The organism is Marinobacter sp. SS13-12, from assembly GCF_030227115.1.
GTDB lineage: Bacteria > Pseudomonadota > Gammaproteobacteria > Pseudomonadales > Oleiphilaceae > Marinobacter.
Genome location: NZ_JASSUA010000001.1, coordinates 1669438 through 1725318, shown reverse-complemented (window position 1 = coordinate 1725318; position 55881 = coordinate 1669438). Strand labels below are relative to the sequence as shown.

At 55.0% G+C, this 55881-nt stretch carries 59 protein-coding genes, 1 tRNA gene and 1 pseudogene (2 of these 61 cut by a window edge); 28 read left to right on the top strand and 33 right to left on the bottom strand.

What is annotated here, in order from left to right:
* From QPL94_RS07935 to QPL94_RS07925, 3 genes are all read left to right on the top strand, one after another.
* Positions 1-1519, top strand: the 3' portion of a protein-coding gene (locus tag QPL94_RS07935; protein WP_285356651.1) for a hypothetical protein. It extends 449 nt beyond the left edge of the window; only the last 1519 of its 1968 coding nucleotides appear in the window; the start codon falls outside the window, past its left edge; it ends in the stop codon at positions 1517-1519.
* Positions 1520-1619: 100 nt separating this feature from the next.
* On the top strand, positions 1620-3104 hold the full coding sequence (locus tag QPL94_RS07930) for a glutamate-cysteine ligase family protein (RefSeq protein WP_285356649.1): 1485 nt from the start codon (positions 1620-1622) through the stop codon (positions 3102-3104).
* On the top strand, positions 3101-4141 hold the full coding sequence (locus QPL94_RS07925; protein WP_285356648.1) for a M14 family metallopeptidase: 1041 nt from the start codon (positions 3101-3103) through the stop codon (positions 4139-4141). The genes QPL94_RS07930 and QPL94_RS07925 overlap by 4 nt, the downstream gene beginning before the upstream one ends.
* Before the next feature lie 29 nt (positions 4142-4170).
* Here QPL94_RS07925 and QPL94_RS07920 read toward each other — a convergent pair whose 3' ends face one another.
* Both QPL94_RS07920 and QPL94_RS07915 read right to left on the bottom strand, forming a co-directional pair.
* Positions 4171-4656 (bottom strand): hypothetical protein, encoded by a 486-nt coding sequence (locus QPL94_RS07920; protein ID WP_285356647.1) that lies wholly within the window; start codon positions 4654-4656, stop codon positions 4171-4173.
* A gap of 8 nt (positions 4657-4664) precedes the next feature.
* Complete coding sequence (locus QPL94_RS07915; protein WP_285356645.1) at positions 4665-5045, bottom strand: DUF6152 family protein; 381 nt, start codon at positions 5043-5045, stop codon at positions 4665-4667.
* Between the two features lie 163 nt (positions 5046-5208).
* On the opposite strand from QPL94_RS07915, the gene QPL94_RS07910 reads away from it, so the two are divergent.
* Positions 5209-6201 (top strand): MBL fold metallo-hydrolase, encoded by a 993-nt coding sequence (locus QPL94_RS07910; RefSeq protein WP_285356644.1) that lies wholly within the window; start codon positions 5209-5211, stop codon positions 6199-6201.
* An 11-nt stretch (positions 6202-6212) separates the two neighbouring features.
* Here the strand turns inward: QPL94_RS07910 and QPL94_RS07905 are convergent, their stop codons facing one another.
* Complete coding sequence (locus tag QPL94_RS07905; RefSeq protein WP_285356643.1) at positions 6213-6689, bottom strand: sll1863 family stress response protein; 477 nt, start codon at positions 6687-6689, stop codon at positions 6213-6215.
* Positions 6690-6806: 117 nt separating this feature from the next.
* A complete protein-coding gene (locus tag QPL94_RS07900; RefSeq protein ID WP_285356642.1) occupies positions 6807-8192 on the bottom strand; it encodes an FAD-binding oxidoreductase in 1386 nt (461 codons plus the stop codon).
* Positions 8193-8424: 232 nt separating this feature from the next.
* Here QPL94_RS07900 and QPL94_RS07895 point away from each other — a divergent pair, with 232 nt between their 5' ends.
* Complete coding sequence (locus tag QPL94_RS07895; RefSeq protein ID WP_285356641.1) at positions 8425-9726, top strand: flavin-containing monooxygenase; 1302 nt, start codon at positions 8425-8427, stop codon at positions 9724-9726.
* Positions 9727-9768: 42 nt separating this feature from the next.
* Here the strand turns inward: QPL94_RS07895 and trxC are convergent, their stop codons facing one another.
* Together trxC and QPL94_RS07885 are read right to left on the bottom strand one after the other, a co-directional pair.
* Positions 9769-10209: a thioredoxin TrxC gene (trxC, locus tag QPL94_RS07890; protein ID WP_285356640.1), complete on the bottom strand. Its 441-nt coding sequence runs from the start codon at positions 10207-10209 to the stop codon at positions 9769-9771.
* A gap of 115 nt (positions 10210-10324) precedes the next feature.
* Positions 10325-11107 carry a helix-turn-helix domain-containing protein gene (locus QPL94_RS07885; RefSeq protein WP_285356638.1) on the bottom strand — a complete coding sequence of 261 codons (783 nt, stop codon included), beginning with the start codon at positions 11105-11107 and terminating at the stop codon, positions 10325-10327.
* Positions 11108-11257: 150 nt separating this feature from the next.
* On the opposite strand from QPL94_RS07885, the gene QPL94_RS07880 reads away from it, so the two are divergent.
* Positions 11258-11665, top strand: coding sequence for a hypothetical protein (locus tag QPL94_RS07880; RefSeq protein ID WP_285356636.1), 408 nt, complete (start codon positions 11258-11260; stop codon positions 11663-11665).
* Between the two features lie 147 nt (positions 11666-11812).
* A complete protein-coding gene (locus QPL94_RS07875) occupies positions 11813-14506 on the top strand; it encodes a cation-translocating P-type ATPase (protein ID WP_285356635.1) in 2694 nt (897 codons plus the stop codon).
* 189 nt (positions 14507-14695) lie between these two features.
* On the opposite strand, the gene QPL94_RS07870 is transcribed toward QPL94_RS07875, so the two are convergent.
* The 4 genes from QPL94_RS07870 to QPL94_RS07855 all read right to left on the bottom strand — a co-directional run bounded on the left by QPL94_RS07870 (position 14696) and on the right by QPL94_RS07855 (position 19859).
* Positions 14696-15643 carry a DUF4124 domain-containing protein gene (locus QPL94_RS07870; protein ID WP_285356634.1) on the bottom strand — a complete coding sequence of 316 codons (948 nt, stop codon included), beginning with the start codon at positions 15641-15643 and terminating at the stop codon, positions 14696-14698.
* A 154-nt stretch (positions 15644-15797) separates the two neighbouring features.
* On the bottom strand, positions 15798-17510 hold the full coding sequence (locus tag QPL94_RS07865) for a mechanosensitive ion channel family protein (protein WP_285356633.1): 1713 nt from the start codon (positions 17508-17510) through the stop codon (positions 15798-15800).
* 83 nt (positions 17511-17593) lie between these two features.
* Positions 17594-19360: a DNA repair helicase RadD gene (gene radD / locus QPL94_RS07860; protein WP_285356632.1), complete on the bottom strand. Its 1767-nt coding sequence runs from the start codon at positions 19358-19360 to the stop codon at positions 17594-17596.
* Between the two features lie 19 nt (positions 19361-19379).
* A complete protein-coding gene (locus QPL94_RS07855; protein ID WP_285356631.1) occupies positions 19380-19859 on the bottom strand; it encodes an FKBP-type peptidyl-prolyl cis-trans isomerase in 480 nt (159 codons plus the stop codon).
* 125 nt (positions 19860-19984) lie between these two features.
* Between QPL94_RS07855 and QPL94_RS07850 the strand changes: the two genes are divergently transcribed.
* On the top strand, positions 19985-20731 hold the full coding sequence (locus tag QPL94_RS07850; RefSeq protein ID WP_285356630.1) for a class I SAM-dependent DNA methyltransferase: 747 nt from the start codon (positions 19985-19987) through the stop codon (positions 20729-20731).
* An 88-nt stretch (positions 20732-20819) separates the two neighbouring features.
* Here QPL94_RS07850 and QPL94_RS07845 read toward each other — a convergent pair whose 3' ends face one another.
* Positions 20820-21488 carry an HAD family hydrolase gene (locus QPL94_RS07845; protein WP_285356629.1) on the bottom strand — a complete coding sequence of 223 codons (669 nt, stop codon included), beginning with the start codon at positions 21486-21488 and terminating at the stop codon, positions 20820-20822.
* 630 nt (positions 21489-22118) lie between these two features.
* On the opposite strand from QPL94_RS07845, the gene QPL94_RS07840 reads away from it, so the two are divergent.
* Positions 22119-22418, top strand: coding sequence for a 2OG-Fe(II) oxygenase (locus tag QPL94_RS07840; RefSeq protein WP_285356627.1), 300 nt, complete (start codon positions 22119-22121; stop codon positions 22416-22418).
* A 102-nt stretch (positions 22419-22520) separates the two neighbouring features.
* Here QPL94_RS07840 and QPL94_RS07835 read toward each other — a convergent pair whose 3' ends face one another.
* Positions 22521-22889 carry a cold shock domain-containing protein gene (locus QPL94_RS07835; protein ID WP_285356625.1) on the bottom strand — a complete coding sequence of 123 codons (369 nt, stop codon included), beginning with the start codon at positions 22887-22889 and terminating at the stop codon, positions 22521-22523.
* Positions 22890-22965: 76 nt separating this feature from the next.
* On the opposite strand from QPL94_RS07835, the gene QPL94_RS07830 reads away from it, so the two are divergent.
* The gene (locus tag QPL94_RS07830) at positions 22966-23250 is read left to right on the top strand and encodes a DUF3175 domain-containing protein (RefSeq protein ID WP_285356624.1); all 285 of its coding nucleotides are present in this window, start codon (positions 22966-22968) and stop codon (positions 23248-23250) included.
* A gap of 31 nt (positions 23251-23281) precedes the next feature.
* Positions 23282-24520, top strand: coding sequence for a Glu/Leu/Phe/Val family dehydrogenase (locus tag QPL94_RS07825; protein ID WP_285356623.1), 1239 nt, complete (start codon positions 23282-23284; stop codon positions 24518-24520).
* 153 nt (positions 24521-24673) lie between these two features.
* Here QPL94_RS07825 and QPL94_RS07820 read toward each other — a convergent pair whose 3' ends face one another.
* Positions 24674-24916 carry a hypothetical protein gene (locus QPL94_RS07820; RefSeq protein ID WP_285356622.1) on the bottom strand — a complete coding sequence of 81 codons (243 nt, stop codon included), beginning with the start codon at positions 24914-24916 and terminating at the stop codon, positions 24674-24676.
* A 221-nt stretch (positions 24917-25137) separates the two neighbouring features.
* On the opposite strand from QPL94_RS07820, the gene QPL94_RS07815 reads away from it, so the two are divergent.
* From QPL94_RS07815 to QPL94_RS07795, 5 genes and pseudogenes are all read left to right on the top strand, one after another.
* A complete protein-coding gene (locus tag QPL94_RS07815; protein ID WP_285356621.1) occupies positions 25138-26154 on the top strand; it encodes a hypothetical protein in 1017 nt (338 codons plus the stop codon).
* Positions 26151-26708, top strand: a complete 558-nt coding sequence (locus QPL94_RS07810) for a hypothetical protein (protein ID WP_285356620.1) — start codon at positions 26151-26153, stop codon at positions 26706-26708. The genes QPL94_RS07815 and QPL94_RS07810 overlap by 4 nt, the downstream gene beginning before the upstream one ends.
* 38 nt (positions 26709-26746) lie before the next feature.
* Positions 26747-27539: pseudogene (locus QPL94_RS07805) on the top strand (RlmF-related methyltransferase).
* Positions 27540-27672: 133 nt separating this feature from the next.
* Complete coding sequence (locus QPL94_RS07800; RefSeq protein WP_285356619.1) at positions 27673-28686, top strand: IS110 family RNA-guided transposase; 1014 nt, start codon at positions 27673-27675, stop codon at positions 28684-28686.
* 596 nt (positions 28687-29282) lie between these two features.
* Positions 29283-29945, top strand: a complete 663-nt coding sequence (locus QPL94_RS07795) for a substrate-binding periplasmic protein (protein WP_285356617.1) — start codon at positions 29283-29285, stop codon at positions 29943-29945.
* A 159-nt stretch (positions 29946-30104) separates the two neighbouring features.
* Here the strand turns inward: QPL94_RS07795 and QPL94_RS07790 are convergent, their stop codons facing one another.
* Positions 30105-30560, bottom strand: a complete 456-nt coding sequence (locus QPL94_RS07790; RefSeq protein ID WP_285356615.1) for a metallophosphoesterase family protein — start codon at positions 30558-30560, stop codon at positions 30105-30107.
* 71 nt (positions 30561-30631) lie between these two features.
* Positions 30632-32059, bottom strand: coding sequence for a diguanylate cyclase domain-containing protein (locus QPL94_RS07785; RefSeq protein WP_285356614.1), 1428 nt, complete (start codon positions 32057-32059; stop codon positions 30632-30634).
* A 466-nt stretch (positions 32060-32525) separates the two neighbouring features.
* Here QPL94_RS07785 and QPL94_RS07780 point away from each other — a divergent pair, with 466 nt between their 5' ends.
* From QPL94_RS07780 to sorU, 3 genes are all read left to right on the top strand, one after another.
* Positions 32526-33206, top strand: coding sequence for an arginine N-succinyltransferase (locus tag QPL94_RS07780; RefSeq protein ID WP_285356613.1), 681 nt, complete (start codon positions 32526-32528; stop codon positions 33204-33206).
* Positions 33207-33423: 217 nt separating this feature from the next.
* Positions 33424-34650 (top strand): SorT family sulfite dehydrogenase catalytic subunit, encoded by a 1227-nt coding sequence (sorT, locus tag QPL94_RS07775; RefSeq protein WP_285356612.1) that lies wholly within the window; start codon positions 33424-33426, stop codon positions 34648-34650.
* A gap of 61 nt (positions 34651-34711) precedes the next feature.
* Positions 34712-35032: a SorU family sulfite dehydrogenase c-type cytochrome subunit gene (gene sorU, locus QPL94_RS07770; RefSeq protein WP_285356611.1), complete on the top strand. Its 321-nt coding sequence runs from the start codon at positions 34712-34714 to the stop codon at positions 35030-35032.
* Positions 35033-35117: 85 nt separating this feature from the next.
* Here sorU and QPL94_RS07765 read toward each other — a convergent pair whose 3' ends face one another.
* The 3 genes from QPL94_RS07765 to QPL94_RS07755 form a co-directional block, all read right to left on the bottom strand.
* Complete coding sequence (locus tag QPL94_RS07765; protein ID WP_285357867.1) at positions 35118-35438, bottom strand: YMGG-like glycine zipper-containing protein; 321 nt, start codon at positions 35436-35438, stop codon at positions 35118-35120.
* A 442-nt stretch (positions 35439-35880) separates the two neighbouring features.
* A complete protein-coding gene (locus QPL94_RS07760; protein ID WP_285356609.1) occupies positions 35881-36588 on the bottom strand; it encodes a substrate-binding periplasmic protein in 708 nt (235 codons plus the stop codon).
* A gap of 229 nt (positions 36589-36817) precedes the next feature.
* The gene (locus QPL94_RS07755; RefSeq protein WP_285356608.1) at positions 36818-37171 is read right to left on the bottom strand and encodes a DUF4174 domain-containing protein; all 354 of its coding nucleotides are present in this window, start codon (positions 37169-37171) and stop codon (positions 36818-36820) included.
* 358 nt (positions 37172-37529) lie between these two features.
* On the opposite strand from QPL94_RS07755, the gene QPL94_RS07750 reads away from it, so the two are divergent.
* A complete protein-coding gene (locus tag QPL94_RS07750) occupies positions 37530-39155 on the top strand; it encodes a hypothetical protein (RefSeq protein ID WP_285356605.1) in 1626 nt (541 codons plus the stop codon).
* Between the two features lie 32 nt (positions 39156-39187).
* On the opposite strand, the gene QPL94_RS07745 is transcribed toward QPL94_RS07750, so the two are convergent.
* The 7 genes from QPL94_RS07745 to QPL94_RS07720 form a co-directional block, all read right to left on the bottom strand.
* Positions 39188-39261: transfer RNA gene (locus tag QPL94_RS07745), tRNA-Gly, on the bottom strand.
* 18 nt (positions 39262-39279) lie between these two features.
* Positions 39280-39597 carry a hypothetical protein gene (locus QPL94_RS07740; RefSeq protein ID WP_285356604.1) on the bottom strand — a complete coding sequence of 106 codons (318 nt, stop codon included), beginning with the start codon at positions 39595-39597 and terminating at the stop codon, positions 39280-39282.
* Positions 39552-39959, bottom strand: coding sequence for a M14 family zinc carboxypeptidase (locus QPL94_RS07735; protein ID WP_285356602.1), 408 nt, complete (start codon positions 39957-39959; stop codon positions 39552-39554). The genes QPL94_RS07740 and QPL94_RS07735 overlap by 46 nt, the downstream gene beginning before the upstream one ends.
* Positions 39960-39981: 22 nt before the next feature.
* Positions 39982-40167 (bottom strand): rhodanese-like domain-containing protein, encoded by a 186-nt coding sequence (locus tag QPL94_RS21380; RefSeq protein ID WP_350310611.1) that lies wholly within the window; start codon positions 40165-40167, stop codon positions 39982-39984.
* A 79-nt stretch (positions 40168-40246) separates the two neighbouring features.
* On the bottom strand, positions 40247-40543 hold the full coding sequence (locus QPL94_RS07730; protein ID WP_285356600.1) for a hypothetical protein: 297 nt from the start codon (positions 40541-40543) through the stop codon (positions 40247-40249).
* A complete protein-coding gene (locus QPL94_RS07725) occupies positions 40540-41886 on the bottom strand; it encodes a S41 family peptidase (protein WP_285356599.1) in 1347 nt (448 codons plus the stop codon). Before QPL94_RS07725 ends, QPL94_RS07730 begins: the two co-directional genes overlap by 4 nt.
* Positions 41887-41922: 36 nt before the next feature.
* Complete coding sequence (locus tag QPL94_RS07720; RefSeq protein WP_285356598.1) at positions 41923-42081, bottom strand: hypothetical protein; 159 nt, start codon at positions 42079-42081, stop codon at positions 41923-41925.
* Between the two features lie 339 nt (positions 42082-42420).
* On the opposite strand from QPL94_RS07720, the gene QPL94_RS07715 reads away from it, so the two are divergent.
* On the top strand, positions 42421-43620 hold the full coding sequence (locus tag QPL94_RS07715) for an MFS transporter (protein ID WP_285356597.1): 1200 nt from the start codon (positions 42421-42423) through the stop codon (positions 43618-43620).
* Between the two features lie 22 nt (positions 43621-43642).
* Here QPL94_RS07715 and QPL94_RS07710 read toward each other — a convergent pair whose 3' ends face one another.
* Together QPL94_RS07710 and QPL94_RS07705 are read right to left on the bottom strand one after the other, a co-directional pair.
* Positions 43643-43948 (bottom strand): hypothetical protein, encoded by a 306-nt coding sequence (locus tag QPL94_RS07710; protein ID WP_285356596.1) that lies wholly within the window; start codon positions 43946-43948, stop codon positions 43643-43645.
* A 114-nt stretch (positions 43949-44062) separates the two neighbouring features.
* Positions 44063-44479 carry a hypothetical protein gene (locus QPL94_RS07705; protein WP_285356595.1) on the bottom strand — a complete coding sequence of 139 codons (417 nt, stop codon included), beginning with the start codon at positions 44477-44479 and terminating at the stop codon, positions 44063-44065.
* Positions 44480-44613: 134 nt separating this feature from the next.
* Here QPL94_RS07705 and QPL94_RS07700 point away from each other — a divergent pair, with 134 nt between their 5' ends.
* The 3 genes from QPL94_RS07700 (at position 44614) to QPL94_RS07690 (ending at position 45604) form a co-directional block, all read left to right on the top strand.
* The gene (locus QPL94_RS07700) at positions 44614-44937 is read left to right on the top strand and encodes a type II toxin-antitoxin system RelE/ParE family toxin (protein WP_285356594.1); all 324 of its coding nucleotides are present in this window, start codon (positions 44614-44616) and stop codon (positions 44935-44937) included.
* A complete protein-coding gene (locus tag QPL94_RS07695; RefSeq protein WP_285356593.1) occupies positions 44934-45224 on the top strand; it encodes a helix-turn-helix domain-containing protein in 291 nt (96 codons plus the stop codon). Before QPL94_RS07700 ends, QPL94_RS07695 begins: the two co-directional genes overlap by 4 nt.
* A gap of 140 nt (positions 45225-45364) precedes the next feature.
* Positions 45365-45604 carry a hypothetical protein gene (locus QPL94_RS07690; RefSeq protein WP_285356592.1) on the top strand — a complete coding sequence of 80 codons (240 nt, stop codon included), beginning with the start codon at positions 45365-45367 and terminating at the stop codon, positions 45602-45604.
* Between the two features lies 1 nt (position 45605).
* Here the strand turns inward: QPL94_RS07690 and QPL94_RS07685 are convergent, their stop codons facing one another.
* Positions 45606-46499: a GGDEF domain-containing protein gene (locus QPL94_RS07685; protein ID WP_285356591.1), complete on the bottom strand. Its 894-nt coding sequence runs from the start codon at positions 46497-46499 to the stop codon at positions 45606-45608.
* Between the two features lie 380 nt (positions 46500-46879).
* On the opposite strand from QPL94_RS07685, the gene QPL94_RS07680 reads away from it, so the two are divergent.
* On the top strand, positions 46880-47980 hold the full coding sequence (locus QPL94_RS07680; RefSeq protein WP_285356590.1) for a mandelate racemase/muconate lactonizing enzyme family protein: 1101 nt from the start codon (positions 46880-46882) through the stop codon (positions 47978-47980).
* Between the two features lie 170 nt (positions 47981-48150).
* Here the strand turns inward: QPL94_RS07680 and QPL94_RS07675 are convergent, their stop codons facing one another.
* The 3 genes from QPL94_RS07675 to QPL94_RS07665 form a co-directional block, all read right to left on the bottom strand.
* Positions 48151-48630, bottom strand: coding sequence for a hypothetical protein (locus tag QPL94_RS07675; RefSeq protein WP_285356589.1), 480 nt, complete (start codon positions 48628-48630; stop codon positions 48151-48153).
* A 283-nt stretch (positions 48631-48913) separates the two neighbouring features.
* The gene (locus QPL94_RS07670) at positions 48914-49510 is read right to left on the bottom strand and encodes a hypothetical protein (protein ID WP_285356588.1); all 597 of its coding nucleotides are present in this window, start codon (positions 49508-49510) and stop codon (positions 48914-48916) included.
* A gap of 50 nt (positions 49511-49560) precedes the next feature.
* Complete coding sequence (locus tag QPL94_RS07665) at positions 49561-50550, bottom strand: FtsZ/tubulin family protein (protein ID WP_285356586.1); 990 nt, start codon at positions 50548-50550, stop codon at positions 49561-49563.
* A gap of 136 nt (positions 50551-50686) precedes the next feature.
* On the opposite strand from QPL94_RS07665, the gene QPL94_RS07660 reads away from it, so the two are divergent.
* The 3 genes from QPL94_RS07660 to QPL94_RS07650 all read left to right on the top strand — a co-directional run bounded on the left by QPL94_RS07660 (position 50687) and on the right by QPL94_RS07650 (position 54485).
* Entirely contained in the window at positions 50687-51640 is a 954-nt protein-coding gene (locus QPL94_RS07660; protein WP_285356584.1) for a helix-turn-helix transcriptional regulator, read from the top strand.
* A 771-nt stretch (positions 51641-52411) separates the two neighbouring features.
* Entirely contained in the window at positions 52412-52846 is a 435-nt protein-coding gene (locus QPL94_RS07655) for a hypothetical protein (protein WP_285356582.1), read from the top strand.
* A 295-nt stretch (positions 52847-53141) separates the two neighbouring features.
* Entirely contained in the window at positions 53142-54485 is a 1344-nt protein-coding gene (locus QPL94_RS07650; RefSeq protein WP_285356581.1) for a hypothetical protein, read from the top strand.
* A 90-nt stretch (positions 54486-54575) separates the two neighbouring features.
* On the opposite strand, the gene QPL94_RS07645 is transcribed toward QPL94_RS07650, so the two are convergent.
* Positions 54576-55853 (bottom strand): hypothetical protein, encoded by a 1278-nt coding sequence (locus QPL94_RS07645; RefSeq protein ID WP_285356579.1) that lies wholly within the window; start codon positions 55851-55853, stop codon positions 54576-54578.
* Positions 55843-55881, bottom strand: partial view of a nucleoid-associated protein gene (locus QPL94_RS07640; protein WP_285356578.1) — the 3' end only. Its footprint extends 1020 nt past the window's final position; only the last 39 of its 1059 coding nucleotides appear in the window; the start codon falls outside the window, past its right edge; the stop codon is at positions 55843-55845. Before QPL94_RS07640 ends, QPL94_RS07645 begins: the two co-directional genes overlap by 11 nt.

Genomic DNA, 55881 nt, shown 5'->3' with positions numbered 1-55881 from the left:
TCAGCTCGGCTACGCCGTTCAGAACCTGTACCACTACCTGCTGCAGCATCTGGGCTACGAAAACCTCCTGGAAGATCTGGTGGCCGAAGTGTGGCGGATTCTGGAGCAGCGTCCCGTCCAGGTAGCGGGTGTTAAACACATGGTGACCCAGATAGCGGTCTGTCTGGAAAAGCCGGACACCCTGGGTGGCGAAGTCAGCGACGACGCGGTGCAACTGATCAACGCCGTGTTCAGCCCCACCGAGGGGTGCCGGGAAGATCCCGGCTTTGATGTCTATACTGAGCGGCTGGCGGACATGGACGATGCCACCCTGCTAAAGGAGGCCATCGCCTTTGCCCAGGCCATGCACTCTACCGGCCTGGTATCCGCTTACATGCCGGTCTTCATACGCTACCTGCGAAACCGCTGGAACGAGCTGATCCCCACTGCCCTGGGGCTGAGCTATACGGGTGCCGACGCGTTTCACTGCTACCCTGCGTTGATTCATCGCCTGATTGACGACGCCCTGTTTCCAGAGACCAGCCAGTGTGCCTATGGCCTGGCCATGATGCTTGAGCGGGGCATTCTCTACGCGCCTCCGGTAGCGCCGTCCCTGTGGCGCCAGATACGCCTGCCGCTCTGCGACACTGCGGCCGAGAAGATTGTGGCCGTATTCGGCAGCAGCCGCTCCCCCGAATGCTTTCTGCTCGCCGACGTCCTCAATGTACTTGGGCGCCCGTTGGGCATCGGACAGGGAAACTATCCCACCTGCCAGTCTACCCGCGCCCTCTCCATGTGGGCCTACAACATGCCCGCAGAATTGCTTCGGATCCTTGCCTGGGCAGCGCGGGACGATGAAATCACGATGCGCTTTGAAGGTGACAGCATATCCTCACGGGAACTCGGCGCCGGACTGGCCACCGAGCCACCGGTGGATGTGGATGCGGTCTCCCTGCTGACCGTGCCGCACCTGGATCGCATCTATTTTGAAATGGGTCGACGCAGTGTCGGGCGCGGAGAAGATCCCCACAAATGGGTCAACTCAGAATTCCATGGCGACCAGGTCGGCCACGGATTTCGCATTGCCGTTGATGTGTTCACGGGTGGCCTTAAAGACTTCGATGGGTTCATCCGCGATTTTTTTGCCGCCTATCACCCTTTCTACAACGGCAACATTCCGGTCATCAATCCACAACCGGCCGGTATTGCGGTGACCGACAGCGCCACGCGCTTTCTTGGCTGGCACGCCATCACCATCCAGCGGCTGGCACTGGATGCGGACAAAACCATGCGCGTCTACTTTTTCAATCCCAACAACGACAGCGGGCAGGACTGGGGCCAAGGCATCGTCACCTCAACCCACGGCCACAACGAGCGGTATGGCGAAGCCTCGCTGCCGGTGGCCGAGTTCGTCTCGCGCCTGTATGTCTTTCACTACGACCCACTCGAAAAGGGTGAGCCGGGAGATGTCCCAGCCGATGACGTCAACCGTGCCATGGATCTGGCGAAAAGCAGTTGGGCGGCAGGGCGCCAGGCTTAAAGATCACGCGCCTCCCAAGTCCGGTTTTGCCTTAATTTGCATGAAAGAATCCCAGAACTGACTACTATCAAAGTAAGTTAGCGCCAGAGTCGACGTTGCCGTGGGATTGTCAATCAAGACAACAGAATTCGCACCGGAAGAGTTTGAACGTTTTGCAGCCAAGGTCCGGACGGACCTTAAAGCGCTCACTCGTCTTCTGAACCGGCCCGGGTTTGGTGAAGGAGAGAGCTCCATTGGCGCCGAGGTCGAGTTCTACATCGTAAACCCTGACCTGCAAGTGCAACTCATCAACACAGAAATCGCCGCCAGCGTTCAGGACCCCCAGCTGACGGTTGAGCTCAACCGCTTCAATCTCGAATACAACCTCAGCCCCCAGGCTTTCAAGGGATCTCCGTTTGCCAGAACAGAGCAAGAGCTGCTCGCTGCGATCCGACGAATCAACCAGCACGCCGCGTCACTGGATGGGGAACTGGTACCAATCGGCATTCTGCCCACGCTTCGCCAGTCCGATATGGGCGCAAAGGTGATGACAGACGAGCCCCGCTATCATGCGCTATCGAATGCGTTGCTCAAGCAACGGGGCGAGCCTTTCAGCATCCATATTGGTGGCAACGATGTCATCGATCTGGAGGCCGACGACGTCTATATGGAAGGGGCCAATACGTCATTCCAGCTGCACTGGCGTGTGCCCGCCCATCGTTTTGCCGATTATTTCAATGCGGTCCAACTGGTCACGCCGGTTGTCCTCGCTCTGGCCAGCAATTCACCCAGCCTGTTTGGCCACCACCTGTGGGACGAAACCCGGATTGCCCTGTTCAAGCAATCCATTGACAGCCGATCACCCAACCATAAAACCTGGCGCCATCCGCCTCGGGTCTATTACGGAAACGGCTGGATACGCAGCGCCTGGGAACTGTTTGCAGCCTCGGCATCGCTGTATCCTCCGATCATTCCACTGATGTCGGATGAAGATCCGATGGCCGTGATAGATCGTGGCGAAGTGCCGAAACTTGCGGAACTGCGCCTGCACCAGGGCACCACCTGGCCCTGGAACCGGGCCATCTATGATCACGCCGACGGCGGCCATCTGCGTATCGAGATTCGTTCCATGCCCGCAGGCCCGACTGCCGTTGATATGTGTGCGAACGGCCTGTTCGTGATCGGGGCTGCGCTGGCAGTGCTCGATGACATAGCTCATCTGACGTCGATACTGCCCTTCCATTACACTGAACACAATTTCTACCGCGCCGCCAAATATGGCATCGGCGCAGAAATCATCTGGCCGCACAAGGATCAGGTTCAGTTGCAGGATACGCCCCTGTTAACCGTGGCCCGAGAACTGCTGCCCCGCGCCCGGGAAGCATTGAAACAAACCGCCGTGGATGAGACGGAAATTCACCGCCTGCTGGGAATCATCGAAGGCCGAATTGAAACCGCCATGTCGGGCGCCCGATGGCAGCGCCATATCACCGAGTCTTTATTCAAATCCCTGAGTCGAGATGAAGCGTTCCGGAGTATGCTGTCCCTTTACATGGCCAACCAGAAGAAAAACATCCCACTGCATGAATGGAAGCTGTCGCCGTGAGCAACTCCAACGTACTTGATTACCTGAATGATCCTTCACCCCGGACGCTGGGTCGCTCTCCCCTTGAGTGGCTGGACCGACTGCAAAAGCCTACAGTGGTGCACGTCACCGGTCGCGACCGCTCCCGTACCCGAGCCATGGCAACGCTTCTGCACGGCAATGAGCCTTCGGGTCTGTTTGCGTTACACCAGTGGCTGCTCGAGCAGCACACGCCCGCAGTCAACATGCTGTTTCTCCTCGGAGGGGTCTATCCGGCGAAGATGCCACCCAGGTTCTCATTTCGCCAGCTACCCAAAGGGCTCGACCTCAATCGGTGTTTCAAGGAACCTTTCGAGGGGGAAGAAGGATCCATCGCCCAAGCCTTGCTGGCAGAGCTTCATAAGGCGCAACCTGAATGCCTGCTGGACGTGCACAACACCTCGGGCACAGGCCCGGCTTTCGCTGTCACCATCACCAATGACGCCGAACATCAGGCGCTGACCTCGCTCTATACCGACCGCCTTATAATGACGGACCTTCGTCTGGGTGCGCTGATGGAATACTCTGAGCAGGAAGTGCCCACGGTCACCATCGAGTGCGGGGGAGCCCAGGATGATCAAGCTCATCAACTGGCGTACGAGGGACTCGTTCGGTACACCTCAAGACCAGACGTGTTGGCACTGGAAAAAGCGGAGTGGGACGTCGCCGTACTGCGCAATCCGATTCGGGTAGAGCTGGCTCCTGAAGCGACCATAGAGTACCGCCTTGAGCCCAGCGGGCAGGCTGACCTGACGTTTCCACCAGACATCGAACACCGCAATTTCGGGATTGTCTCCCCAGATGAGCCTCTCGGATGGGTCGGTAAAAAAGGCCTGGGCATACTCACAGCGATCGGCCACAACCGGACCGAGAACATGGCGCAGATTCTTCGAGTCGAGAATGGGCAGATCTTTCCCGCCCAGGCCATCAAAGCCTTCATGATCACCACCAACCCGGTTATTGCAAAGAGTGACTGCCTGTTCTACGCGGTCAAAGCTACAGGCGAACCTATTTTTTAGACCACAGGTAGCAGGGTTCCAGCGTCAGCTCAGAAGTACCCCAACAGCCTGCCAAGGACCAGCGCACTGACCCAGACCACCAGAGACAACACGGCCCCTGCCCTCAAGGGTAAAGGCATACGTGCATTCATCGGGAGGCTCCGTATATGCTGGCGATTCAACACCTGCCCCAGAATCAACGCGTTCGACACACCCAACAAGACAACTACGATCTTCGTCTGGAACAGTACCGACCCGGCGTAGTCCACGGCCGCCGTGGCGAATAACAGCGCACCACAGACAACCGCCAACCCCAAACCCATCGCCGATGTGATTCGAAGCACATCGACAAACACCATCATGGGGTACTTGCGCCAGAGTCCCAGCAAACGTAAATCCAACGGCACAATGCCGCCGACCAGCATCGAAATCCCGAGAATATGCCCGGCGTTGACCAGCGGGTACATAAACGTGGAATTGCGCAAGACTGAGACAAAAGCCAAATCCTCGACGGAGACCAGCGCCTGCTCAATCATCCCCGGGCTCAGGAGGTACGGTCGGGATATAAATCGTAGTCCTTCCCGTCGATTACAACCCGCTCAGCTTTGACCAGCCGTTCGCCTTCTTTGGCGGAGCGATGACCGTGCACGGTGATTTCCCGGCCCTGGCTCAACATCTCTTTGCTGAGCCCGACACGGTCGTTACGCCAGGGCTGGCCGACTTCCACAACCCATGCATCGCCATCAACGTCTATCGTGACCTCGCCATGGGGATTACCAAGGCGAACTGACTTGATGGTACCGGTGATTTCAAATTCCTCGTCCGTTGCCCAGGCCCAACCGTGATGAGCCTGAGCGGCAGAGGCAGCGAGAAAAGCAGCAAGAACGGCAAAACAGAGCAGGTAGGTAAAACGAAAGTGAGGCATATCCAGTCCTCCTGTGGCGGGTTTATCAGGGTAATCTAAACCGCAAGTTCCGTAGTCCAGTATATTCGACAATCGGGATGTGGCGGAATTACCGGCCGGCTATCGTTATTATTGGAGTTATGCATCGTAAATCTCCTTCATCAAAAACGGGTGAGCCCGATCCATGACCATCGACCGTGAACGCCTGGCAGTCCTTGCCGCAAAACCCCATTTCTACCAGGGCAGGTATCGCAATCTGGAGCGCGTGGAGCCGCATGGCCTGGGGGATTTCCTGCGCTGGCAACTGGCCCCCGGGCGCCGTTTCCCGCCGGGTAAACGCTACACGCTGCTGCGCCCGGATGCCCACTTGCTGATGAACCCGCCGACAGCGCCACAACTGGTCTGGCTGGGACATGCGTCATTCCTGTTCCAGTATCGGGGCCTGAGCGTGCTTACCGACCCGGTGTTGTCGGACCGCGCCAGTCCCTTCCGGTTGGTCGGCCCAAAACGGTTCACGCCACCCGCCCTGACAGTGGCGGAAATGCCGCCGATCAACCTGGTACTGATTTCCCACAATCACTACGACCATCTCGACGAAGCAACGGTTCGCCAGTTGCACCGACGTTTCGGGGATAACCTGTGCTTCTGCATTCCCATGGGGCTGCGACGCTGGTTCGAGAAGCGTGGCATCCAGAATCTGGTGGAACTGGACTGGTGGCAATCGACCCCCCTGGCCGCCGAAAGCGAAGTGTTCTGCCTGCCGGCCCAGCACTTCAGCGGGCGAACTGCCACCGATACCAACACCTCGCTCTGGTGTAGCTGGCTCCTGGAAATAGACGGATTCCGGTTCTATTTCGGCGGAGATACCGGTTATGGACAGGTGTTTCGCAATATAGGCGAGCTGTTTGCGCCCATTGATCTGGCGCTGCTCCCCATCGGCGCCTACGAACCGCGCTGGTTCATGGCCCCGGTGCACGTGGCGCCGGAAGAGGCGGTCAGGATTCACCAGGATATTGGCGCCCGCCAGTCGGTAGCCATGCACTGGGGCACGTTCGTGCTAACCGATGAACCCATGGACGAGCCACCCCGGCGACTGCGGCTGGCGTTGGAGAAACAGGGCATCAGTGAGTCGGAATTTCGGGTAATGCAACACGGGGAAGTGTGGTCGCCGCATTGATCACACCGGCGCTATAACTCCTTCTCTAGGGTCTGGCGGATAGTTTCCTCTGCGCCCTGCCAAGCCTCGGAGAGTTTATCGAAGGCGTCGTTAAAGCCCTCCTTCATGGACTCCCAGGTAGCATCAGTGCTGTCCTGCATACGTTGGTGCCACTCCGTCACCCGTGACCGCTCCCCGCGCAGCGATGCCAGCGCGGTCTGCGCCTGGGTCCGGGCTAACCTGTCTGTCGAGTTCCAGTTCTCTTTCAGACGACTATCCAGTGTCTCTATACGGGCATCAATGGCACCAAGAACGTCCTCGATGTCCGTCATCAATCGTTCCCGCCGCTCGATGGTGAAATCCGCCAGCTCCTGATTAAGGCTCTGTACCTCCTGGCGCAATGACTCCGCGGTTGGATCACCGTCATCCTCAGCGGCGTGCCCTTGGGCCAGTGGCAGCACCATGGCCAGCAGCAAGGTGCTGGCCTGTAATCGAAAAGGGGATCGCACGGTCAGTTACCTCCTCTGAATCACATTTGAAAATCTCAGTCCCTCTGATCATCAGTCTATCACCCAGCCAGGCAATGGATCCTGCACGTGCCCCCGGTTCTCAATGGACACCCTCCCCTAACCAGGTCGAATATTCTGATTCACCCGGAACAGGTTCTCCGGATCATACTTCTGCTTGACCTTCACCAGGCGCTCGTAAGCCGCCCCGTAGGCAAATTCTACCCGGTCAGCCTCATCGTGCGACAGAAAATTGATGTAAGCACCACCGCTGGCATAAGGTTTGGCGGCCTCAAAGAATGCGCGCGCCCATTGGCGACAATGCTCATCTTCCTCGGGCGTTTCCCAGCGTGCATGCACGTTCATCACATAGTTGGCGTCGCGGCTGGAATAGGCCATAGCATCAGCCGCCACCCGGCCGGTCTCGCCACCAATAGAGGCAATAAAGATCTCACAGTGGGGCGATGGCAGCTTGTCCCCAAACTCCAGCGCAACCCGGATCACATCGTCGGTCAACTTCACAAAATTATGGGACTTCCAGTAATTCCGCGCACCGTCCACCAACAATGGGTCGAAAGCCTGCTGCCAGTTGGCGTAGGGCTGAACACCAACATGCTCTCCGTGAGCCTTGCCGAATGAACGCAGCGGCGCGATCAGCTTTTCGCCATCTTCCGGGTCCCCGGCGTAGCAAATCGCCAAGGCGACGATCGGCTCACCATGAACCGATTCAGGCAGGAAGGGTAATGGCGGTGCATTGCGAATAACCAACCAGATATTGAGCTCATCGGGCATGGTTTCCGTGAAACGCGCAAACTGCGTCACCACCGACTGGGCCTGGTCGAAAGGAAACACCATCAGCCCACTCAACAACTCCGGCCCCACCAGGTGCAGCTGGAACTCGAACCGGGTCACTATCCCGAAGTTACCGCCACCGCCCCGCGTGCCCCAGAACAGGTCCGGATTCTCGGTGGCGCTGGCGCGAGTCTGGCGCCCGTTGGCGGTCACCATGTCCACAGAAATCAGGTTATCAACGGTCATCCCATGCTTCCGGCTGAGCCAGCCAAACCCGCCGCCCAGGGTCAGGCCCGCGACACCTGTTGTGGAATTGATACCCAGCGGCGTTGCCAATCCATGCAACTGGGCAGCCGCGTCGAAGTCTGCCAGCGTACAGCCCGGCCCTACGTAGGCGCGCTGTTTTTCTACATCGATTTCAACGTCCTTCATTTTCGACAGATCAATCATCAGACCATCGTTGCACACCGCGTTGCCCGCGATGTTGTGTCCACCTCCCTTGACCGAAACCAGCATCGACTGATCGCGCCCGAAGTTTACCGCGGCCTTCACATCCTCCACCGAACGGCACTGGGCAATCAGGGCCGGTTTCCGGTCGATCATGGCGTTCCAGATCTGGCGCGCCTCGTCATACCCGGCGTCTGCCGGCTCAAACACAGGGCCACCAAACTGCCCCCTGAAGGTGTCTATCGTTCCTTGCTGTAACCTGGTCATAGCCATCTCCTCGCCCCATAAGGCATCACTCTTTATCCTGCGCCCTTTCTGCAGGAACACCAGCGGGTTATTAGACTGTTTAAGGACTATGGCGGGACTGTTAGCCGGTTTTAGTCAGGAAAATCGGGAATATTGGCGCTGGGAGTCAGGAGGGTGTAGCTTAATAATTGAATGCAATGCGTCGATCACCCCTACCCTCTTCGGGATGCCACCGCATTCGCAGGAGTACCCGATGAGTCAGAGCACCAATCAAGGCCTTGATCTGGTTATCGTGGGCGGAGGCATTGGCGGCGTCATCTGCTTGAAGTATGCCAAAGACGCCGGGCTGAACGCGCTGCTTCTGGAGCGCGCTGACCGCATCGGTGGCCTATGGCGCGACCTCCCGTCCTGGCAGGACATTCAATTCCGCAAGGAAGACTGGACGCTTGGCAATTTACCGCTCGTGGGGGAGGACCAGCCCAGCATTCTGGGTAACATAGATGCCTGGGTCGAACGCTTTGAATTATCGCCCTACATCCGCCTGAATGAGTCCGTAACAAGTGCCCGGCCGTGCGAGAAGGGCTGGAGGCTGACCACAAATACAGCAACACATGAAGCGAAGTGGCTGATTGCCGCCACCGGTGGACACAACCGCCCTGCCGTCCCACACGTCGAACGAATCGATTCTTCGATCACTGAATATCACTCCTCCGCCTTACGCGATCCCGAGGAGTTGCGGGACAAGCGGGTTACCGTGGTGGGCGGCGGTGCGTCCGCCTACGATCTTCTGGATCTCTGCTTCGCCCACGGCGCTCGCAGTGTCGCGTGGATCTATCGTTCCACCAAGTGGATGCGCCCGACACGCCGAGTAAAGCACCTCGGCATCGACATGCGGGTTCTGGCCAGGTATCAGATGCTCTGCCTGCCGGCGAGCCTGGTTCATCGACTGTCCAACAAAGACCTGAAGGCGAGATACGCGAAAGCAGGTATCAACGAGATAATGCCAGAGGGCGATTTCGACATTCGCCGCGACCAGCTCATCCCGGGCCGGCCGGGGATGCTCACTCACTTTGCCAGCATTGAGCGCCATCAAGGCGAAGTAAGCTCACTCCGCGGCAAGACCATCGAGCTCTCAAACGGCGAAGCGCTGGAAACCGACCTGCTACTATGGGGTACCGGGTATGGCGTTGACTTCGGCTACCTTGGCCTGGAGGCGCTTAACAAGGCAAGAAACCTCAACGAGATTGGCAGTCGCTGCTACTCCCGCTTCCTCTCCGCCGACGCTCCCAATCTCTTCCTGCTGGCACCAGGAGTGCTCGACACTAATACCTCGACGCCCTGGGCCTATGCCCATGTGGCCAAGTCCATCATGTCTCATATCGGGGGCAGACCGGTTTTTGTGAAGGCGCCTTGCGAAGCCTTCACAAATCATTTTGATCTGGTCAAGTTACTGGCGCCGCAGGACCGGGGAAACTATCCGTTTGCGATCTGGTACCTGAAGTATCTCTGGCTCGCAATGTGCCATCCCTGGAAACGACCAATGCCTATTCCCTGAACGGCCCCGTTTTTCCCGAATGACAGGGCATGAAAATCGAGGCTACCGAATACCGTTTGATTGCAGCCACTGGCTGATCTGCGCCTGGTTCAAGGCACCGCTCTGGCGCGCCACTTCCCGGCCATTCTGGAACAGGATCAGCGTGGGTATGCTGCGAATGCCAAACTGACCGGCCGGCCCGGGCGATTGTTCGGTATTCAGCTTGGCAAAGCGCACTTTACCCCGCCAGGCTTTCGCAGCCTGCTCGAACTGAGGCGCCATCGCTTTGCAGGGGCCGCACCAGCTGGCCCAGAAATCCACCAGTACCGGCACATCACTGCGTGCGGTATGGGCACTGAAGCTCTGGTCCCCCAGCTCCAGAACCTGATCCGGCCAGAGCGGCTGTTTGCAGGCACCGCAATTGCCGCCGGATGACAGCTTATCGGCGGGTACACGATTCACTTTGTGGCAATGCGGACACACGACGTGTCGAATATCGGTCATTATCTATCTGCCTTTGATTGCATACTGACTTGAATAATCAGGGCAGATCAAGAGAAATCAAGCGGGGTTGGGCGCAACCGGGATTGATGCAAAGCATGACACCGATATGCATGCGTCAGTCTTGCCAATAAGCCCTGCTGCGGTCATCCATTGGAAAGAAGTGCTCGATCCGCAAATTTTGGGCGGTGACGTCCAGGGGCGTGCCTATGGTTGCGATGGTGGAAAAGATTCTGAGCTGTTGGTCTCCCAGGTTCAGGGTAAACGGAATCGCCGGGTAGTCCAGGTGTTCCACCACGTGGCTTTTCCAGCTCTGTGGCACGCCGGGCACAGTCAGCGCCTGTTCCAGCAATCGATTGGGCTGATCCCGAAACGGGCCGGCAAGATGCTCATGGTAGACACGTTGCAGCATGTGGCAGGCGATATTCTCCCAATCGCCCACAAAGGGTTTCATGCCGTGGTCATCCAACAGCGACAACAGAAAGTTCGGCCGGGCGGGAAACTGAGCGCCCAGCTCCACCATTCTTGCCATCATCTCCTGCATGGCCTGGTTGGCCATCACCAGATAATACTCGTGATCGAACACCACCGCCGGGTACGGTAGGTGCCCCTGCAACAGATGCTCAAGCGCATCCTTGATCATGGCCATACCGGGCGCGTTCAAATCCTGGTCGGAGTAGACCTGGCTGTACCCCGCCGCCGACAACAGCCGGTTGGTTCCGGCCAGATCCGATTGCAGCATCTGGGCTAGATGCAGAACCATACCCTTGCTGGGCTGGCTGCGGCCGGTTTCCAGAAAGCTGATGTGCTTCGCCGACACCTCGCACGCTAGGGCGAAATCCATCTGGCTCAGGCGCTTACCCTGCCGCATTTCTCTGAACAGTGTACCGAAGGCGCTCATTGGGTTTCCTGTCAATTTCGAGTGTTCCGCCATTATGCTGACCGAAGGTAGGCTACACCATTACCTCACAGGTAATTGAGTCTGTCGCCGCCCGGGTAGAAGCTTTGTAGCGTAGTCAAACACATTGCGAAACCCTATTGAGGTGATCCTATGAAAAACCTGATCCGTCGATTCAGTGTGAAGCAAATCATCCTGAGCGATGTATTCCTCTCCACGCCCCTGGCGCTGGCTCTCATTCTGGCCGCTGAGCCGATTGCCCAGTGGGCAGGCGGCCCCGACGCAACCTTCTACCTGGTGGTCGGCATTGTGATGCTGCTGTGGTGCGTGGATATGGCCGCCATGGCCATCAATGAACAGTGGCAGGAGAGATACTTGAACCTGATGATTGCTGCCGATGTAACCTGGAGCCTGCTGTCCCTTGCCCTGATGGTGTGGTTTGCACAGAGCCTGCAGCCCCTGGGCTGGGCGCTGTTCGCCCTGAACGTGCTGGTTCCGCTGGACATGGCGTGGATGAAACGGGTTGCTGCGGGTAAACCGCACCAGCCGGCGTTCAGATGATGGCTCTTCCTTGCAATTGAAAATGTGTGGCTGAGCGCACCTCGCCAGCCACACAAGCGGTCGAAGCTATTGATGGACCGGGGTAAAAATAGCGGGCTACACTTCCTGTACACGGTACTCCCTATCCTGCATGGCCCGATAAAAACTATGAACAGCGCAGCCTCAGAGCAACCCATCACACCAGATCCCGCTGACAACGGGCTATCCAACCAGGAAGCCAGTGAACGCCTGGAGAAATATGGTTACAACCAGCTGCCCGCCCCTCCCATGCCGGGTGTGCTGGAGCTTTTTGCGCGGCAGTTCCTCAGCCCTTTCATTTACATCCTGCTGATCGCTTCCGTGGTTTCATTTGCACTCGGCCAGCACCCCAGCGGAGTTTTCATCCTGATCGTCCTGCTGATCAATGCGCTTATCGGCACGGTCCAGGAGTTTTCGGCCCAGAAGGCGGCTGCCGCGTTGAAGCAAATGATGAAAGGTACCGCACATGTACTTCGGGATGGCCAGATCGTAACCGTTGAAGTCGAAGAGATCGTTCCAGGCGATGTTGTTCTGCTTTCCTCCGGCGACAAGGTGCCGGCTGATATTCAATTGCTCAGCGCCAGCAGCCTGGCGGTGGATGAGTCCATGCTGACGGGGGAATCCCTGGCGGTTGCCAAGAATGCCGGCGCGGCAAGCGATGACAGTACGCCGCTCACAGAGCGCGGTGACCAGTGCTTTGCGGGCAGCATCATCACCCATGGGCGGGGACGCGGCCGGGTGATAGCGACCGCCTCCGATACCCAGCTTGGCAAGATCGCCCAGGGAGTCACCGGCAAAACGTCTGCCGAGCCGCCCTTGATGATCCGGATCCGAAAATTCACCTACCAGGTTGCCTTTGGCATTCTGGTTGCCATTGCCGCCCTGGCCGGTCTGATGATCCTGGACGGCGGTTATTCAGTCGAAGACATGGTTCTGATGACCATCGGCCTGGCGGTGTCAGTGATTCCCGAGGGCCTGCCTGCCGCACTGACCGTTGCCCTCGCCATCGGCATGACCCGGATGGCAAAGCGCAACGTGATCATCCGCAAGCTTGTGGCTGTGGAAGCCCTGGGGTCCTGCACCCTCATCTGCTCCGACAAGACCGGTACCCTGACCGTCAACGAACTCACTATTCGCAAGGTGATGCTGCCTGATGGTCGCCAGTTCGATGTCACAGGCGAAGGCGTGGCCCCGGGAGGGGAGATCACCGGCCATGCCGGAGCCCAGGTAGGCCCGGACCAGGACACCCTCAGGGAGCTCTGTATCGCAGGCGTCCTCGCCAATGAAAGCCATCTGGACTATAGCGGCGGCGAGTGGGTTTCCCAGGGTGATATCGTGGACATCGCCTTCCTGGTCATGGCCAAGAAGCTGGGTATGTCCATCTCTGACCTGCGAACCCGGCAGGAGCAGGTAGCCCTGATCCCCTATGAGTCGGAAAAGGCGTACAGCGGCGTGGTCAACCGGGTCGGCGATCAAACCGTTATCTACGCCAAAGGCAGCCCTGAAAAGATGCTGGCCATGTGCAACCGCATGGCAACCACTGACGGCTCCACAGAAATCGACAAACCAGCCCTCGAAAACCAGTTCACCGGGCTCGCTTCCCGGGGCTATCGAATTATCGCCCTGGCGAAGAAAACCTCCTCACCCGGTGACCATGAGATGGCCGATATGGTCTTTCTCGGTATGGTCGCCATGATCGACCCGCTCCGTCATGAAGCCTTTGACGCCATCGAAAAGTGCCGCACCGGCGGTATTGAAGTGGCCATGGTCACAGGCGACCATCCTGCTACTGCAAAATCGATCGCCGTGGAACTGGGCCTGTGTGACGCGGACGCAACGGTTGTTACCGGTCCAATGCTTGATGAAGCCAGCACCAGGGGCCAGGAGGCCGTCGACCAGCTCATTCGCCCGGCCCGGGTATTCGCCCGCATAGAACCCGCCAGGAAAGCCCAGATTGTGGACAGCTTCATGCGGGACGGGCATTTTGTTGCGGTCACCGGAGATGGCGTCAACGATGCACCGGCCATGCGGCAGGCCCATGCGGGCATCGCCATGGGCAAGCGCGGCACCGATGTGGCCAAGGAAACGGCGGACCTGATCGTTACCGATGATAATTTTTCCTCCATTGTCGCCGGCATCGAGCAGGGGCGCGTGGTTTACAACAACATCCGCAAGGTTATCGGGCTGCTGGTTGCCACCGGCTTCTCGGCGATCCTGCTCTTCTTCTTCTGTGTCCTGGCCGGTCTGCCAATGCCCATGATCGCGGTACAGTTACTCTGGCTTAACCTGGTTGCAAACGGCTTCCAGGACGTGGCCCTGGCCTTTGAACCGAAGGAAGGTGGCGAATTGTCCGTAAAGCCGCGCTCACCTCAAGAGCCCGTGTTCGATAAACACATCATTCAGCATGTCCTGGTGGTGGGATCATGGATGGGTCTCGTCGCATTCCTCAATTTCCAGTGGACGCTCGAACAGGGTCAAAGTATTGAGGAAGCCCGTAACCTGACGCTGATGCTGATGGTGCTTTTCGGCAACATCCACGCGCTGAACAGCCGCTCGGAGCTCCGTTCCCTGTTTAGCATGCCCCTGCTTAGTAACCCTTTCCTGATGCTGGCTGTTCCCCTCGCGCAACTGGCCCACATTGGTGCCATGTACACCCCGGGCCTCTCCGATGTCCTGCAGATTCAGCCGATTTCAATGGAGGAATGGTTGCAGTTGCTCGCGTTCGCCATGAGCCTTCTCGCCGTGGAGGAGTTGCACAAGATGCTGATCAGGAGGCAATCGCAGAAAGGCAGTCTGATCGATCACCCGATTTCCATAGGTTAACTTCCCCTTTGGTGAATCGTGTGAAGTCGCCAAGCTCTTTGATCATGAAGGATACTTCCGGTCCGGCCGCCGGCGCCGAGCAGATGGAGAGCGGGTGTTCTTTCATCGAGAATGGGCTGTGCCCCACATTCGGCGCGGTCGCAATGATCGACCGGTGAGTGACGCTTTGGTGCCAGTGGTTAAAGAAGGCTAAAGCCTGATGACTCCTTTACCCTGTTCGTGCAACCAACGCCTCCAGTCCAAACCCAACATACTTACCCCACCAATGTAATTATCATCCACCAGGTAATACGCCAGGGTGCGATCACCCCGGTTAAAGTTATGCATTAGCCGCACCACAAAGGTACGGCGGGTCGGTTTGGAGAGCAGGAAACTAAGGAACTGACCGGACTGAGCCCGCAAGCTCCCGTGACCCGACATTTCTGAATGGCGCCATTTGTTGCTGGATAGTCTCAGAAACTGGTCGATGCCCGTCAAACGGCCCTGTTCACGGGCTTGAGCGACAACCCACCGATTTTCCTGGTGACGCTCAAAATACAAACCCGTTTCATCACGCTCCAGCATCTCCATCTGCTCGGCAAGCCCCTCATTTAACCAGGCAGGCGCATAGGGAACGATGGTATCGACGACCGCGTGACTCACCTCGTGCTTGATCGTTTTAAAGGTCAGGCTTCTGTTTTCCCGCACATAGACCACTATCTGATGCTCAGAGGGTATATACAGGCCGTACGACGCAACCGCCGTGCCTCTGTTATTGCGAATCAGGTATTTCTGGTATTCAGCCCTATCCTTAAAAATCAGGATGTTGACGGGCACAGTCCTGTACATGTCAAAGGACATCACACGATCAAAAAACTCATAGACGTTGTTCACGCCGTCAACGATCTGCTGGTTTTCCTCGTCACTCAGCTCTATATCTACTGCTTTAACCTTGATATCAAAACGCGACCATTTCGACGCGCCTGGCTTCACGTTGACCACTTCCTGCTCAACGCTGTGGTCTTTCCGGTCGCCGAAATGAATTTTCCCGTCTTCATCAACCCATTTATAGATCTCTGCATAACCCGAGTTTGCAATGATCATAAAGAGCGAAAAAACAACGACTGGATGTACGGCTTTCACTAACTTCTTAATCACTGCGCTTTACCCGATAAAGAGATGGAGTAGTGACTGCGGGCCGAATTAATCAAACCGGCAGTTCGATGATTTCACCAGCCACACGGTCTTCGTTCAACAATAGCGCTTTTGCTTGCGGGCAATCACAAAAGCCAGCGCCGGCAATGATTCAGCATCACGTTGAGTCTCCTGCGTCGGGGCCGCCGGCCACGGTCGCCGGGCTGGCAGCTGGCCTTTTCCCGAGAGCCATGTCGTGGTGGCTGGCGACCACCACCTCCCTCGGCCACCATTCGGGGTGGTTGTCGCGGATGAATCCCAGCAACTTCTCACGGACATTCATCTCTGCCTCCCAGCCGGCAAAGGGCTCGGAGGTCATGAGGTAGAAAGAGACCTTCTGGGCCGCCTCAGTCTGCGCAGTGACAAAGCACGAGAGCTTGTGGTGCTCGATGACGTTTTCTTCTGCCTCGGCGAACTCCTTGAATTTCTCCCTCAGGCACTCGATGTCGGCATTCAGGTGAAGCGCCAGCTCTATCATCCTGTACATTTTGGCACTCTTGACCGACAGATTCTGGAAGGGCTTCGAAGTGAAGTACTGAACCGGTACAACCAAACGGCGTTCATCCCAGGTTCTCAATCGAATGAACGTATAAAAGATGCCTTCCACATAGCACCATTGATCCTCGAAGACGATCAGATCACCAATCCGTATTGGCTTGGCGAGCGACACCTGAAATGAAGAGAGAATGTTGCCCAGCACCGCCTGACCGGCAATACCCAGCAGAACCGTCAGGATACTGGCCGAGGCAAGGAGAGTGATGCCCAGCGCCTCGAAAAGCGCGATCTGAGACAGTATGTAGACGGTGACGGCGACAACCGTCATCAGGATGATTCCTCGACGCAACGCATAGAGCGATGTCAATAACTTGCGTTCGTCCCGGTGTTTGGTGTCATCGATCTCTCCCACCAGATGTCGCTTTACCTTCAGCAGGAGGACGTCCACGAAACGCAGCGCGATCATACCGATGCCCCAGGCCAGGATGGTGATCAGCAGTATGCGGAAAGACGTGGTCGCCACGGCCGAGAAGGATACCACGTAATTGAGTAGGACTCGGCCCACTAGCGTCATAACGACTAGCGCCATGGGCAGCCTGATCTCGCCGGCGAAGATGCTGGGTGAGCCGGAGGGCAGCCATCGTGCCACCAGGCCGACCAAGCGATGAACAAGCCACCCCACTGAGCCCACGCCGAGGAGGAAAATTGGAATAGCGATCCACTCCCAGATCTGGAGTGTGCCGAACGTTGATTTGAAACGCTGTGGCACATGTTCTTCCAGCCAGGAGGGGCCGTATTCTTCATAAAGCAGGGGGAGGGAGGTCAGACTGTCCGGCGTGATCAACCAGACGGGATTCTCTTCGCCCACCCGGTATCGTGCCAGACGAATATCATAGGATTGATCTTCGGCACGGAGTGATGCGAGCTGGAGACTGCGTCGTGGTTGCCCCGCCCGGGGATTTTTGCCCGCCGGATCTACAATGGCGGCATCCTGCCGTCCGGACAAATCAGAGGTATCGATCCACTCGCCACGCCTGAGAACGGCGGCAAGTTGCCTGGCTAACTCGTTCCCCTTCTCGCGCTGTTCCGCCGCACTCAGCTCGGAAAGATTGAGAAGGTGCGCCGCCGCCTCGAAGTCCTGCTGTTTGGTGAGTTGGAGAAAGCTACGGACCGACTCGCGTGGCGTCTGTCGCTTGACCCCCTCGGGGGGCTCATCGAGCCCGGTATTCAACGAATCGACGGTAAACCATCGCATCTCTTTGTCTTCCGTCTGTGCCACGCACAGGCTGGAAAACACGAGAGCAACGACCAGCCACCCTATCGCATATTTTTTCATTCGCGTCCTACCGGCATTGAGGTGCATCCATGGTCTATATCACTATAGAAGAAAGAAAACGCCGAGGAAAAACCGGGACGGCTCTATTTACACGCCTTGCGATAGCCCCCCTGATAATCAAAGATCCGTTCCTGCACCTGCCAATAATGCTTCTGCTTACGAGCAATCACAAAATCCGGCACCGGCAATAAGCCCTGCATCTCAAGCACCTCATTCGTCCTGCTGAACACTTTCGGAGCCTGGCTATTGGCGAAGCGCCGTCCAAACAGCTTGTTAAAGACATTGCGCTGGCCCGGCTTGCCGAAATCAAACGACTCGCTGAGTTCCTCCCCATCCTCGCCGTGATAGGTAATTCTCAGTTTGCTCTCACCAACACTTAGCGTGATCCCGGCGCAGCGGATTACCATGGCATCCTTGAGTTTCAGCGCATCTCTCAGTTGATCATCCGGATCGACGATGGCCTTCCGACACTGGTGGCAGTTACGGGCGGCAACATCATTCTCGCCACCGCAGTGTGGGCACTCCTTGAAACGAAAACGATAATCGCACTGTTGCGGGCGCCCGTTCTGCTTGGCAGATTCATCCCCTTCCGCGGGCTCCAGCAGCCCCTGACAACGTCGCCCGTAGTGCTCGATAACATGGCCATCACTGTCTGTTTTGCCCCAGAAGATATTGGCAAAACCGCAGCCAGGGCAGAATACCTGCACCGGCTCAGTGTCGGGGTTGGGTTTCGGCTCCCCGACTTCCGGGTGATGCAGGTTCACATGATTGCCCGCGTAATCAATCACCAGGCAGTCCTGTTTGCCGTCGTCCAGGCGAAGACCGCGACCCACGATCTGCTGATACAGACTGACCGACTGGGTAGGACGAAGAATGGCGATAAAATCCACATGGGGCGCATCAAAGCCCGTGGTGAGCACGGACACGTTCACCAGATACTTCAACTGCCGCTGTTTGAAGCGCTGAATCAGCAGATCCCGATCCTTCAGATCGGTCGCGCCGGTCACCAGGGCGGTCTGGTGTTCCGGCAGATAGCCGGTGATCTCCCGGGCATGCTCCACTGTTGCCGCAAAGACCATCACCCCCTTGCGCTCAGCCGCCAGCTCCATCACCTGCTCAATGATGGCACGGGTCACACGCTTATGTTTGCTCAGCAGCTGGTTGACGTCCTTCTCAGCGTATTCACCAAAGCGATCCTGAGGCAGCGCGGAGAAATCGTATTGCGTCACCGCCGCGTTCACCAACTCAGGCCGGGTGAGGTACCCCCGATTGATCATATAGCTCAACGGCAGTTCATAAATGCAGTGCTGAAAAGGTTTATCCTGTTCACCCCGGACAAAACCCCGGTAGTGATAGCGATAAATCCAGCCCATGGCCAAGCGATAAGGTGTGGCGGTCAGCCCGAGCACTTTAAGGGCTTCGTTCTGTTGCCGTAGCAGCTCGATGATTCGTTGATACTGACTGGTTTCCTCACCGCTGACCCGATGGCACTCATCGATGATGACCAGCGAGTATTCATCCCTGAACTGATCCAGGTTCGCCGATACGGACTGCACACTGGCAAAGGTCACCTGATGCCGGTTTTCCTTACGTTTCAGCCCGGCGGAGAAGATGCCGCCCGTTAACCCATAACTCTGGTATTTGGCGTGATTCTGCTCCACAAGCTCTTTTACGTGGGTCAGCACCAGAATCTTTCGGCGGGCAAGGCGGGCCAACTCGGCGATGACCAGACTCTTACCCGCGCCGGTGGGCAATACAATAACGGCAGACTCATCGGATTGGCGAAAATGCCTCAACGTGGCATCCACCGCTTCCTGCTGGTATGGCCGCAGCGTGAAAGGCGCATTCATTTTTACAGGGCTTAATCGTTCAATGATGCCCGCCCGGCCCATGCGCGTGGCCGTGCGCTAACTCTTCCGCGTCAGCGGCGCGTACATCAATGACTTCGATATCGAAGGTCAGGGTTTTACCGGCCATCGGATGGTTGGTGTCGACATCGGCAAACTTGTGGCCGACCTTGGCGACGACCACATGGCGCGGGCCCTGCTCGGTTTTCACCTGGGCGATCATGCCCGGCTTCCAGCGTTTGGCACCCATCAAATGCTTGATCGGCACGCGCTGGATGGCATCGGCCTTGCGCGGACCATAGGCTTTTTCCGGAGTGACGGTAGCGCTGAACGTATCGCCGGCTTCGCGACCTTCCAGGGCTTCCTCCAGCCCTTTAATAATGCCGCCGTGGCCGTGCAGGTAGGCGTTCGGCTCGCCACCACGGGAGTTTTCAACTTCGTTGCCCTGTTCATCACGGACGCTGTAGTGAAACAGGACCACCTGGTTCTTTTCAATTGGCATAGGGTTCTCTGCAACGGTTCAAAGTCCGCCATTATAGCCAGCAGTGGCGGCAGAAACGATGGTGAACACCGGCGAACTGATTGCTATACTGCCGGCCAGCCGCCTATCCTGCCCAGTGAGCCGTCATGCAACCGTCCACCAAGCTCTACACCGACCTCTCCGGTTATTACGATCTGATGTGTGCCGACATCGACTACCCGGAACAAAGCAGTGGCGTGCACCGGCTTGACCAGCTGTTCGGAAACGGCGGCCACAGTCACCTGGACCTGGCCTGTGGAACCGGCCCCCACATTCGGCATTTCCTCGACTTTGGCTACCAAAGCCAGGGCCTGGACATCAATCAGCCTATGCTGGACAAAGCCAAAGTGCGCTGCCCTGAAGCAGAGTTCACCCTGGGCGACATTGGCAGTTTTGCCTTTGACCAGTCTTTCGACCTGATCACCTGCTTTCTGTATTCCATTCACTACAGCAATGACATCGATCGCCTGAAATCCTGCATCACCAGCGTCCACAATGCCCTGCAGGCCAATGGTGTGTTCTGCTTCAATGCGGTGGACAAAAATAAGATCAACAACAATTTGCTTGTAACCCATACCGCAGAGCACCAGGACGGTGTTTTCACATTCAGTTCGGGCTGGCAATACTGCGGCCATGGTGAGCAACAGTCACTCAAGCTGTGCATCAAAAAAAACACGCAAAATGTCAGCGAGACCTGGAAGGACGAGCATCCAATGGTGGCGTTGGGCTTCGAGGAGCTTGCACAGCTGCTGGAGCCTTATTTCGAGGTGCATATATTCGAGCATGACTACGGTAGGATAGAGCCCTGGGACGGGCAATCCGGCAACGCCCTGTTTGTCTGCGTAAAGAGCTAGAGCAAAATAGAAGGCATGGCACTGTGGCGGCCTGCTCGTTGAAACGCAGCAGGTCCCCGTTTTCGAAGGTTGCCGGAGTGACCAACTTTCAGTGCAGTGCCATCAGTTTGTCTGCCACCTCAACAAGACTATCGCCAGTGACGTCGGCGGGCAGAAAGACATCGCCAGGCTCGTATTCAAGACGCGAACACCAGCCCGCAATTGCGCCGGCCCGTTTTGCTCCATGGCAGTCCCAGGCATGCACGGCCACCAGAGCCAAGCGCTCAATCGGCGTATCCAGACGTTTTGCTGCGAAGCGGTAAATGTCCGGATGAGGTTTCCAGATACCGGCCTCCTGCGCTGTGACGACGTGGTCAACAAACCCGGCAAGCCCCGCACCTTCGAGGAAACGGCGTGTTTTTTCAGGACTGTTGACGGTAAGGCATCCAACGGACGCGCCCGCCTCAGAGATTTTCTTCAGAGCTGGCGCGGCATCGTCGAAGGTGGGCAGCGTGGAGAACCCTTCAACCACATACTCAATCTCACGTTCACTGAGCGTGAGTTTCGTTTCCGTGCGGAGTGATTCCCTGGCAAGAGGTTCGAAGGGTGCCGGGTCGCCGGCAAGGGTCAGCGCCATGGCATCGCGTTGAAAGCGCAGGAACCAGGGCTGCAGGATGGTCGCTGGCTGGCCAACCTCTTCCAGCCGAGCCGCCAGCGGATCCAGATCAATCAATGTCTCAAGGACATCGAATAAAACTACGTTCGGTCGGACAGCCATATCGAGCCTCCCTATACCGTTGTAGATTCATAGGAAGTGTAGTTGAGGTTATCGCTGTATGCTGACCTGGAAAAACCGGAAAAGCCCCAGTTTGCAACGCAGTTTTCAATAGAACCATAACACCAGGCCAGCAACCGCGAAAAGAAGCACGGCAAAATGGACAGCCAGGTTCTTCCGGGTAGTTGGAGCGGGCTTTCTGGCGAAACTGAAGTAATCCTCACCAAACAGCCCCACACCGCAGCCCTCACAGTAGTTTTTTGAGTAGGAAACCCTCAGCGCAGATGGCTCAAACGTTTTCCGACAACTGTAACAAGCAGGCTTAAACATTTCGGGCTCCGGGCAAAACAATGTTTGAATAAAAATACTGAGATTTTCTATGGACCAGGTAACGCCCCATGAGCATGGCCGGCTTAATATTACCATTCAGACGATAGATTTGACTGGTCTCCGCTTGGTATCAAATTCTAAAAATAAATATCTGATGCTATGTCAGCAGGCGTTGATCGGCTGCTGACACATGTCTCACCCGCCGGAGCCGGCCCGGAAAGCCATGCAGGTGGAACCGTTGACCGCACCCAACCAGACCGCGCAGACTGGGCCCATCACCCTTAGATAGTGAACGCACACCCAATGGCAACAAACGTAAAAACCCGGGTCCTGTTTCATTCCAGACGGCTCAGCATATACCTGGTTCGATATCCCGAGGGCCATAAGGTAGTGCCCCATGTGGACATGGTTTCAGAGGGCTGGCTCTACAAACTGAACTGCGTTCTGGTCAAACCCGCAGCCGGTGGCGAATTCACTTGTGAGAAGAATATTTTCAACCTGTTCGGGCGGGTCTACCTGTTTCGCCCGGATCTTTATCAGCACCGGGTATCAAAGATCGAGCGTGGTAACCGCTGGCTGCTCAGTTTTGCGATTACAGGCTGAGAGCAAACCATCAGGGAGAAACAGGACACCTGATTGGATAAAACCATGAAAGGTGACTTTTTAGCCGACTACCAGACAAGCGGCTGCAAAGACTTCGACAAATCAAAGCCCAATTGCTGCCGCAAAGCGCTCGCCTCCGGAGCCAAAAGCAGCCAACCCAGAGCGCCCAGATTGGCCAGGACCGCCAGCCAGAACGGTGAAAAACACCAACATAACAGCCGCGGACACCCAGACTCCCGGCGCAATGCTGGCGCCCACCTTTGCCGCTCCGGCATACTGGAACCGCCCTGCCCTCAGCCGGCCCTGATCGTCCTTCGTGATGCTGTAACTCACCTTGCGATCGGACACCGGTCGGTCCCGGCCCGCGTAACGGCTGATATGAGCAAACACCCGTTCACCACCGCCTTCCGGCGTAATAAAGCCGAAGCCCTTGGCGTCGTTCCATGAGGTGAGTGAGCCTTTCTGATTCAATGTACTTCCCCTTGCGTAACGCCCTTCACTTGATATGGTTACAGTGTACGTCTTGCCAGACGACTGGAGGTAGGTTTTGGATAAATCTGAGCGCTGGTCGCAGAAGGTAACGGAATCCAGTGATGCGCTGAACCTTGAGTCCGGCGTATTCGCGCTGGACGATCCACGGGAAATTGCCCGTTCCCTGAAGAAATCTGCCGAAGAGAGCAAGCGCCGGAAGTCGGATCCTTACCGGTCAGCTATGTCGATGCTGACGTTTTACATCAATCGGGCGGGCAAACAACTTACCGCAGAGCAAAGAGAGCGCCTTGAGGCTGCAAAGAATGAGCTGCGCGACCTTTTCGGTAAGCACCGCAAATAAACTCATTCCGAACCACAGGGGAGAAACCACCATGGAAGACTTCCTTGAACAAAGCACCCGCCTGATGCGCCAGGCCGCAGAGATCGGCAAGATCAATCCGGATGTTGTGGAACTGCTGTCCGCCCCCGGTCGGGCCACCAGCTTTCGCATCCCACTAAAAATGGACGATGGCAGCAGTCGTGTATTCGACGCCCACCGGGTCTGTCATACCGACGCCCTCGGTCCTACCCGGGACGGCACCCGCATCTCCCCGGATCTCAACCTTGACGAGTGCAAGGCGCTGGCCCTGGTTATGTCGATCAAGCATGCCGCAGGGCGAATTCCCGCTGGTGGTGGCAAGGGTGGCATTGCCGCTGACCCCGGCAAACTCAGCAAGCACGAATTCGAACGGCTGTGCAGAGCCTATATCCGCTATCTAAGGCCCTCCGGCCCGGACTGTGATGTCCCCGGCGCCGACGTAGGCACCGACATGCAAAGCATGGCCTGGATGCTCGATGAGTACGAGCAGATTACCGGCCGCCACTCACCAGTGGCGGTGAACGACAAGCCGCCGATTCTGGGTGGTACTCTGGGCGGTTACGAGGCCACAGGCCTCGGGGTTTTCGAAGTCTTTCAGGCAGCGGCGGAGCAGATCGGTTTCAAGCTCGAGGGCGCGCGCGTGGCGATTCAAGGCTTCGGACAGGTAGGCTCAGTTGCTGCCCAGGCCTTTCACAAAGCAGGCTGCAAGATCATTGCCATCCGCGAAATCGACAGTGGCGTCTACGCTGAAGAAGGCCTGGACATTGACGAGCTTCTGAAACACCGCGAGAAGGAAGGCAGCCTGGCAAACTTCCCGAACACCCAGCCGATCACCAACGAAGAACTGTTTACCTGTGACTGCGATGTGCTGGTACCGGCAGCCCTGCAGGGAGTGATCACAAAAGAAGTCGCAGAAAAGGTGAAGGCAAGAATCCTCGTTGAAGCCGCCAATGCCCCCACGACGCTGGAAGCGGACGAACTGTTGCTGGATCGCGGTGTCACCATCGTACCGGACGTCCTGGCGAACGCTGGCAGCGTTCACCTTTGCCAGATGGAACGGACACAAGGCCTTGCGGACGACTATTGGGGTGCAGAAACCATAAGTGACCAACGTCGACAACGGCTGGTTCACAGTTACCAACAGGCCACCGAGTGCGCCGAACGTCACCAGCTCAAATCGGTTCGCCTGGGGGCCTGGATTAATGCACTCAAGCGAATTGAAGAAGCCGTCATCGCCAGGGGCTGGTGTTAACGGGGACCCGGGGCAGACTTATTCTCAATATGCCCCAGGCCTATTACTGGCGGACCTGCTTGGGCCGCCGCCTTTTCCGGAGTGACGGTGACGCTGAAGCTTTCACCGGCGTCGCGACCTTTCTGGCAGCGTGGTTTTGCTACCGATTATCCCTTACAACGCAGCGTCCAGTTCATCAATCGCTTTTCTTAGCGCAATCTCAGCCTCGGAATGTTTACCCTGATTGTGCAGCGATTCACCCCGATCCCGGAGCTCTTTGACCTTGGCCTCAGCCTTGATGTCCAGTTGCGCTGACTGCAGTTGATGATCGATCTGTTTAACCAGGCTCGGGCACTGGCTACCAAGGGCATTGCCCGCAAAGAAAACCGTGAACAACACAACCGTAAAATACCGCATGATAGTTCCTCCTTTTTAACAAGACCCTATGGAGTATAGACAATCGGGAGCCGGTGGGTCGGTTCGTGCGCGTGGTCGTGCAGGTGAGCGTTCGGTTCTTTTCGATTGGCATAGGGGCCTATGCGACGGTTCAAGGTACGCCATTATGGCCATTGGCGCCGCTGACTACTAAGATTGGTGGAGTGGCAGTCCCACCTTGGACCCATGGAAGGAGTTGCCGTATGACACGCATTCGATGCCCGTCGCGAACTGTTATTCAGCGCCGGCCGCTCTGGTTTGTGTACCTCATGATGGTTTTCGGTCTGTCCCTGCTGCCGGCACTGACCTGGGCACAAGCGGATCTGGTGATCGGGCTTGAAGCGCCGGATAACGCAAGCGCCGGCGAAGACATCGGCACTTCCCTCTCCTTGAATGCTATCAACCTCGGCGATCGCATGGCCCAGGGGACCCGATCGTCCGACAATGGCTATATGATCGACATTTTCATCACCCGGGAAACCATGCCCACCGGCTATGCCCGTTACGATGAACACTACTTCGATGGCGTTCTGCTCAAGGGTGGACGCGTCAGCAATACCGATGATTTGCCCCCGCGGCAACGCACTCGCTATCGCACCTCCGCAATACTGCCAACAGACATTCCACCCGGCCGTTACCAGCTCTGCGCCCGTATAGACCCGGGACATAAAATCAGGGAGGCCAACGAAGACAACAATACTCGCTGCCAAAACCTTTCGATTAACCCGACTGCCATGCTGATTCGAGCCGTGCCGAAATTCCAGATGCTCCTGCCCGAGCATCGGGACCGGGAGCTGCGCGTCATCGAACCCGAGCAGGTCGACCTCGGTCCGCCTCCCGTCACCCCGGAGACGCCGGTCGAAACATCCGACGCTACACGAACCATTCTTGAAGACGGGTCTATTGTCCTGTCATGGCCGGACGGCTCACAACGGCGCCTGAGGCCAGACGGCCTGGTTGAATACGTCAATCCGGATGGCACCGTAATGTCACCCATAGCCCTCCAGGTTCAGGCCGCCGATCTGCCGGAGCTGCCCGAGGCATTGAGCGACTGGGGCAGCGTCCTCTCCAACAACCTGCTGGCCATCCTCGGCAACATCCTGACCGACGCCGAACTCGAGGCCTACCAGCAAACCGAAGCCGACAAAGGCTATTACGAACGCATCAACTGGCGCCTGCGCAGTATCCAGTTCCTGACCGCCCTGGAGGGTGATGAATGATGCGACTCTGGCATGCATTAATCGTGAGCGGCTTGTTGTTGGGGCCCATTTCAATGGCCTTGGGCGAGGACAGTGAAAACAGCCCCGAACCCGCGGATACGTCAAGGATCGATGCCATGGAAGCCGCCCTCGAAGCGGAAGACAATCAGAACCGCTCCCAACCGCTGCAGGCCCCGGCGATCATCTCTGACACGTTAATGGATGCCGAAGGACTAGCCGCCATGCAGGCCGCCCTCAAGGCCTACTACGACTATCGCGCGGAAGGATACGACCACCGTCAGGGCGTATTCGAGTGGCAATTGTTGTCATCGCGTATCATCTTTGTGGTTGTCATCGCCCTGGTTGGAGCCGGCATCTATTTTTCGTGGCTGCAGTTCCGGGCGGACCTGAAAAAGACTGGCAACGAGGGGGATCGGGGCGTCTCCACCTTGGAAGCGTCGACCTCCGGCATCAAGGTCAGCTCACCGGTAATGGGCGTGGTCATCCTGGTGATCTCGCTGCTGTTCTTCTATCTGTACCTGCAGTATGTCTACCCGATTGAAGAAATCCTCTAAAATTCTACAATGGAACTCCAAGCCTCGGACCTATGACTGTGAGCAGCCTCCATCGTAGTAAAAAAAACCGCGCCGAGCCTGTTCGCAAAGGCCTTCACCCGAGGAATCTACACAACCAGGGCTATGACTTCCCGGCTCTCGTCAAAAGCCACCCGGCACTAGCGCCCCATGTGAAACCGAACGCCCATGGCGGACTTGCTGGGAATCGGGCCCGGGCCTGAACAGCACCCTATCAAACTGCTCGACATAGGGACGGGAGCAAATGGAATCTACCCGCTACTGGCCTGCCAGATTTACGGCTGGCAGTGTGTCGGTAGTGACATTAACACCCAGTCGCTTGAGAACGTCGCCAGGATCATTTCCAACAACCCCACCCTCAAAGACCGCTTCACGCTGCGCACGCAGCCCGATAGAAACCATATCTTTGAAGGGATCATTCAGGCCGGGGAGTTCTTTGACGTCAGCGTATGCAACCCGCCGTTCCATGCCTCGCCCGAAGAGGCACTTAAAGGCAGCCAGCTTAAACGCAATAACCTTGCTCGTAGCCGCGGTGAACAGAAAGCAAAAACCGACTCCCCCACCCTGAACTTTGGCGGGCTGGGAGCAGAGCTTTGGTGTAAGGGGGGTGAACAGCTGTTTCTGAAAAAGCTGATCAGAGAAAGCCAGGTGTATTCAACTCAATGCCGCTGGTTTACCAGCCTGGTTTCGAAAGCCGACAATGTTAAGCCTGCAAAGAAGTTGATTCGCAAGCTCGGTGCCGTTGATAGTCGGGAAATCGAGATGAAGCAGGGAAACAAGGTTACCAGGATACTGGCCTGGACATTCATCTAAGACGCTCCCGAGCGTCGCGCATGGTTATGAGGCCAGAAACCAAATCTGAAGATCATGTAGCCAGCCTCCCATAGTCCGTCACCCGGAGTAGGCTGGTAGTTGGCAAACACACCTGCCACTACAGGAGGCTGACATGACCTTATTCTCCGCTATTGATCTGCATTCCAACAACAGCGTTGTGGTGGTGATTGATGAGCAGGATCATATCCTGCTTCAGAAACGCTTCCCCAACGATCTTTCGCTGATTCTCTCGGCCTTGGAGCCCTTTAGGAGCGAGCTGCAAAGTGTGGCGGTCGAGTCGACTTTTAATTGGTATTGGCTGGTGGATGGCCTACTGGCGGCAGGGATAAAAGCCTGCCTGGTGAACACCGTTGCGGTGCAGCAATACAGTGGCCTCAAGCATACTGATGATCACTCGGACGCCTATTGGTTGGCCCACCTGATGCGCCTGGGAATTCTGCCGACTGGGTATATCTACCCGGCTGAGGATCGCCCCTTGCGAGACCTGTTGCGTAAACGCTTACAGCTGGTCCGCCATAGGGTGACGTTCATGCTCAGCGCCCAATGCCAGATTTGGCGATGTACGGGTGTAAGAGTTGAAAACGCCTTGATCAAGCGGGCGGACGGGCAGTTACTACGTTATCACGATAACCCGGAACTGCGCATGGCATTGAACAGTAATCTGGTGGTTCTGCGGGCCCTCAACGCACAGATTGAAGCGATTGAGCAGCGCGTCAAAGATCAAATCGCTTTGAAGCCGGAATTCCAGTTGCTACTCAGTGTGAACGGCATCGGCGATATCCTGGGCCAAACGATTGCTCTGGAGACTGGCGATATCAAACGATTTAGCACGGTGGGCCGTTATGCCTCTTACTGTCGATGTGTTGACAGCAAACGACTGAGCAATGGCAAGAGTAAAGGCCAGAACAACCGCAAAAACGGGAATGTGTATCTAGGCTGGGCGTTTGTGGAGGCTGCACACAGTATTATCCGGCATCACAAGGCGGCGCACCGCTTCTATCAGCGCAAGCGGGCCCAGCGAAACGGTGCCCTGGCCACCAAAGCCCTGGCGCATAAACTGTCCAGGGCCTGTTACTACGTGATGCGCGATCAAGTGCCCTTTCAGGCGGAACGCCTGTTTGGTTAATGGTTTGAATGTGTGGAGCAGCCCTGAAACGGGATGGTGCAACCAGAAGTCTGAATGGCGCCCACACATTCTCCATAATCAGCGGTATAACTAATGCGCCCTGGTCGCGAACCACGAGAGACTGGCACCGAAAGGTGAGCCACTGATTCTGTAACGCATGGACACGGCCGGGAACCAACGATTTTCTGGGGCAGCAATGCCAGGGGCAGGAGCCAACGTCGTACTCGCCCTGCCTTGATCCTGATGGGTGTCTGGAGCGGATCAGTCCGTATCCACCAATCGAAAGCAATGGGTGCGCACCGTGAGCCGTTGACTTCGGATGGCAGCTGACCGCCAGGGACCGGTATGGCCTATTGACTCTGGCTGGCTAATGGGTGTCCCGGTTTTACGCAAACTGATGGACAGCTGCGATGCCATCATCGCCAACCTGACTCCCCGCGCGCGGTAAGCAGCGGCCAAGGTACGATCGTTAAGCGCTAATCGGTAGGCTACAATGTAATGTCAGGACACCCCTCTATCGGGGCCTCCATCAGGGGACCGGAATGATCTGTCGTGCGACTCTAGCTGTTTTATGTTTTTTATTCGCTGGGGGAGGCTTGGCAGAGGAGCGAACCATAACGTTAATCGCGGACAGCTGGTGTCCGTTCAACTGCACCAACCATCCGACTGGTCGCGGCATTCTGGTTGAAAAGGCGGCAGCCGCTCTAGGACATGAAGGATACGAGATAGAATATACCGAGATGCCTTGGAGTCGGGCAATAACCGAGGTTCGGACTGGTCGGTATGATGGCATCGTTGGGACAGGGCCTTCTGAAACGCCAGACTTTCACTATCCACCCGAACCTCTGGCTAGTGCTCACCATAGTGTTTTTACTCTCCCCAACAAAACCTGGGAGTACCAGGGGCTTAAATCCTTGAAGGACGTTCGTATCGGGGTGATCCAGGACTACTCTTATGGCGGGCTCTATGAAGATTACATTAAGGGTAACCAGGATAATGAATCCCGCGTGGTTGTTCTAAGGGGCGATCGAGCTTTAGACAGGTTGGTAGAAATGCTGCGTCTTGGCCGCATAGATGTGCTCGTAGCCGAGAAGAGGGTTGTGCAGTACCACTTCCAATCGAGAGGCCAGGACAATCCCCTGCGTTACGCGGGGCTAGTCAACGAGGAACCTCTATATGTTGCGTTCTCGCCTGCAATACCCGATGGCGCAGAATTAGCGGAAGCCTTAGGAAGGGGCTTGGCGAAGATGAACCGGTGATATCGAACTCGTCAACAGGCCCCCTTCAGCTCTAACCGACATCCATACGTCGGCAGCGCCAGGTGCTATCCCCCACAAACACCACCACTGATCCCAAGACCACGACGAAGCCAGTCCACAGTTCCGTGGTAGAACCCAGGATAGCTCATTGCTTCAAGATCAGACCGGCAATTCAATAATCTCGCCAACCACACCGTCTTCACTCACCTTCAGCCGCCCTACCGTGATCGGCAGAGTAAAACGCCGGGGCCCGGCGCTACCTGGATTGAAATAAAGCACATCGCCAACCCGCTCATTACGGGGTTTGTGGGAATGGCCGGCGATCACCACGCGGTAACGGCCTTGCGGTTCGATATCGAGGGATTTGACGTCGTGGAGCATGTAAAAAGCATGGCCGAGGAATTCCAGGTCCTGAACATTGGGAAGAGCGGCTGCGCGGCCTGTTTTGTCGATATTGCCACGGATCGCAACCAAGGGGGCGATCGCCTCCAGCGCTTCCAGAACCTCGTCCCGCCCCACGTCACCGGCATGAAGGATCAAATCCGAGCCTTTCAAAACCTCCAGGGCTTCAGGGCGCATTTTGCTGTGGGTGTCTGCGATCACTCCGATTTGCATGCTTTCGCCCCTTCTTATCCATCAAGCCCCGTTTTTTGCCCAGGTACTGATTCAGGCGGGGGCTCTGATCCTTACCAGTAATGAGCTCCGAAAACGCGATACGTGCTCTTGCCCTCCTTTTTTGAAAGGTACATAGCCTCATCAGATTTGCGTATCAACGTGTCGATATCAGCTCCATCCCGAGGATAGGTTGAAATGCCAATACTGACACCGAGTTGAACGGCATCAGTACCAATCCGAACGGGTTTCGCCAGTTTCTCGATTATTTTTGCAGGCACTCCTGCGGCCTTATCGTCAGAAATCTCATCGAGAAAAATGACGAACTCATCGCCACCAAAACGAGCAAAAATATCTGAATCCCGGACACAGTCTTTCATTTCCTGGCTAAGCTTTTGAAGTATTTCGTCGCCAGCCTTATGGCCAAACGTATCGTTCACCGATTTAAAACCGTCAATATCAATGAACAGGACGGAACATTCATGCCCTTTTCTTCTGGCTCTTGCGATCGAAGTGAAGCAAACTTCCCTGAAAAGCCGCATATTCGCCAAACCCGTCAAGTCGTCATACATAGCTCGATGATAGAAAAGATCCCTTTCATCATGCACAAGACCAATCAATATCACCGTAACTATGGAAATCGTAAACATGATCTGTACTTCGAAAATGCCATAGTGCGAGTAGCCTGCGAAAATGAATAGCGACAGGCCAAAAAGGTTGCCAATAAAGGCGAAGACCAGTCCATTGCCAAGCCCCCATTTAACCGCACTCCAGACGATCGGAATCAGGATCAGGTAGTAATATTTGGAAAACTGTTCATCCATTTTCCCCAGCTGAAACACCAGGGCGGTCAATATCATGATAACCAGTAATGCGGCGACTTTTTGCGGCTTGAAAAGACTGGTCAAAAACGACGAGATGAATTCATTCCAACCAAGCTTCCAGAATCGATGGAAAAGCAGAAAAAGGGGAATCGCGGTGACGGCCCCCGTCAGGTTTCCGACAAAGAACGAGGATGATATTTCAATCAGCGAGGAAAAGGATTGAGCCTCTAAATCTATGCCACTCACAAAGACAGCCACCGATATGAGCGCTGTCAAAAATGAGGCAACCATGACCGAGAAGAAGAACTTCGCGTTGAGGATGTCCTGTAGTGAATTTATTTTTCTGAGTATCAGACCGGCTGCACCATAGATAACAAACTGCCTGAAATCCGGGACGAACATCTCCAGGTCGTAATTGAAGACATCCCGAAAAGGCAGGCCACCCAGGTAAATCGCCAGAAAATGAACAGGTAGATATTTTCCTCCCAAAAGAAAAATCAAATACATCGCATAGGCGGAAGGAGGATAGAACAGACTTACACCCTCGGTCACCGTAAAAAGGTAAGCCACCTGATTGACAGCCCAGAAGGTGAATATGAAGAGCAGGGAGTTTACGACATATTGCCGGGAGTGAATCTTCGGGTCTGCCAGATTCTGAGATTCTGCGCTGCCACCCATTACGAAAGCCAAAGTCGAAAAAACATGAGTTGCCTCTGCGCGCTTACCAGAATGGTGCTAATCAGGAGAACGCCAGTGCCTTGGTGTAAATCAGGCTGGAAAACGATAGAACCTCTCCAATATAGTCACAGGTTTTACGAATCGCAAAAACGTTGAACTGACCACCAGTGGCAAAAACGGAGCACTAGCTTTCCGGCGGCATGACCACCCATGCGGGCTCTTCAAACTCGCCAATTCATGTCTCTTGGTAAGATTTGCTCATGCCCATTTATACCGCCACGGTCGCGAACCTTTCTCTGTCGTTACAGCAAAAATCACAGGTAGCGGACGCGGGCACTGACAGTAGTTACACTAGTGCTTGATAGCTCAATAGAAAGGGGCGTGAGAAAAGGGGTGGAATCCCATGGAAGCCGCGGATTCGAGAAGCGTGGCAGAGAATTCAGACTGCAATCAGGTAAAATTGGGAATGAGTGAGTCCATCGAGGATAAAAGAGCATCAGCGCCGCCGCCCGCAAATAGGGGCTTCAGTGGTTTGCAGGTCTTTGGCATCGTCCTGCTCACCCTCGTTGCCACCATCGGCGTTGGTTACCGGTGGTTAAGCCACTACGTGTTTCCTGACAACTTCGAACCCGTAACTCTTAATGCCAGTGAACAGGACTCACTCAACACTAAACTGAATACTCTGGGGATCGATACCCAGGGCGCCGAATCTGGCCGCCCGTTGCAGCCGGAGCCTTACAGTGAGGAAGGCGCCAGCCGGGAGGTGCGATTCAGTGAGCGGGAACTCAACGGTATGCTGGCCAATAATACCGACCTGGCTCAGAGACTCGCCGTCGACCTTTCAGACGACCTCCTGAGCGCCGTGCTTCTCGTGCCTCTTGAAGAGGGTTTCCCCATACTCGGGGGCAGAACCCTACGAGTAAATGCCGGAGTAGAACTCTCGTTTGCCAACGGCCGCCCCCTGGTTAAGTTAAGGGGTGTCAGCCTGATGGGCGTCCCCATCCCGAACGCCTGGCTGGGCAACCTCAAGAATGTGGACCTGGTCAACGAGTTCGGTGCCAACCCGGGATTCTGGCAATCCTTTGCAGCCGGTGTGGATTATATCCAGGTCGAGGATGGGCGGCTGCTCGTCCGGCTCAAGGAATAGCGCCCGTTGTAAAATCCACTCAGGGTCCGCCCTACTTGCCTCACTTTCCAGCATTCAGCCTCTGCACAGTATAGGGCTCAAAGATTAAATCGGTCCCGATTTTCGCTGGAAACATTGCTCAGTATTTGACCAACACCTATAACTTATATAGTTATAACCTGTAACCAATCAGCGCAGGTCACACCTTCAAACAACAAGGCAGGCAAGGAGACGGAACATGCAAGCGGAAGCAGCACTTCAGCGGGGCCGGAATGACCCTGGTCTCGACAACCCCACGCGTAGAAGCCTTCTGCTTGGCAGCGCCGGGGCCATGGCCGCAGTGGGCCTGCTGGGTTTTATACCGCTCGCGAAAGGCGAGGAGCCCAAATCACTGCCCGATTACGCCGCCTGGAAAGAGCGCAATGCCCTGATTGTGCATAGCGCCAACACCATGGAGACCGAAAGGGGGGCAATCGGCAACGGTGTCATCACACCCAGTGATCGCCTCTTTGTTCGCAACAACCTGCCCGCGCCTCCGGAGTCGGTAACCGAAAATCCGGATGTCTGGGAGGTTCAAATCGAAGGCGTCAAAAATCCCCGAACCCTCACCGTGGGGGAACTGAAAAAGATGGGCGTCACCACTACTGCCTCCGTGCTCCAGTGCTCCGGAAACGGCCGAGCCTTTTTTCCTCATGGTGCGAGTGGTACCCAGTGGTCGGTTGGTGCTGCCGGTTGCGTTATGTGGACGGGCGTTCCCCTGAAAGATGTTGTGGAAGCCCTGGGCGGAGCCGTAGCGGGTGCGAAGTACATTACCAGCACGGGTGGCGAATCCCTGCCGGACGGGCTTGACCCCAAAACGGTCGTGGTCGAGCGCTCAGTACCCACCAGGGCACTGGAAACGGCGATACTGGCGTGGGAAATGAACGACGAGCCTCTCAGCAATACCCATGGCGGCCCCCTGCGCATGGTGGTACCGGGCTACTACGGCGTTAACAACGTCAAGTATGTGAAGAACATTGCCTTCACTGAAAATCAGACCGATGCCAAGATTCAGGCCTCGGGTTACCGCATCCGGGATGTGGGTGAGAAAGGCGCCCCGGACCAACCCTCGATGTGGGAGATGAACGTCAAATCCTGGGTGACCGCGCCTCTGGAATCCGGTAGCAGTGGCCGGAACATGATCTACGGCGTCGCCTTTGGTGGCACAGTGGCGCTCGAAAAAGTGGATGTCTCGGTTGATGGCGGTAACACCTGGAAGCAGGCCCGGTTCCTGGGGCCAGACCTTGGCCCCCACGCCTGGCGACCTTTTGTCCTGGCAGCGGACCTGCCGGCAGGCGAACATCGTATAGTCAGCCGGGCGACGGACGTTGAAGGTAACAGCCAGCCGGAAGGCCGGACCGACAACGAGCGTGGCTATGGCCACAATGGCTGGAAAGACCACGGCGTGACCGTAGCGATCAGCTGATACACGGCGGGGCCGCCCGAGGACAGAGCTGCCCCGCCCAGCATCCTCACAGAGACGTAATATGAGACTGATTGCAGTCGTGTTTGTTGTACCCCTGTATGGATTGTCGCTTCTCGCTCAGGCCAACGACACCGAACAGGGAAAAAAGGTATTCACCCAGGACGCACAGCCTGCCTGTGCTGTGTGTCATACCCTTGCAGACGCTGGCTCCACCGGCGACATTGGCCCGAACCTGGATGAACTGAAACCATCGAGGGAAGCCGTGGTCAACGCTGTTACCGGCGGAGTTGGCATTATGCCGGCGTTTGAAGAATCCCTGTCTGCAGATCAGATCCAGGCTGTGGCGGCTTACGTTGCCACAGTGACAGGCGGGGATAAGTAAGTCGCCAAAACATGAATCTGTCGCGGTTTTAAGAAACCGGGACAGATTCGTTTTCCATGTCTTGGCATCAGTTTCTCCTCGCGTTTCAGCAGTTGCCCTTTTTCGCCTGGCCCGGTGGGCAGAAATGGCCACCAGACTTCCGGTAAGAACGGCGATCGTCGTAGTCATGCCGACGGCGATCATGGTCGCGATCGTAGTCTCTATGATCTTTGGTGGTAATGGCTGTTCCCGTTGCCGCACCGACGGCACCGCCGAGAATAGCACCATCTCTGCCACCTACCTCGTTGCCGATGGCAGCCCCAATCGCTCCGCCAATACCGCCACCTAGCGCGGCGTCGGCTGTGTCATCCGCAACGGCAACCAATGAGGTGGCACTCAGAGATAGAAAAACGAGCAGTGATTTCATTTTCATTGATTTTCTCCATCGGCCCATCAGGCACTTGGCAGTTTTTCGAACGACCCGAGAATATCAGAAACACACACGTTGCCACCCTTACCTTTTATTTATATTTCAATAGGTTACAAAATGTAAAGGATGCGCATACCTTATGAATCGGACCTGAACAAGACGTTCGCGCTCCCAGTTTTTACTTTCACCGGAAAAATCGGGCCAGTCCACAGTGCCGTGGTAGGTCAGGCGCATTGCTTCGAGATCAGACCGCCAGCTCGATAATCTCACCAATCACACCGTCTTCGCTCACCTGCAGCCGCCCCACGTCACCGGCATGAAGGATCAGCTCCGAGCCTTTCAATACCTCAGGGCTTCGGGACGCATTTTACTGTGGGTGTCTGCGATCACTCCGATTTGCATGCTTACGCCCCTTCTAATCCCTCAAAGACGGCCACCGTTATCGATAACTTTCGATCAATATGTTCAGTTGTGATTGGAATTCGGCATCCTGCATGACCGCATCAACCTGATTGATCACGTCCATAGCGGCCGGAAGCTTCCGCGAAACGCCAATGTGGAAAGGGATCCGGGCATTCGGAATAAAATCAACCTTGCGAATTTTCAGCTTCTTCGAATAGCCAAGTTGTCGAGCAATGAACCGGGCGTCTTCAGCGGGCTGCACCATGAAATCTCCGGCCTCCCGTAGCATAAGCAGATGCATCATCGCCTTCACGCTCCGGCCCGGCACACGTTCCAGGTACTCAGGAATATTGTCCTCTTCCCATTGGGAGCCCTTCTCGACGATCACCGTCAGACTGGACAAGTCAGTAAAGCTGGTAGCCGATTCGATCAGGTCTATGTTGGGGTTGTCAGACGAGTAAACCAGATGGCCAAAGTTCTGCGTGAAGAGTGGTCTGGCTGAAAAAATGGCGTATTCCTGTCGCTCCTCCGACGGATAGGTGAGCAGGCCATCGGTAAGGCCCAGTCGCACGTTGTACTGTGCCCTGGCCCAGGGCACCACCACATGTTCCGTGGTGTAGCCAGGGATAAACCTGAACGTCAGCTGCACCAAATCCGGAAACAGCCCGGTAGCCCTGTCGTCAAGCGAGGAACTGTAAGGCGGTGATTTTTCGCCGAACGCGAATGTCAGATTGTTGCTTCCCATCGAGACACCCGGCAAAGCCAGGAATACAAACAGAAACGCGAGAAAAAACGGCGCCGAAAATCCTTCCAAAAACTGCTTATTCGCCAAGGTTACCTCTGAGGAGCTCTGGGCCTGTTATCTGGGCGCTACACAACCACCCAGTCGATACCATTCGCCAATTCTATGTCGTTAAATCCTCTGAGAAATTGGTCTTTCCCGGTTTCTCTCGGATTTAATCGCTGGTGCTGCTTCAATTAGCGCGCATTTCGCGGATGCGCATGGGCATGGCGTCGATACGGCGGAAAATAGTGTGAAGGTCGAGGCTGGACTCGCGGCTTTTGATACCGCCGTCTTTGCCTATCAACAGCACCCTCTCATCCGAACGGGACTCTTCAAGCAGAGCCTTGACGTCGCTCTCGAGTCTGCTCGAAAGAGCTTTCTGATTTGAAACCACGTCTGACCCAGTGTTCACAAACCAGACAATATCACGGTCATCAACTTCGGCCCAGGCACTCCTGAGTGTTTCGATCTCGCTGGCATTCTCATCTGCGGCTTGAACCAGAATGAGTCGGTTTTTCCACTGGTAGTCGCTCAGCCTGTTCATGTCAGCCCCGTGAGTAGTCCACGTAATAAGCGAAAGCACCACCGTCAGAATGGTTTGCCTTCCGGTAACAATAAAACTGAAGCTCATTTCTGTGTTCCCGTCATCGTTCGCTCAAGAACGATACGAAAGTTTGTGCTCACCTGATCATACGAATGGCCACACAGGATCGTGAAAACCGGGCACAATCATCCTGGCCTGGCTGGGCATTCGCGTCTCTTTGCTTGTAAACCACAGATAGGAGTAAATTGTAGGTTGTAAGCTGCGCATGCAGGGCCAGTAACTGGCAGTTCGCATTCAGACTCTGACCGCAGTAAACATGCCGGCTCCACCAGCAACACGGTCCACATGGAGTCATGTCATGAATACAATCTCTCGCTTGGCACTTGCCGTCACTATAAGCTTTGTTCCTCCCGCATCGGCGCATCAGGACACCATGAATGATGGTCACCCCCATAGCGCCGGAGATGGCATCGGCACCGTCAATTTGCAGGCCGACTGTCATGACAGTGTGCGCGCTGACGTCAATCACGCACTGGGCATGATGCATCACATGATGTACACCCAGGCCCGCGCCGAATTCAACGCCATTATTCAGGCCGATCCCGACTGTGCCATGGCGCATTGGGGTGTAGCCACGTCGCTGTTCCAGCCCTTGTGGGGCACCACACCGAGTACTGAGGATATTTCCCGGGGTCGCCAGGCAGTCCAGCAAGCCCGTAACTCTGCCGAGACTGAGCGTGAACGGCTGCTGATAGACGCTACCGCTGCATTCTTTGAGCCGGATACCGACCAGGTCCGGGAGCGGCTGGCCGGCTGGATTGAGGGCATGGAGCAGGCCTACCAAGCCTTCCCGGATGACCCTAATGTCGCAACACTCTATGCCTTGTCCCGCCTGACGCTGGCGCTGTCCGCCGAAGACCGCATAGCACTGCACAACGAAGCAGAAAAGGTACTGCGCGGGGTTTGGGAGACCGAGCCCACCCATCCCGGGGCAGTGCATTACTCCATACACGCCACGGACGCCGATGGTCGCGCCTCCAACGCCACGTCAATCGTGGACTCCTATTCCGGGATAGCCCCCAGCGTTCCCCATGCCTTGCACATGCCATCTCACATCTATGTGCGGCTTGGTGACTGGCCCCGGACGATTGACTGGAATCAGCAGTCCGCAGACGTGGCGGTCGATCACAAGGTGGATGACGCCACGTCGTTCCACTACGTTCATGCCCTTGATTATCTGGTCTATGGCCACCTTCAGCGGGGTGAAGACAGCGCTGCACGCAGTGTTTGGGAATCTGCCCGGGCCAACGGACCACACCAGGCAAATTTCCCCGGCGCATTCCACCTGGCATCCATTCCCGCAAGGTTGACCGTAGAGGCACGGGATTGGGAGGCAGCCGCCTCCATCACCCCTCGCGCTGTCGACTATATCAGCTGGGACAAGTTCGCCTGGCCCGAGGCTCTGAGCTCGTTTGCACACGGGCTTGGAGCCGTCCACACCGGTGATCTGGAGGCCGCTCGCGAGGCCGAACAGCGCCTGGAGTCTCTGGCGGAAGCCGCCCGGTCCGCGGCCGACCAGCGATTCTCGACCTACATCGAGGTGGATCGTAGGATCCTTGCCGGGTGGATTGCGAAAGCCGAGGGTGAACCAGAACGTGCGATCGAACTGATGCGTTCCGCCGGGGAACTGGAAGCCAGTGTCGAGAAGCATCCGGTCACCCCGGGCGCCCTTCTCCCACCCTACGAGGCGCTTGGCGATCTGCTTGTCGCCCTGGATCGACCGGCCGAGGCCCTCGCCGCTTATGAACAGTCCGATCAGACCTGGCCAAACCGGTATAACACGCTGGAGGGAGCGGCGCGCGCGGCCGATCTGGCTGGCGATACCGAGTCCGCCACGCAGTGGTCCCGTCGACTGCTGGAGATGGCCCCGGAAACGGAGCGCGGCTCTATCGAACGAATACAGGCGTTGGCAGGGAGAACCTAGGCCTCTCGGGAAAACCGGGCGCGGGCACTGACTGGAGCGGGTGAAGGGAATCGAACCCTCGTCGTAAGCTTGGGAAGCTTCTGCTCTGCCATTGAGCTACACCCGCATCCTGCGGCCCAATATACTAAAGCGATCCCGATTTTCCTACTGCCAGCGCATAGTCGATCGCCGCACACACCGCGGCAACCTGCGCGGCGTTGCATTGCTCGGGGGTCACCCGGTCGCTGTCCGGGTAGACCTCGGTGGTGGTCCTGTAGCGGGCATTGGTCATGCTGGTGCAAAGGCCAAGCTGCGCCAGCGGATACTGAATAACGCCCCGGCCGGCCGCCGGTGAGCCTAGGATCTCGCCGTTGTCATCAGCTTGTGCAATATGGGTGACCTTTTCCACCGCCTCTATCAAAGCCTGCTGGAATTCCGGCTGCAGGCCCTCGGTGTCATCCACCAGGTAGAAGCCATCCGGAATGTTACCCGGCTCAAACGGTTTGCCATTTGTTCAACGAACTGCAGCGCCCCGTGGAGACCGCTTGTTTCATAGCCATGCACTCCGCCCGTAATCAGCACCACCGGCCGATCGGCACGCCAGTCGCGGCTGCGGATCGCCATCAACGGATAAACGTCCGGGCCATATTCCAGGCGGCCGTACTCTTGCACGTCGAAGCGCGAACGCAGGCGCTCGACCACGATCAATACGTCGGACTTGTAACTGCGTTGACGGGTCTGCCGTGACAGCCACTCAGCACGTTCCGCGTCGCCCCAGGGAATACCGGGCGTACCGACTGGATAGGCCGCTGAAGCTGTGCTCATATCGCTTTTCTCCTTCGGTCAATCACTCGCGCGCCTCCCGCGCCTCGGCAACGCTACCCATGTTGTTCACATTGGTGTAGCCAGCACTTTCCAGGGCAGATTTCGCTTTACCGGCTCTGTTTCCACTTCGGCAATAAAGGTTTATCTCCGTATCTTTGTCAGGACAGCCCTCACTGAAACAAACGTACGCATAAAAAGCTCCTGACATTGCGGATCAAGACAGATTTTACGATAAAACCCCGTAAATAAGTTCACCAAAGGGAAACCCGGGACTCTGTTATTTCAAATCAGACATCATCAACGTCGATACCAACGGGTATGTAGGCCCCACGAGAAGCAGGCTTGATGAATTCAACATAGCGTCCAGAAAATCTCTCTGCTTTTCTGTTGAGGGTGCGAGCAAACTGAAAGAACGAATCGCTTTTGCTTTCTACCAAGCTCCGAACCCGCTCCAAGCGAAAATACGGCACTTCGTCTGCAACGATTTTCATCGTGTCGAAAGTGCTTCTGGAGAGATCATGCTGCATGGCTTCAACAACAGAAACCAGTGAATCGATCTCTCTAAAAATAGAGTAAGTATTCATACGCCGACCAGCTTAATTACCCGCTCCAGCATCGGGTCTTTGCCTTCCTCGCGCCCTTTTCGGCCAAGGTACTTGAGACGGATGTGTGGCGGGATGCCGACATCTTCGTATATTTCACCGTCGTAGGCCCGGTAGATTTCATTGGACAAGGTCAGGTGCCAGCCATTTGGCAGATGGCGCTCGAGCGTGTCGGAAAGGATGCCCTGGGTAGGCTCGCCAATAAGAATGAGACGGGGATGCTGCAGCAATGAGAGCACGAAGATTTCTGCGGCACTGGCCGTTAGCTCGCTGGTCAGCACAAACAGGTTGCCCTGGTAAGTCTCATCGACAGGCGTGACATAGACAGACTGCTTTCCGGTGAATCCATTGCCATGACGGGCTGACTTGGTGAAAGCCAGCCGTTTGCGATCCATCAGGTACGCTGAAAAGCGCAGTGCGACACCATCGTACCCCCCACCATTATTGCGAAGATCGACCACGAGATTGGGGAGCTCGCCAACATCTGCCAGCACCCTCTTCATCACACTATCGACCGCACTGAGATCCGCAGCCGGTTTGCCTGACTTGCCGCTTTGTCCGGCCATGGCCCGGATGTTCAGGTAACCGATGAGGTCATTAAGGCACCCCCACTCCACCAGCCGGTTGCCACCATGGCTAACGGCGCTTGCGAGATAATCCTCATGGATCACGTCACGCGCCGACTCTTTGAGATCGCCCAGGTAGCTGGTGAGCTCCCGGTCATCATTGGCGTCTTCAAGTTCCTGTGTCAGCCGCCTGAAGAGCGCCGGCTGGGCACCTGCGCTGTAATGACCCCAGGGTGAATGCAGACGAATATGGCCATCCTTCAGGGGCCGTAGCATCGCAACCATGATGGCAAAAAGCGTTTCCTGGGATGTGTTCGGGTTAATCTGGGGAAGATAGTCATGATGCGCCCGGTCCCAGGCCACACCCTTGAGTTCAAACAGGGCGTATTGCTCGTGAAAGGTTCGCCAGAAAACGTCAAAGTTGTATTGCGGATCCTTTGCCCTGTGCCTGTGACTTTCAGTGACACTGGCGGGCAATCCTTTCAGGCGACGGAATCTGATGCGTGCTACTCCAGTTACCCGATGGGCACTGAACGCCTGGCCACCAGAGGATACCGCCAAATCTTCGTAATAGTGGCCGAGTTCTTCAATACTGCCCGCATGAATCTTCAGACAGCTGATGCTGGTTTCTTCAAAGAGGGTGTACCAATCTTCCTCGATCAGCAACACATTGCCGTAACCCTGGGAACGCCAGACACCCTGCAGGCGCGCAAAATCAGGGCTGGAAAGAGAACTGCCGCGGCGTTGGGCGGTTTTCATAGCGGACTCCAGGTCCATTTCTGTTGTTTTCAGACGTCAGGCTACAGTCCCGGGGTACCGGATGTTCAGGCTTTTATCAGGGTAGACCTCGCTGGCATCCAGCTTGCGGTAATCCGCCCGAACCTCCGCCAGAAAAAGTTGAATAAAATTACCGCGAAAGGGCAGGCCCCAGTAATAGAGTTCGTAGTCCTGCATTGTGACTCTCCCACACAGACAGTTGAGAAGATAACTGTTGTCTGGAAGTGTAGCGCACCGGAAAAGACCCGATCCGAAAGCCAGGTCTATTCAACTCAATGCCGCTGGTTTAGCAACCTGGTTTCAAAAGCCGACAATGTTAGGGAAAACCGGGGCTGAAAATAGATCTGTCCCGGTTTTCGTTCTTAACCGGCATTAAATCAGTTAGCTAGACTGCTACGCCTTCCCAAAATTCGCAAGAGAGCAAAAGGCAAGACCTGACCCCGTTATCCCCTTCGATTCGCCCGACCCTTCTGATAGGGTAGCCAACTTTTAAAGATCGCCGACCGGGAATCCTGCATGCCCTCACCCAAGCAACACCGCTGGTTTCCGCTGCTTATTTTCCTGGGCGCAGCCTTCACCTTCAGTGTCACGATGATCGGCACCACCATGCCGACGCCTCTTTACCCGATCTACCAGGACAGTTTCGGGTTTTCCGACCTGATGATTACCATCATCTTTGCCGCCTATGCCTTTGGTGTGATCGCCGCACTGGTACTGACTGGGCGCTGGTCTGATCAGATAGGCCGCCGGCCTTTACTGTTTGCGGGCCTGGCTTGCTCCATCATCAGTGACCTGGTGTTCGTGCAGGCCGATGGCCTGGCGATGATCCTGACCGGCCGGGTGCTGTCGGGGCTGTCCGCAGGGATCTTTACCGGCACAGCCACGGTGGCAGTCATTGAACTGGCCCCGCCTCACTGGCGGGAGAAGGCCACTTTCTTTGCCACGGCGGCAAATATGGGCGGGCTGGGACTGGGGCCGATGTTAGCTGGCGCTCTTTCCCAGTACCTACCCTGGCCACTGCACCTGACCTTTCTGGTGCACATTGTCATGGCGGTGCTGGCAGTGTGCTGCATCTGGGCAGCGCCTGAGACCGTCTCGAAACCCGCTCGCCCCAAACTGTCCATCCAGCGACTGAACGTGCCAGCGGAAGTCCGCGGTGTATTTATTCCCGCCGCCATTGCCGGTTTCGCGGGCTTCGCCATGTGCGGCTTCTTCACATCCATCGCCCCGGCGATGATGGGCAAGGTGCTGGGCTACGACAATCGGTTGTTGATCGGCGTTGTGGCCGGCAACATTTTCATCGCCTCAACCCTGGGCCAGTTCCTGCAGGGCACACTGCCGCTCAGGCTGCGCCTGCCTCTGGGCTGCGCATCCCTGATGCTCGGGGTGATTCCGATAGCGCTGGGCATATACACCCAGTCCCTCGCGCTGTTCATCGGCGGTGCTGTGATTGCCGGTATCGGCCAGGGCATCTCATTCCGCGCCGGCATGGGCGCCATCGCTGCGGCCAGCCCTGCAGGGGAGAAGGCAGCGGTGACGTCCACGTTCTTTGTCGTGGCCTATATCGCTATCTCGGTGCCGGTGATCGGCCTGGGATTGATGGCGAGCATGACCAGCCTAATGACGACCGGGATCACTTTCGCCGCTGTGATGGGGTCACTGGCGGCGCTGGCTTTGGTACTGCTGATTCGGCGGGAACGGGCAGGGGGAAAATAGATCTGTCCCGGTTTCCCAGTAATCAAATTTCACTGAGAGTGGAAATGCCGTCGATCTCGGTCACCGTTTTGGCGTCCGCCCGCTCAATAATTTTCACGAGGGTGGATTGAATCGTTTCATCTTCCCGGGCATCACCGCCACTTACAAACGATTGCTTCTGGGGATCGGCGCCCTCTTCCTCAGTAAATGAAACAACGACCTCAGTGGCTGAATCCGGCGCCTTACCAACGTTCGCTTTACCAAAGTACTCCAGCGAAACCAACGGATAGCCATGAAAGCCCTTCTTAACCTGCTTTGCAATGCGCTTTTTTGCTTTATCCAAATGCATAATAGGGCCTGTCGCTGCGCTTGTTATCTGGGTGCCACATGAACATCCAGTTGATACCATTCGCCAATTCTATGCCGTAAAACCCATCAAAAATAGATCTGTCCCGGTTTCCCGCTAGGAAGACCGCATCTTCAGAGTTTCCGGACGGAACACTGCCGTACCCAACACCAGAACAACCGCTGACAACACAAACACCTTATTCACAAACCAGTTCGTGCGCCAGATGGACCACTCCGGCTCCGCCAGGAACCAGATGAACAGCGTGGTGATGATCAGAATCTCAACTACAGACATGCCAATAGCCAGCAGGCGCGTATACCACGGCCTCGCCAACAGCGCCCAGGCCAGCCAGAGGTGCGCAACCGGCCACAGGTCCCAGTAGATATAGGTTGCCCACGCCTCATTGGCGGCCAGCGCAAAGCCGATCGGAAGCAGGTATTTGATAAAGACGGTCCAGGCCACGAGGATCATGAACAGATGCGCGAGGAAGCTGGTCCAGGGGCTTTGAGCATTTTCAATTTGCGATGTCATTATGGCGATCCTTTCGGCGAGTTCATCTGAGAGATGCGCAACACCGTTGAACCTAAATAGGTACATCTTGGTGGACACACTTCCCAAGCACCAAAGTTATCGTATATGATAACACTAAAGTAAAAGGAGCACCCATGGATTGGGAAATTGAACTCTACGGAAAAGTAGATCAAGAGCTGGCCCGGATGCCGCCCAGGATTCAAGCACGAATGATCCGGTTGATGGATTTGATGGAGAAACACGGGGCCAACCTTGGAGAGCCACATACGAAGTCACTAGGTGATGAGCTTTTCGAAATCCGCGCGAAGGCCAAAGAGGGAATTGGAAGAGGACTTTTCTGCTATATGCAGGGTAAACGAATCATCATTCTGCATGTGTTTTTGAAGAAGGGTCAGAAAATACCAAAGAAAGACCTGGAGCTCGCCAAAGAGCGTTTGAAGGAGGTCAAAAAGCTATGAACTTCAAAAATTTTAAGCAAAAGGCACTGGAAAATCCTGAAGTTCGCAAAGAATACGATGCTCTTGAGGAAGAGTTCAGTCTGATTGATCAGTTGATCACTATGAGGACGAAAGCAGGCCTTACACAGGAAGATGTCGCAAAGAAACTGGGGACAAACAAAAGTAACATTTCCAGGCTTGAGCGGGGCAAAAGTAATCCGAGCTGGGGAACTGTCAATAAGTATGCTGCTGCCTGCGGCTTTACAGTCAGGCTTGACGCTATTGAAGATAATCGTACTTCAGCATAGTGAATGTGGTGCCCCCGCTAAAGCGGCTTCGCCTGGGCGAGCATCGGCAACGACTTACCCATCCGCCCCTTTCAGCATTTTCCGCTAGCAAACAATAGACCTGCCCCGGTTTTCTGAAAGACTTGCGGGATTCGCCGGAGTTGCTGGAATCAGACACGTCCAACTCGGCTGCCACAACGCTGGAAGTTGTTTACGAGGTGGATCTTGCCGGGAAGTTCAGTGGGCGGAAGGTGTTTGTTGAGGAGCTGGAGAAGGCGGTGCCGCATTTTTATCAGGAGGCTGGGCAGTTGCTGAAGGCTTGGACGCCACCACCGCCGAAAATCTCGAAAACTGAAAGTGAGCCGAAACACCAAGGTGAGGAATTAACACTCGAAAAATAGATCAATCTGTCCCGGTTTTCACGGTTTTCACGTTGTTTTCGGCCCCTGCATCGAATTCAGAGAATAATACGCTATTCCGCTCAGAGCGTTTCACCTTGTACATCAGGTCGTCTGCCAGGCGAATAGCTTCGTCGGAATTCAACGGTGGAACAGGAAACACGGCCACCCCCACGCTGAATCCTATGGGCCAGTTGTTACTCTCGGCCAAATTGACAAGGGCTTTGTGCAGGTCTTTAAAAAAGCTACGTGCGCCAAGCATGCTGGTTTCAGGCAGCAGTATGGCGAATTCGTCGCCGCCCAGCCGTGCTCCCAGATCGGAGATCCTTAGCCTTTTGGTCAGAGCACAACCTACAGCCTTCAGAATTTCATCACCTGCACTGTGGCCAAACGAGTCATTTACACCTTTGAAGCCGTCTATATCGATATAGCCCAGCGCCGTACTGTGGCCATGGCGGCGGGAAATATCGAAAACCGATGCAGATTCCTGCCCGAACGACCGGGCATTGTGAAGGCCTGTCAGACTATCCATCTGTGCAAGTGCCGTCTGGGTTTCCAGGAGCTTTCGAATTATCGACATGAGATAGACCGTCAGAGCAAAAAAGCTTAACCGAACCAAGGCGTTCCAGAACGCGATTGCCGGGTGGCTATAGGACCGGCCGGACGTGTGGTCAACCAGTAGCCAGACAATAGCGGCCGCCAGGGCCATCAGGAAAGCCACGCGTCGGCCTAGGTACCAGGCCGCAATGCCGACAGGAATGAGATAAAAAAGTGCCAGAGCAATCTCGTTCCCTGTCAGCTGATCGATGACACCTATAACCAATAAGATCAGCGCGCAAAGCAGACCAACTCGAAAGGCAGACTGGGACGAGAGTAATGCGTGAATATGATCGAGCATTTGCAGCGCGCCCTCCGTGAATGCACATGATAGCCAAGGGGCATGCGGTTCCGGTTTTCATGAACGAACGCCATGTTCAAGAGCTGATACCTATCTTCGTCCTCTTATTGCCCGGTTGCCAGTGATACTTTATTAACCTCCACCATCAATTCATCTGACGGCGAACCATCCCCTGCTTAACGATCACCCAGGCCTGTCCTGGCATCAGCTTCCCCTTGCTTTTGAAGCACAGAATCCGTTCTGTGCATTGAAGGTCGATGTTAAACGAACTACAAAGCCGGTTAATAGGGGCTCAATCTCGGATTTGGCACCGCTATCTATTCATAGTCCGGTGAACTAAGTTTGTCTCATCACAGTTCCACTGATGGTGGGGTTAACCTATGCGAATTGAGCGAATGGCGGTATACACGGCCAATCTGGAATACACCGGAAAAGCCTATGCCTTTGCCGGCGGCCGCTCCCATCAGGGATTCGAAACCACGGTTGTTGCCCTCTCAACAGACACGGGGCTGGAGGGCTATGGTGAGGTGTGCCCCTGCGGCCCCAACTACATGCCGGCTTTTGCCGAGGGCCTTCCTTCCTGTCTATCACTACTGGCACCTGAAATACTTGGCCAGGACCCTCGGCAAGTGTCGGTGATTCAGGAACGTATGAATCAGGCGCTCACCGGCCAGGCTGTCGCCAAAGCGGCCATCGATATTGCCTGCTGGGATCTCCTGGGCAAAGCGTGTGGGCTTCCCGTCTACACACTGCTTGGCGGGCTTCAGTCGGCATCCATGCCCTTGCATCGGATTGTTCCACTGGCCGAACCAGGGGAAATGGAAGAGTCTCTTCGTCGTTATCGTGCCGAAGGTTTTCGGCACATTCAGATCAAACTGGGCCATGAGGTGGACGAGGATATTGAACTGGTTCGCAGGCTTGGCAAACTCAAGCAACCTGATGAGCTCTGGATTGGCGATATCAATGGCGCCTGGCGGCGCGATCAGGCACTGCGATTTTCAAAGGCCATTGAGGATGTGGACATTTACCTTGAGCAACCCTGCCGCAGTTACGACGAATGCCTGTCGGTCAGACGGCGCGCCAGGCATCCAGTCAAACTGGATGAAGCTTTTAACACTTTGAACGAGTTGCAGCGTGGGCTAAGAGACGATGCCATGGATGCCATTGCGTTGAAAGTCAGCAAGTTCGGTGGGCTGACACCATCCCGGATCATTCGGGATGTGTGTGCAGACGCGGGCATACCCATGACCATTGAAGACGCTTGGGGTAGTGGCATCGCGACAGCTGCCTATGCACACCTCGCCGCCAGCACATCCCCCAGAGCCTTGCTGAATACCACTGATTTGCACAACTACAACACAGTGCAGCTCGCCACGGGTGCCCCGGAAGTGGCGGACGGCCGAATGTGGCTCAGTGATCGACCCGGGCTCGGCGTTGTACCAGACTTTACCTTACTTTCCTTGCGGGATGTCTACGAGTAAGAATAGGAAATAACTCTGTCCCGGTTTTCGTATTTTTCAGCTCGGATAATGGGTACCTGGTTAAACTTGAATCTGACCGTCTCGAGGCCCAAGATTTCCAGACATTGTTGGCCCCTACCCCCGGTAACTGAGCATGATGGTCAACAATGATCGATAACTCAGGAGCAGGGTTACTTGCCAGGCGCTTCTAAAGCAAGGTCATTGACGCCTACTGCTTCTTTTTCTGCCCGATAGCCATCAATTCTCTCAAGCAGCGGAGCTTGGTGACTTACGCAGTAACCGATGAACTTATCCCTCCCAACCAGTAGGCGTATAGCTATGGGGAGGGCTTCGTAAACCTTGTCGAAAACATACACGACCGACTCAGTATCTCGAAGCTTCTCTTCTGCAACGCCGAGCAAGCCCTCAACAAGAAGCTTTTCAACCACTGGCCAATGCTTTTGCATCACCTCAGAGGTCTTCTTTTTCTGTGCAGAAAAGCTTTCTGAGGTATTTTGAGACACCTTCCGGAGACTCTCATTAACCCTGTCTGACCCGCCCTTGAGCTTCTGTTGTGATGATTCCTTCAGCGTCCGAAGGCTTTCTGTTGGGTTCGCAGCTTTCACACTTCCCGCCAGTCTTTCTTTTTGCGCTTTCAACTTGCCAAGCATCTGCACCTCCTTATGAAAAACATCAAATGCATAGTCATAAAAGCACAAGTTCCCTGGCAACTCCCTCGTATTCTTGAATCAGTTTGTAAAAAAAAGTGCCTCAAACATCAAAGAATATAAAATCAACGGGATTTCGGTCCCGAGCAACGGGATATTCTTTTCTTACTTTCAATCAGATTTCAGAACCAACGTCCCTGTCAGACGAATCCTGGAAAAACATTCCATATCGCTCAATGATTCTGCAGTGGCCAGAGGCTAACGGGTTTGCTTGGAAAATGTGCAGTCATACACTTGCGACTGAATGTGAGGCTGCGAAAAAGGTCCCCTTCATCACAACCCTGACAGGTTCACCCGCCCATTCGATCTCCGTATCAACCATTCCTACGCTACGGAACCCGTGCGGATTTTTGAACGGACTGTCCTCAAAGTGGTCCTGAAGGGCTTGCCGGAAATCCCGGAAAAATGCCTCCGGCTTCCCGCCTCCGCTATTCATTGATGTCCATACACCAAAAACCATTCCCACTCTTCTAAGATTCGTCATGTCAGCATCAACCAGCATTTTGGCCAGTTGTTCGTTCAAAGTTCGAAGCCTATCGGCCACACTCTTTTGTGAATATTGGGGGTAAATGACCTTTACCTCCATATGGTGACTTAAGCTTCCTCTCGAATAGACCGAAATATCCCTGCGACCTTCTTCGCCGATAGCATAGTCTCCCTTTTTACTTTTAAGGCTCGTCGTATCCGGTGAATTTAAAATTGCTCGAATCTCGGCATTGAGCCATTGTTCACAAGCACAATCCATGAGCCTGAATGCTACGGCCTCTTGCCTTTCTGCCATATTTCTTTGGACGTCATAGAAGTTGCCTTTCGTATTCGCCACGCTACCTCCGCTGCCACTGGCCACTAACCAGCAGTGTTTTTATCTAAAGATCAAAAAGCCATTCCAAACCGAAGCGTACAAGAAAATCTTGAGCCCAACCTGGGTTTCGCCACGGTTGCCATCCCCATCCCAAGAATCATAGCAGTCACCGAGTTGGATGGTTGGTGGCCTAGTGCCAGCCCCAGGATCACCGTCGCTTTATCTCCCACAATCTTGTTCACAAAAGCATCGATCGATTCGAGCCCGCCAATACTGAAATCAGGCCCAGCCGCAACGTGTACGATCAACCCCTGGGCCGAGCTGAGATCGCATAGACTGAGCATCGGATGCGTAACCGCTTGGTATAGCGCGGACTCAAGACTGTTTTCACCTTCAGCCTTACCAACTCCCACTGCGGAAAATCCTCTATGGCTCAGAACCGTCCGAACCTTCGAAAAATCGGCGTTGATCAGGCCATGGCTATTTGTAATGTCACAAATTCCCTTAACCACATTCGCCATTACGGCTGAACTAGCATTGAGAACTTCCATCATGCGAATTTTCGTACATGACCGCCAAGTGATGTCGGCATTGGCCATCACAACCATTGAATTTACCAATCCCTCAAGTCGTTGCAGCGCGACTTCCGTTTCCTCATGGAGACTGGCGTCTTCAAAACTGAAAGGCGTACTCACAAGTGCCAAAGTTGTAGCGGGCACTTCGCTGGCCACAGATGCAGCGAGAAGCGACAATTTGGTTGAAGCTTTTTCTCCCAGTGCCCCGACGATCACCAGAAGTTCTGCTCCACCAAATGCCTTTTCAACACGTTGTTTCACCCTTAAAACGTTTTCGCTCGGTTCCGCGCGACCGTCGAGTTCTCCGAGTTCAGAGAGCTCTTCTTCGCCCACTTGAACGACCTTTCCTGCCTCCGACTCCCGAGCAGTCATACGATCAATTGTCAGAAGCACACAGTCCTCTTTGCTGACGCCATTGAGAACCAACGTGTCAATAATGCCGGCCCCAAAGCTGTCAATCCCAACGATTCTGAGCATTCCACTCATCACAACCTCCGCAGTGAACACCATGCTCGGCTTGTCATAGCCGATTCATGGGCTATTCTCCCGGCATTGGCGACAAATTCTGTCGCCTGCTCGGCCGCGATAACCCGAACATATTCAAATCAGATATGAGGCATGCATGAGCGATGTCGCTATGCGTTGGCTGGAAATGCTCCGGCTGATACCCAGATCACCCAGGAAAATTGACGCGCTAACACTTCAAAGCAAACTGGCTGAACAAGGATATAGAATTGGCCTGCGCTCATTGCAGCGTGATCTCCAGGATGCCAGCCGACGCTTTCCATTGCTGTGTGATGAAGAGCAACGCCCTTTCAGTTGGTACTATCCCAAGGACTATGTGTTCGATCTTCCGGCAATGACGCCACCAGTGGCCTTGGCGTTCTCGCTTTTAAACCAGCACACGGCACACCTCCTACCGCTGACCGCAAAAGAGCAACTTATGCCCTGGTTTAGCCGAGCCGATGCAGTTCTGGATGCTCAACCTAATGGACTTTCCGAATGGCGGGATAAAGTGAGAGTCATACCGGACTGGATGCCGACCTTACCCCCGACGATAGATCCAGTTGTGCTAGAAACCATACACACGGCATTGCTACAGGGGGTGCAGTTCGAAGGTTGGTACCAGGGTCGGCAGGATCTGGAACCCAAGCAGCTCACAGTAAACCCGCTTGCGCTCGTGTCCAGCCGACAAACGTTTTATGTGGTAGGCACGCTCTGGTCGTATGAAGACCCCGTCCAGCTTGCAGTACACCGATTTACAGAGGTTGAGCAGCATGGAATTCCAGCACGCAATCTCGAAGCTTTCGATATCGACAGCTACATAAAAAGCGGAGCATTCGGAGTGACAACGGGAGATCCCATTCGTGTGAAGCTCAGATTCGAGAACACCGCAGGGCTCCACGTAAAAGAAATGCCAATCAGCGATGATCAGCACATTGCTCCCGAGGGGGATGACCACTTCTTGCTGACGGCCACCGTACCCAATAACCTGATGTTGCGATGGTGGATTGCCAGTTTTGAAGATCGGGTTGAACTCATTGAACCGGTGCTTGATCCGGGCAAAGCTGGGTAAAAACCTGACTCTAGAAAATACATCTGTCACGGTTGTTGTGCGGTTATTCAACTTGGTTCGTCATCAGGCAGTAGCTGAACACCTCCAGCTCATAGACCTTTTCCATTCCTGAAGGTTCGCCAGGTAGTGCTCCAATTCACGGCGCTCGACAAACACCGGCTGACGGTTAAGACCGCGTTGAACAATATCGTGGGGAAAACCGAGCACAACCAACCTACCTTGTCCTCGCATCAGCATCTCCTTGCTTTTTGAGGCACAGAATCCATTCTATCTTCTGGCAACCGATGTTAACCGAAGTACGGAGAGGGTTGGTTGGTAGTCACTCAAATTAGCTCTGAGTTATCAAAGAAGAGAAAAATAAACCTGTCCCAGTATTCCCGTAGAACTGTTTCTCATAGGGAATAAATCTTTTCTCGCTGCTGTCACACCATTTTGACGCTGGCCGTGGAGTCGCCTAGGCTTCTGATGGATTCATCAAGATAACGTCCATGAATATTCACAATAATGAACAAGGGGCTTCGGTCATGAAAGAAAAATGTGAGGAATGCAAAGGTAAAGGGGTTATTCCGTGCCCGGTGGATATGGGCAGCGATGACCACTCAGACTGCGCCGCGTGTGGCGGCGACCGATCTGCCCGTTTTCCATGTCCCGACTGCGATGGCGAGGGAACTCTCGAGGTCTGATTACTACCATGGTTTCCATAGACACCCACGTACACAATTCTTTAATGAGCACTTAACAATGACTGGGTGAAAGGCTTAATAGGAGCAAATGATGAGTAGTAACGGCACAGGTAAGAAAGTCGCGAATGCTGTTTGGGGCATTGCTAAATCGCTCGGGAGTAGCGTTTTGCAGGCAAGCAAAACCTACGCAGATAAAGGCGACAGTTTTAAGAAAATGAATTTGGCCCAGTTGAGGGATGAATTGAAGAAATTGAACAGAGATCGGGACGCTCAAAATAACGGCAGCCGATCTCTTCTCAGTAGCATCATTGCCGAGCGAGAGCGAAGAGTGGATGCTGCAAAAGAACAATTAAACAGTCAGGGCTTGGCTACCGTAAGCGGGCTCGGCGAAAGCATCAAAAAACGGCCAGCATACGACCCAGTGGGCGATGCCGCTCGCGACCTACTTGATAGAATGGCACGTACCGGGGACATTGCCGCAGCTGACGCTGTAAGGATTCTAAAAAATGACAAGCACTGGTGAAGCGCCAGTGCTAACGATGATAGGTTAAGTTTTGGACGCCAGCCATCCCGGATCTCTTGCTCCTGCCCTGAAGCCAACACAGCGATCCTCGTCACAAACTCGTTGCGGGGTTGAAACCTGCCGGAAGTCTGTCTGGTTTATAGAAGTATTCTTGAGTCCAGGTCATCAACGTTGTTTAGCGGGTCAGGTCAGAGTCAGATTTAACAATTCATCACCAAACAAACAGGCATAACCTCCAACCGCTGCTAAGCTTAGTTAGGAAACTAAATCTAATAAAAACAAGGAGCGTCCCGCCATGCCCCGTCCCGACTTTCTCACTGGCGGAGAGCCAGCACGCCTTATCCCGATAACCGCAGACAGCGCCAGGGAACAAAAATCCGTCTCTGTGATACTCGCAGGCCTGCGCTCTGTGCTTGAACTGCGCCAGTCCCTGCTGAAATCCCTTGGGGTTCGTGTCGGAACCAGCGCCACCCTAGAGGCATGGATAGAGCCAGTCTTCCTGAATGAGGACAAGAAAGCCGTCAAAAACAAAGACCGCCCAGACGGCCTCCTGATTCTTCGAACGGGCAGACGCGAATGGCGGGCACTGATAGAAGCCAAGGTCGGCAACGAAACCATTGGTGAGGACCAGGTATCTTGCTACCTCCAGCAGGCAAAAAACCACAAACTGGATGCCGTGATAACCATCACCAACCAGTTTGCAGCACGGCCGACTCACCACCCCGTAAAACTCCCGAAGAACGCCACCAAGTCCGTCGCCCTATTCCACTGGTCATGGGCATTCATCCGAACCCAGTGCCAGCTCCTGCTCAAGAACGACGGTGTTGAAGACGAGGACCAGGTGTTCATCCTCAGCGAAATACTGCGATACCTTGAAAGCGACCGCTCTGGCATCAGCCATTTCGACCAGATGAATGCCGAGTGGAAAGACGTCGTCAACAAAGTAAAGAGCAACGCCCCACTCGCCAAAACCAGCGATGAAGTTCAGAACACCATTGCCGCATGGCACCAGGAACAACGGGACCTGTGCCTGATCATGTCCCGCCTTACCGGCAGCGACGTTTCACTGAAACTGAAAAACGACCACCGCCTGGACCCTGCCAGGCGCCTGAAGGACGATGCCGACGCATTCTGCAAAGCGCCGACATTGAATTGCGCACTCCACATCATCAACGCGGCGGCGGACCTGGAAGTAACAGCCGACCTTCAGCGTCGAATGATCTACTGCTCAATGCGCCTTACGGCACCGAAAGACAAGCAAAGCACCAAAGCCAGGGTTAACTGGCTTTTGCGCCAACTGAAGAAGACCGCACCCGGCGGATTTTTCATTCGCGCCACCAGGCCCGGAAAAGCAGAAACGACCTACCAGGCACTGAAAGACTTGCAGGATTCACCGGAGTTGCTGGAATCGGATACGTCCAACACTGCCGCCACGACGCTGGAGGTTGTTTACGAGGTGGATCTTGCCGGGAAGTTCAGTGGGCGGAAGGTGTTTGTTGAGGAGTTGGAAAAGGCTGTGCCACATTTTTATCAAGAGGCGGGACAGCTGTTGAAGGCTTGGACGCCACCGCCTCCGAAAATCTCGAAAACTGAAAGTGAGCCGAAACCCCGAGGTGAGGAATTAGCACCCGTGAAATAGATCTGTCCCGGTTTTTACGTGACCGACTTTGCAGATGCCCCACCTATAAACCAGGGATAAAATAGGTCTGGCCCGGTTTTCGTACGTGGACTAAGCCCAGTGCAAACACGGGGGCAAAACATCGATTGGCGGAAATACCAATGTATCAGTAGTCACCTCAACGGGAGAGTTAAATTCGATGTAGGCGCTATAACCAACTAGTGAAATAACTGCAGCAAGCAGAAGTCCAATCATCCAGTAAAAAATATTTAATCGTTTGCACTCATTCGCACACTTACTCTTTAGCTGCTCCGAAATCTCCCCTATCCTGCCAATCTCACTCGGTAAACCTTTTTTTTTGAAACTTTCGATGTGCTGTTCCGCCTCCTCTGATATCGCATTTAAAGTATCTTTTTGGCTTCGTATCAGGTAGTGCATCATTGCGATATATATAATAACAGCAATCAAAATGAGCACGTTCCCATAAAGCTGACCGGACTTCACATCATCGCTGAAGCGGAAAGCTGCTAAAACTAGTATCGCAGGAACACCAAGCATTCTAGTATGAACGTCAGATATGACGTCATTTATTTTCGCTACATAATCCCTTTTCTTTTCTTCATATTCCTTTCGAACACTCTCCAAAGAGAATTCAGATATAAATAACTGGTAGTTTTCTAAAAACTCAGTAGAAAATTCACTCATCCTCGAGAGCAAATATCTGAATCGCTCTTCCTTCTTCTGAGCAACAAGAAATGCATAAAGTGTTTCTTTAAAAATGCTATTGCGCTGGGTTTCGTGTTCGCTCGATTCGAATATCTTATTCAAAATATCCACACCTCCCAACTCACAATCGAGCTCTTCAGCAGAATAGTCAATCTCAACGTCCACTCTCGCTTTATGAATAAAGGAGATCTTCATCTTATTGTAAGCTGGACTTAAAGGTTCAAGCTCCGATATACCTTCCAGGATTTCTATTAAATCCAATATCTTTAGATATCCCCTCAGTCGAGAAGCCTTATCTTTGTCTTCAGGAAAAAGCTCTTCATCCTCGACGATATAAAAAGTCGTTGGCGGCTCCAGGCGGTGCTTGACTACTTCGAAAAACTCGCACCAATCAATAAAAATAAATAGTCCACGCTGAACCAATCTCTCTCTTGAGATCGAGGCTCTAACCGATTTTCCTTGTAACGAGGACAATTCCTCAAAATCGTAAGCTTGTTCTACTTGAAACTCAGTAAAAATTACCCCGATATCAATCAGTGATTTAATGTCACGCAGTGACTCATCTGACACGACGAATTCGAAGACAAACTCGCCCTCACTTGTTACAACATCATAGTGTCTAAAAAATGTACTGAGCCGTAAATACTGTTGTTCAATCTCCATCACCGAGGCCTTGATGTAATTGCTGCAA

What these genes read in the sequence shown, in the direction of transcription:
- QPL94_RS07920 (WP_285356647.1), bottom strand. Translation starts at nt 4,656, where the DNA reads ATGATTGAGCAGGCGCTGGTCTCCGTCGAGGATTTGGCTTTTGTCTCA.
- QPL94_RS07915 (WP_285356645.1), bottom strand. Translation starts at nt 5,045, where the DNA reads ATGCCTCACTTTCGTTTTACCTACCTGCTCTGTTTTGCCGTTCTTGCT.
- QPL94_RS07910 (WP_285356644.1), top strand. Translation starts at nt 5,209, where the DNA reads ATGACCATCGACCGTGAACGCCTGGCAGTCCTTGCCGCAAAACCCCAT.
- QPL94_RS07900 (WP_285356642.1), bottom strand. Translation starts at nt 8,192, where the DNA reads ATGACCAGGTTACAGCAAGGAACGATAGACACCTTCAGGGGGCAGTTT.
- QPL94_RS07895 (WP_285356641.1), top strand. Translation starts at nt 8,425, where the DNA reads ATGAGTCAGAGCACCAATCAAGGCCTTGATCTGGTTATCGTGGGCGGA.
- trxC (WP_285356640.1), bottom strand. Translation starts at nt 10,209, where the DNA reads ATGACCGATATTCGACACGTCGTGTGTCCGCATTGCCACAAAGTGAAT.
- QPL94_RS07885 (WP_285356638.1), bottom strand. Translation starts at nt 11,107, where the DNA reads ATGAGCGCCTTCGGTACACTGTTCAGAGAAATGCGGCAGGGTAAGCGC.
- QPL94_RS07880 (WP_285356636.1), top strand. Translation starts at nt 11,258, where the DNA reads ATGAAAAACCTGATCCGTCGATTCAGTGTGAAGCAAATCATCCTGAGC.
- QPL94_RS07875 (WP_285356635.1), top strand. Translation starts at nt 11,813, where the DNA reads ATGAACAGCGCAGCCTCAGAGCAACCCATCACACCAGATCCCGCTGAC.
- QPL94_RS07865 (WP_285356633.1), bottom strand. Translation starts at nt 17,510, where the DNA reads ATGAAAAAATATGCGATAGGGTGGCTGGTCGTTGCTCTCGTGTTTTCC.
- radD (WP_285356632.1), bottom strand. Translation starts at nt 19,360, where the DNA reads ATGAATGCGCCTTTCACGCTGCGGCCATACCAGCAGGAAGCGGTGGAT.
- QPL94_RS07855 (WP_285356631.1), bottom strand. Translation starts at nt 19,859, where the DNA reads ATGCCAATTGAAAAGAACCAGGTGGTCCTGTTTCACTACAGCGTCCGT.
- QPL94_RS07850 (WP_285356630.1), top strand. Translation starts at nt 19,985, where the DNA reads ATGCAACCGTCCACCAAGCTCTACACCGACCTCTCCGGTTATTACGAT.
- QPL94_RS07845 (WP_285356629.1), bottom strand. Translation starts at nt 21,488, where the DNA reads ATGGCTGTCCGACCGAACGTAGTTTTATTCGATGTCCTTGAGACATTG.
- QPL94_RS07840 (WP_285356627.1), top strand. Translation starts at nt 22,119, where the DNA reads ATGGCAACAAACGTAAAAACCCGGGTCCTGTTTCATTCCAGACGGCTC.
- QPL94_RS07825 (WP_285356623.1), top strand. Translation starts at nt 23,282, where the DNA reads ATGGAAGACTTCCTTGAACAAAGCACCCGCCTGATGCGCCAGGCCGCA.
- QPL94_RS07820 (WP_285356622.1), bottom strand. Translation starts at nt 24,916, where the DNA reads ATGCGGTATTTTACGGTTGTGTTGTTCACGGTTTTCTTTGCGGGCAAT.
- QPL94_RS07815 (WP_285356621.1), top strand. Translation starts at nt 25,138, where the DNA reads ATGACACGCATTCGATGCCCGTCGCGAACTGTTATTCAGCGCCGGCCG.
- QPL94_RS07810 (WP_285356620.1), top strand. Translation starts at nt 26,151, where the DNA reads ATGATGCGACTCTGGCATGCATTAATCGTGAGCGGCTTGTTGTTGGGG.
- QPL94_RS07800 (WP_285356619.1), top strand. Translation starts at nt 27,673, where the DNA reads ATGACCTTATTCTCCGCTATTGATCTGCATTCCAACAACAGCGTTGTG.
- QPL94_RS07790 (WP_285356615.1), bottom strand. Translation starts at nt 30,560, where the DNA reads ATGCAAATCGGAGTGATCGCAGACACCCACAGCAAAATGCGCCCTGAA.
- QPL94_RS07785 (WP_285356614.1), bottom strand. Translation starts at nt 32,059, where the DNA reads ATGGGTGGCAGCGCAGAATCTCAGAATCTGGCAGACCCGAAGATTCAC.
- QPL94_RS07780 (WP_285356613.1), top strand. Translation starts at nt 32,526, where the DNA reads ATGAGTGAGTCCATCGAGGATAAAAGAGCATCAGCGCCGCCGCCCGCA.
- sorT (WP_285356612.1), top strand. Translation starts at nt 33,424, where the DNA reads ATGCAAGCGGAAGCAGCACTTCAGCGGGGCCGGAATGACCCTGGTCTC.
- sorU (WP_285356611.1), top strand. Translation starts at nt 34,712, where the DNA reads ATGAGACTGATTGCAGTCGTGTTTGTTGTACCCCTGTATGGATTGTCG.
- QPL94_RS07765 (WP_285357867.1), bottom strand. Translation starts at nt 35,438, where the DNA reads ATGAAATCACTGCTCGTTTTTCTATCTCTGAGTGCCACCTCATTGGTT.
- QPL94_RS07760 (WP_285356609.1), bottom strand. Translation starts at nt 36,588, where the DNA reads ATGGGAAGCAACAATCTGACATTCGCGTTCGGCGAAAAATCACCGCCT.
- QPL94_RS07755 (WP_285356608.1), bottom strand. Translation starts at nt 37,171, where the DNA reads ATGAACAGGCTGAGCGACTACCAGTGGAAAAACCGACTCATTCTGGTT.
- QPL94_RS07750 (WP_285356605.1), top strand. Translation starts at nt 37,530, where the DNA reads ATGAATACAATCTCTCGCTTGGCACTTGCCGTCACTATAAGCTTTGTT.
- QPL94_RS07735 (WP_285356602.1), bottom strand. Translation starts at nt 39,959, where the DNA reads ATGAGCACAGCTTCAGCGGCCTATCCAGTCGGTACGCCCGGTATTCCC.
- QPL94_RS21380 (WP_350310611.1), bottom strand. Translation starts at nt 40,167, where the DNA reads ATGTCAGGAGCTTTTTATGCGTACGTTTGTTTCAGTGAGGGCTGTCCT.
- QPL94_RS07730 (WP_285356600.1), bottom strand. Translation starts at nt 40,543, where the DNA reads ATGAATACTTACTCTATTTTTAGAGAGATCGATTCACTGGTTTCTGTT.
- QPL94_RS07725 (WP_285356599.1), bottom strand. Translation starts at nt 41,886, where the DNA reads ATGAAAACCGCCCAACGCCGCGGCAGTTCTCTTTCCAGCCCTGATTTT.
- QPL94_RS07720 (WP_285356598.1), bottom strand. Translation starts at nt 42,081, where the DNA reads ATGCAGGACTACGAACTCTATTACTGGGGCCTGCCCTTTCGCGGTAAT.
- QPL94_RS07715 (WP_285356597.1), top strand. Translation starts at nt 42,421, where the DNA reads ATGCCCTCACCCAAGCAACACCGCTGGTTTCCGCTGCTTATTTTCCTG.
- QPL94_RS07710 (WP_285356596.1), bottom strand. Translation starts at nt 43,948, where the DNA reads ATGCATTTGGATAAAGCAAAAAAGCGCATTGCAAAGCAGGTTAAGAAG.
- QPL94_RS07705 (WP_285356595.1), bottom strand. Translation starts at nt 44,479, where the DNA reads ATGACATCGCAAATTGAAAATGCTCAAAGCCCCTGGACCAGCTTCCTC.
- QPL94_RS07700 (WP_285356594.1), top strand. Translation starts at nt 44,614, where the DNA reads ATGGATTGGGAAATTGAACTCTACGGAAAAGTAGATCAAGAGCTGGCC.
- QPL94_RS07695 (WP_285356593.1), top strand. Translation starts at nt 44,934, where the DNA reads ATGAACTTCAAAAATTTTAAGCAAAAGGCACTGGAAAATCCTGAAGTT.
- QPL94_RS07685 (WP_285356591.1), bottom strand. Translation starts at nt 46,499, where the DNA reads ATGCTCGATCATATTCACGCATTACTCTCGTCCCAGTCTGCCTTTCGA.
- QPL94_RS07680 (WP_285356590.1), top strand. Translation starts at nt 46,880, where the DNA reads ATGCGAATTGAGCGAATGGCGGTATACACGGCCAATCTGGAATACACC.
- QPL94_RS07675 (WP_285356589.1), bottom strand. Translation starts at nt 48,630, where the DNA reads ATGCTTGGCAAGTTGAAAGCGCAAAAAGAAAGACTGGCGGGAAGTGTG.
- QPL94_RS07665 (WP_285356586.1), bottom strand. Translation starts at nt 50,550, where the DNA reads ATGAGTGGAATGCTCAGAATCGTTGGGATTGACAGCTTTGGGGCCGGC.
- QPL94_RS07660 (WP_285356584.1), top strand. Translation starts at nt 50,687, where the DNA reads ATGAGCGATGTCGCTATGCGTTGGCTGGAAATGCTCCGGCTGATACCC.
- QPL94_RS07655 (WP_285356582.1), top strand. Translation starts at nt 52,412, where the DNA reads ATGATGAGTAGTAACGGCACAGGTAAGAAAGTCGCGAATGCTGTTTGG.
- QPL94_RS07650 (WP_285356581.1), top strand. Translation starts at nt 53,142, where the DNA reads ATGCCCCGTCCCGACTTTCTCACTGGCGGAGAGCCAGCACGCCTTATC.
- QPL94_RS07645 (WP_285356579.1), bottom strand. Translation starts at nt 55,853, where the DNA reads ATGGAGATTGAACAACAGTATTTACGGCTCAGTACATTTTTTAGACAC.